The 57671-nt window shown below is 59.2% G+C and carries 46 protein-coding genes (2 of these 46 only partly in view); 41 read left to right on the forward strand and 5 right to left on the reverse strand.

Annotated elements, in window-relative coordinates:
* Window positions 1-766, reverse strand: partial view of a LysR family transcriptional regulator gene (locus tag ACFSKT_RS01675; protein WP_377720069.1) — the 5' portion only. The gene continues 167 nt to the left of window position 1, outside the view; 766 of the gene's 933 nt are visible here — the first part of the coding sequence; the start codon lies at window positions 764-766; its stop codon lies beyond the left edge, outside the window.
* 127 nt (window positions 767-893) lie between these two features.
* Between ACFSKT_RS01675 and ACFSKT_RS01680 the strand changes: the two genes are divergently transcribed.
* Together ACFSKT_RS01680 and ACFSKT_RS01685 are read left to right on the forward strand one after the other, a co-directional pair.
* Window positions 894-2369, forward strand: coding sequence for a carboxylesterase/lipase family protein (locus tag ACFSKT_RS01680; RefSeq protein WP_377720070.1), 1476 nt, complete (start codon window positions 894-896; stop codon window positions 2367-2369).
* Entirely contained in the window at window positions 2360-3121 is a 762-nt protein-coding gene (locus tag ACFSKT_RS01685) for a sulfite exporter TauE/SafE family protein (RefSeq protein ID WP_377720071.1), read from the forward strand. The genes ACFSKT_RS01680 and ACFSKT_RS01685 overlap by 10 nt, the downstream gene beginning before the upstream one ends.
* A gap of 98 nt (window positions 3122-3219) precedes the next feature.
* Here ACFSKT_RS01685 and ACFSKT_RS01690 read toward each other — a convergent pair whose 3' ends face one another.
* On the reverse strand, window positions 3220-4071 hold the full coding sequence (locus ACFSKT_RS01690) for a sugar phosphate isomerase/epimerase family protein (protein ID WP_377720072.1): 852 nt from the start codon (window positions 4069-4071) through the stop codon (window positions 3220-3222).
* A 61-nt stretch (window positions 4072-4132) separates the two neighbouring features.
* Window positions 4133-4822, reverse strand: a complete 690-nt coding sequence (locus ACFSKT_RS01695) for a hypothetical protein (protein ID WP_377720073.1) — start codon at window positions 4820-4822, stop codon at window positions 4133-4135.
* A 269-nt stretch (window positions 4823-5091) separates the two neighbouring features.
* Here ACFSKT_RS01695 and ACFSKT_RS01700 point away from each other — a divergent pair, with 269 nt between their 5' ends.
* The 28 genes from ACFSKT_RS01700 (at window position 5092) to ACFSKT_RS01835 (ending at window position 42839) form a co-directional block, all read left to right on the forward strand.
* Window positions 5092-5937: a lipoate--protein ligase family protein gene (locus ACFSKT_RS01700; protein WP_377720074.1), complete on the forward strand. Its 846-nt coding sequence runs from the start codon at window positions 5092-5094 to the stop codon at window positions 5935-5937.
* 338 nt (window positions 5938-6275) lie between these two features.
* Window positions 6276-6812, forward strand: coding sequence for a sigma-70 family RNA polymerase sigma factor (locus tag ACFSKT_RS01705; protein WP_377720075.1), 537 nt, complete (start codon window positions 6276-6278; stop codon window positions 6810-6812).
* Window positions 6799-7926 (forward strand): DUF4179 domain-containing protein, encoded by a 1128-nt coding sequence (locus ACFSKT_RS01710; protein ID WP_377720076.1) that lies wholly within the window; start codon window positions 6799-6801, stop codon window positions 7924-7926. Before ACFSKT_RS01705 ends, ACFSKT_RS01710 begins: the two co-directional genes overlap by 14 nt.
* A 78-nt stretch (window positions 7927-8004) precedes the next feature.
* Window positions 8005-8562 (forward strand): VanZ family protein, encoded by a 558-nt coding sequence (locus tag ACFSKT_RS01715; RefSeq protein WP_377720077.1) that lies wholly within the window; start codon window positions 8005-8007, stop codon window positions 8560-8562.
* 288 nt (window positions 8563-8850) lie between these two features.
* Window positions 8851-9597 carry a class I SAM-dependent methyltransferase gene (locus ACFSKT_RS01720; protein WP_377720078.1) on the forward strand — a complete coding sequence of 249 codons (747 nt, stop codon included), beginning with the start codon at window positions 8851-8853 and terminating at the stop codon, window positions 9595-9597.
* Between the two features lie 162 nt (window positions 9598-9759).
* The gene (locus ACFSKT_RS01725; RefSeq protein ID WP_377720079.1) at window positions 9760-10194 is read left to right on the forward strand and encodes an SRPBCC family protein; all 435 of its coding nucleotides are present in this window, start codon (window positions 9760-9762) and stop codon (window positions 10192-10194) included.
* Window positions 10195-10455: 261 nt separating this feature from the next.
* Window positions 10456-12366 carry a sensor histidine kinase gene (locus ACFSKT_RS01730; RefSeq protein WP_377720080.1) on the forward strand — a complete coding sequence of 637 codons (1911 nt, stop codon included), beginning with the start codon at window positions 10456-10458 and terminating at the stop codon, window positions 12364-12366.
* Window positions 12329-13966: a response regulator gene (locus ACFSKT_RS01735; protein WP_377720081.1), complete on the forward strand. Its 1638-nt coding sequence runs from the start codon at window positions 12329-12331 to the stop codon at window positions 13964-13966. The genes ACFSKT_RS01730 and ACFSKT_RS01735 overlap by 38 nt, the downstream gene beginning before the upstream one ends.
* A 123-nt stretch (window positions 13967-14089) precedes the next feature.
* A complete protein-coding gene (locus ACFSKT_RS01740) occupies window positions 14090-15532 on the forward strand; it encodes an ABC transporter substrate-binding protein (RefSeq protein ID WP_377720082.1) in 1443 nt (480 codons plus the stop codon).
* Window positions 15533-15614: 82 nt separating this feature from the next.
* The gene (locus tag ACFSKT_RS01745) at window positions 15615-16514 is read left to right on the forward strand and encodes a carbohydrate ABC transporter permease (protein WP_377720083.1); all 900 of its coding nucleotides are present in this window, start codon (window positions 15615-15617) and stop codon (window positions 16512-16514) included.
* Between the two features lie 13 nt (window positions 16515-16527).
* Window positions 16528-17412 carry a carbohydrate ABC transporter permease gene (locus ACFSKT_RS01750; protein WP_377720084.1) on the forward strand — a complete coding sequence of 295 codons (885 nt, stop codon included), beginning with the start codon at window positions 16528-16530 and terminating at the stop codon, window positions 17410-17412.
* 12 nt (window positions 17413-17424) lie between these two features.
* Window positions 17425-19557, forward strand: a complete 2133-nt coding sequence (locus ACFSKT_RS01755; RefSeq protein ID WP_377720085.1) for a heparinase II/III domain-containing protein — start codon at window positions 17425-17427, stop codon at window positions 19555-19557.
* Window positions 19558-19580: 23 nt separating this feature from the next.
* A complete protein-coding gene (locus ACFSKT_RS01760; protein WP_377720086.1) occupies window positions 19581-19919 on the forward strand; it encodes a cupin domain-containing protein in 339 nt (112 codons plus the stop codon).
* Window positions 19916-22375 (forward strand): hypothetical protein, encoded by a 2460-nt coding sequence (locus ACFSKT_RS01765; RefSeq protein WP_377720087.1) that lies wholly within the window; start codon window positions 19916-19918, stop codon window positions 22373-22375. The genes ACFSKT_RS01760 and ACFSKT_RS01765 overlap by 4 nt, the downstream gene beginning before the upstream one ends.
* A 1-nt stretch (window position 22376) precedes the next feature.
* On the forward strand, window positions 22377-24956 hold the full coding sequence (locus tag ACFSKT_RS01770) for a discoidin domain-containing protein (protein ID WP_377720088.1): 2580 nt from the start codon (window positions 22377-22379) through the stop codon (window positions 24954-24956).
* Window positions 24957-25167: 211 nt separating this feature from the next.
* Entirely contained in the window at window positions 25168-25860 is a 693-nt protein-coding gene (locus ACFSKT_RS01775; protein WP_377720089.1) for a helix-turn-helix domain-containing protein, read from the forward strand.
* A 388-nt stretch (window positions 25861-26248) separates the two neighbouring features.
* Window positions 26249-27286 carry a glycoside hydrolase family 43 protein gene (locus tag ACFSKT_RS01780; protein WP_377720090.1) on the forward strand — a complete coding sequence of 346 codons (1038 nt, stop codon included), beginning with the start codon at window positions 26249-26251 and terminating at the stop codon, window positions 27284-27286.
* A gap of 222 nt (window positions 27287-27508) precedes the next feature.
* Window positions 27509-29332, forward strand: coding sequence for a cache domain-containing sensor histidine kinase (locus ACFSKT_RS01785; protein WP_377720091.1), 1824 nt, complete (start codon window positions 27509-27511; stop codon window positions 29330-29332).
* Window positions 29298-30455, forward strand: coding sequence for a response regulator (locus tag ACFSKT_RS01790; protein ID WP_377776295.1), 1158 nt, complete (start codon window positions 29298-29300; stop codon window positions 30453-30455). Before ACFSKT_RS01785 ends, ACFSKT_RS01790 begins: the two co-directional genes overlap by 35 nt.
* A gap of 323 nt (window positions 30456-30778) precedes the next feature.
* Window positions 30779-31714 carry an ABC transporter permease gene (locus ACFSKT_RS01795; protein ID WP_377720093.1) on the forward strand — a complete coding sequence of 312 codons (936 nt, stop codon included), beginning with the start codon at window positions 30779-30781 and terminating at the stop codon, window positions 31712-31714.
* Window positions 31715-31732: 18 nt separating this feature from the next.
* Window positions 31733-32611: a carbohydrate ABC transporter permease gene (locus ACFSKT_RS01800; protein ID WP_377720094.1), complete on the forward strand. Its 879-nt coding sequence runs from the start codon at window positions 31733-31735 to the stop codon at window positions 32609-32611.
* Between the two features lie 79 nt (window positions 32612-32690).
* A complete protein-coding gene (locus ACFSKT_RS01805) occupies window positions 32691-34415 on the forward strand; it encodes an extracellular solute-binding protein (protein ID WP_377720095.1) in 1725 nt (574 codons plus the stop codon).
* A gap of 265 nt (window positions 34416-34680) precedes the next feature.
* A complete protein-coding gene (locus ACFSKT_RS01810; RefSeq protein WP_377720096.1) occupies window positions 34681-35586 on the forward strand; it encodes a helix-turn-helix transcriptional regulator in 906 nt (301 codons plus the stop codon).
* A 120-nt stretch (window positions 35587-35706) separates the two neighbouring features.
* Entirely contained in the window at window positions 35707-36564 is an 858-nt protein-coding gene (locus ACFSKT_RS01815; RefSeq protein WP_377720097.1) for an MBL fold metallo-hydrolase, read from the forward strand.
* A gap of 179 nt (window positions 36565-36743) precedes the next feature.
* Window positions 36744-37925, forward strand: a complete 1182-nt coding sequence (locus ACFSKT_RS01820) for a DUF418 domain-containing protein (protein ID WP_377720098.1) — start codon at window positions 36744-36746, stop codon at window positions 37923-37925.
* A gap of 191 nt (window positions 37926-38116) precedes the next feature.
* On the forward strand, window positions 38117-39466 hold the full coding sequence (locus ACFSKT_RS01825) for a cytochrome P450 (protein ID WP_377720099.1): 1350 nt from the start codon (window positions 38117-38119) through the stop codon (window positions 39464-39466).
* 58 nt (window positions 39467-39524) lie between these two features.
* Window positions 39525-40907, forward strand: a complete 1383-nt coding sequence (locus tag ACFSKT_RS01830) for a copper amine oxidase N-terminal domain-containing protein (RefSeq protein WP_377720100.1) — start codon at window positions 39525-39527, stop codon at window positions 40905-40907.
* 156 nt (window positions 40908-41063) lie between these two features.
* Window positions 41064-42839 (forward strand): DUF5050 domain-containing protein, encoded by a 1776-nt coding sequence (locus tag ACFSKT_RS01835; protein ID WP_377720101.1) that lies wholly within the window; start codon window positions 41064-41066, stop codon window positions 42837-42839.
* Window positions 42840-43001: 162 nt separating this feature from the next.
* Here ACFSKT_RS01835 and ACFSKT_RS01840 read toward each other — a convergent pair whose 3' ends face one another.
* The gene (locus ACFSKT_RS01840; protein ID WP_377720102.1) at window positions 43002-43910 is read right to left on the reverse strand and encodes a helix-turn-helix transcriptional regulator; all 909 of its coding nucleotides are present in this window, start codon (window positions 43908-43910) and stop codon (window positions 43002-43004) included.
* A gap of 274 nt (window positions 43911-44184) precedes the next feature.
* Between ACFSKT_RS01840 and ACFSKT_RS01845 the strand changes: the two genes are divergently transcribed.
* The 10 genes from ACFSKT_RS01845 (at window position 44185) to ACFSKT_RS01890 (ending at window position 56011) form a co-directional block, all read left to right on the forward strand.
* The gene (locus tag ACFSKT_RS01845; RefSeq protein ID WP_377720103.1) at window positions 44185-45318 is read left to right on the forward strand and encodes an LLM class flavin-dependent oxidoreductase; all 1134 of its coding nucleotides are present in this window, start codon (window positions 44185-44187) and stop codon (window positions 45316-45318) included.
* A gap of 42 nt (window positions 45319-45360) precedes the next feature.
* Entirely contained in the window at window positions 45361-46677 is a 1317-nt protein-coding gene (locus ACFSKT_RS01850) for an ABC transporter substrate-binding protein (RefSeq protein WP_377720104.1), read from the forward strand.
* Between the two features lies 1 nt (window position 46678).
* Window positions 46679-47551, forward strand: a complete 873-nt coding sequence (locus tag ACFSKT_RS01855) for a carbohydrate ABC transporter permease (protein ID WP_377720105.1) — start codon at window positions 46679-46681, stop codon at window positions 47549-47551.
* A 21-nt stretch (window positions 47552-47572) separates the two neighbouring features.
* A complete protein-coding gene (locus tag ACFSKT_RS01860; RefSeq protein WP_377720106.1) occupies window positions 47573-48388 on the forward strand; it encodes a carbohydrate ABC transporter permease in 816 nt (271 codons plus the stop codon).
* Window positions 48389-48628: 240 nt separating this feature from the next.
* Window positions 48629-50752, forward strand: coding sequence for a methyl-accepting chemotaxis protein (locus tag ACFSKT_RS01865; RefSeq protein WP_377720107.1), 2124 nt, complete (start codon window positions 48629-48631; stop codon window positions 50750-50752).
* A 391-nt stretch (window positions 50753-51143) separates the two neighbouring features.
* Window positions 51144-52394 (forward strand): RICIN domain-containing protein, encoded by a 1251-nt coding sequence (locus ACFSKT_RS01870; protein WP_377720108.1) that lies wholly within the window; start codon window positions 51144-51146, stop codon window positions 52392-52394.
* Window positions 52395-52604: 210 nt separating this feature from the next.
* Window positions 52605-53171: an SAM-dependent methyltransferase gene (locus tag ACFSKT_RS01875; protein WP_377720109.1), complete on the forward strand. Its 567-nt coding sequence runs from the start codon at window positions 52605-52607 to the stop codon at window positions 53169-53171.
* 128 nt (window positions 53172-53299) lie between these two features.
* On the forward strand, window positions 53300-54106 hold the full coding sequence (locus ACFSKT_RS01880; protein ID WP_377720110.1) for a GDSL-type esterase/lipase family protein: 807 nt from the start codon (window positions 53300-53302) through the stop codon (window positions 54104-54106).
* Window positions 54107-54111: 5 nt separating this feature from the next.
* On the forward strand, window positions 54112-55041 hold the full coding sequence (locus ACFSKT_RS01885; RefSeq protein ID WP_377720625.1) for an ABC transporter ATP-binding protein: 930 nt from the start codon (window positions 54112-54114) through the stop codon (window positions 55039-55041).
* A complete protein-coding gene (locus ACFSKT_RS01890) occupies window positions 55034-56011 on the forward strand; it encodes an ABC transporter permease (RefSeq protein WP_377720111.1) in 978 nt (325 codons plus the stop codon). The genes ACFSKT_RS01885 and ACFSKT_RS01890 overlap by 8 nt, the downstream gene beginning before the upstream one ends.
* Before the next feature lie 59 nt (window positions 56012-56070).
* Here ACFSKT_RS01890 and ACFSKT_RS01895 read toward each other — a convergent pair whose 3' ends face one another.
* Entirely contained in the window at window positions 56071-56850 is a 780-nt protein-coding gene (locus tag ACFSKT_RS01895) for an NAD-dependent epimerase/dehydratase family protein (protein ID WP_377720112.1), read from the reverse strand.
* A gap of 242 nt (window positions 56851-57092) precedes the next feature.
* Here ACFSKT_RS01895 and ACFSKT_RS01900 point away from each other — a divergent pair, with 242 nt between their 5' ends.
* Window positions 57093-57671: the 5' portion of a GGDEF domain-containing protein gene (locus ACFSKT_RS01900; RefSeq protein ID WP_377720113.1), read on the forward strand. It continues 507 nt past the right edge of the window; 579 of the gene's 1086 nt are visible here — the first part of the coding sequence; the start codon lies at window positions 57093-57095; the stop codon falls past the right edge of the window.

A 57671-nucleotide genomic window follows, 5' to 3' on the forward strand; every position in this document is an offset into this window, starting at 1 on the left:
AGTTCTCCTTCAGCTTGATCTGTACGACATCGGGACCGGTTGAGCCGCCCCACGTGATAGCAGGCAGGAATGCGACGCCTTGTCCGGCGCGGATTAGGCCGCGCACGGTGGCGGGATCGTCGCTTTCGAACCGGATGCGCGGCGAGAAGCCGGCCAGGCGGCAGAACGCATCCGTCGTCTCGCGCAGCGAGGAGCCGGGGGGCAGCGTGATGAAGCTTTCCTGCCTCAGCTCTTTCAGGCTGACCTCTGCGCGGTGGGCGAACGGATGCCCGGCCGGTACGGCGACGACAATGTCCTCCTCCAGCAGCATGACGGACGCGTCGGTCGGAGGGGCTGCTCCGTCCGACAGGCACAGATCGAACTGCGGGGCGCCATCATCCGCGTGCGCGGCATGCTGCAGCAGGTGAAACTGCGCTTGCGGCCATTCCTTGCGAAACTCGGCCAGCAGTTCTGGAAGCAAGTGCGAGGAGACGCGAACGTCCAGCGTAATCAGAGGGGGCGAATCGCCGAGCTCGTCTTGCAGCTTGCGCTTGGCGTCCTCCAGCGACTGCAGCGCGGTATCCACATGGCGCAGGAACAGCTTGCCGTGCTCGCTCAACCGAATCGATTTGTTCGTGCGCTCGAATAGCTTCGTGCCGAGCTCGGCTTCAAGCGAGGCGATCATCTTGCTCAGCGCGGGCTGCGAGATATGGAGGCTGTGGGCGGCCTTGGTCATATGCTGCATCCGGGCGGCGGTCTGAAAATACTTCAACTGCAGCAGCTCCATCCGAGTGCCTCCTTGTTGTTCTCGATATAACCTGAAAGTTATGACAAATATAAATAAATATATATTAGGGTTCATGTCGAATCAACGCTATAATGGTCACAACACCGATAAATAGGAGAAGATGACCATGCTTGTACAGACTTGTTCGGGTTTGGCGCGAGGCGTCGAGCTGGAGGGAGCCTTTGTCTTCCGCGGCATTCCGTATGCGGCTCCGCCTGTAGGCGAGCTTCGGTTCAAGGCGCCGACGCCGGTTCGACCCTGGCCGGGCATCCGGCTATGCGATCAATTCGGTCCGATCGCTCCGCAGAAGCGCGACCCGAACGGCTTCATGCCCGAGCTCCCGCAATCCGAGGATTGCTTGAACCTTAATGTATGGACGACAGGTCCGGCCGATGAGCCGAAGCCCGTCCTGGTCTATATTCATGGCGGCGGCTTCGTCTCCGGCAAAGGGGCGGAATGCGACGGTCTCCGTTACGCGGCAGAGGACGGCCTCGTGTACGTGTCGATCAACTATCGGCTTGGCGCGCTGGGCTTCCTCTATTTAGGCGATCTGCTGGGCGAAACGTTCGCGGCGTCGGGCAACAACGGAATGCTCGATATCGTCGCCGCTCTGCAATGGGTGCGGCGGAACATCGCGGCTTTCGGCGGCGATCCGTCCCGGGTTACGGTAATCGGCAACTCGGCCGGCGCCAAATGCACGGCCACGCTCTACGTCATGGAGGCCGCACGCGGATGGTTTCACGGCGCGATCGCCCAGAGCGGCGCCACGCAATCGATTCGCGACCGGACTACCGCGAACGTGACGGCGCTGCGGCTGCTGGACGAATTGGACCTGACTCGCGCCGAGGCGGATCGTCTGCTGGAGCTGCCGGCCGAGCGGCTGATCGAGGCGCAATCGGCGATCGGCTATGACACCTCGCGAAGCCTGCACATGTTCGGACCGGTTGCGGACGGACGAATCATCCCGATTGACCCGCTCGGGAGCTTGGGTCGAATGGGCAGCGCGCCGGCCCTCCTTATCGGGACGAACGAGGACGAAGCGGCGAGTTTCATCCAAGGTGATCCGCTGCTCACGCCCCCGTCGCCGGATATTGCCGACCGGCTGTTCGGCGCGAACGCGCCGCTCGTGTGGGCCAGCTTCCTGCGTTACGCGGACATCATGTCTTCCGAAGCCGCGTGGAGCCGGACGTTATCCGAGCATCTGTATACGATCGGCGCCATCCAGTTCGCGGCGGCAGCTTCCGACGCAGGCGCCCGGACGTGGATGTACCGGCTCCGCGGCGGCGGCTCGCTCGGCGCGATCCATGGCTACGAGGGCAGCCTGATCAACGGCAAGCATGACGGGGAATTGCCGGCCAATCCGGACGATCCGTATGCGGTCGCCCCCGAGCTTTATCCCTTGGCGCGTCACATGAGGGCGGCGTGGGTCGCTTTCGCGATGACGGGTAATCCGAATGTACCCGGGCTTCCGGATTGGCCGACGTACGGGGCGAAGCATGCCACGATGGTGCTGGACCGTCAATGCCGCGTGGGCGACGACCTGCCGGCGCCGGCCGGGGCGGCTGTTGCTCACCAGGTATGGAGGGCGGAAGCATGCAGCTGATCGAGATTTCGCTCGTCATGGTTTTACTGGGACTGCTCCTGGGTTTCGTCGGCGCGGGCGGCTCCGGATTTATCATCGCCATTCTGACCGTCGTGTTCGGCTATCCGATTCATACGGCGCTCGGCACAGCGCTCGCCGCCATGTTCTTCTCTTCGTTATCCGGGTCGGTCAGCCATTACCGCGAAGGCAACATGGTGCTGAAGACCGGCCTCCTCGTCGGCGTCTCCGGCGCATTGGGAGCTTGGTTCAGCTCTGGTTGGTCTTCGTTCATTCCGGAGGAGAAGCTTGGCTGGATGACATCCGGCATGCTGTTCGCGTCCGGACTTGCGTTATGGTTCAGAATGGCCTACATGGGGAATAAAGCTGCAGAAGCCGGCGTCCCCGTGGTGGCGTTCACGTGGCCGTACGCGGTCAATGCGGTGCTGGTTGGAGGCGTAACCGGGGCGCTGTCGGGCTTGTTCGGCATCGGTTCCACGCCGTTCATTCAGCTGGGCTTGATGCTGCTGCTCGGCTTGCCGATGCGTTATGCGGCCGGTACGACGATGCTCGTCATCATCCCGATCGCATTGGCCGGAGGGGCGGGTTACTTCACGCTGGGTTACCTGGATGTTCCGCTGCTCCTCGCGGTCGTGGCCGGCACGATGTCCGGCTCCTACGTGGGCGCGAAATTCACGAAGCGCGTGCCGGTCGCCTGGCTGAAGATATGCATGGTCGTCACGCCGATGATCGGGGCGACGATCTTGCTGTTGTAGCTTGATCGCGAACTAATCTGTAGCACGAAAAGGCCGTCCCGCGCGTCATCTAGGATGACGCGCGGGACGGCCTTGCTTGGTTCGCCGCAGAGCTTGCTTCAGTTCAACGAGGCGGCATGTTCGTCGTCGTTTCGGCTGTATTCCTGGTCGAGGAATGCTTTCACCGCGGCCATGTCGGCGACGGAGGCTTCCTCCATAATGATGTCGACGCCCGGCTTGTATTGGCGCAGCAGCTTCATATACAGCGCGTAATTCATCCGGCCTTGCCCGGCCGCGGCGGTGATAAGGCGGCCATCCGGACCGGGAAGACGGTCCTTCGCATGGCAGGCGATCACGCGGCTGCCGAGCAGGCTGAACGCTTCTTCGATCACCTGGTCTTGCTGGCCGAAATTGTCATCGTTCAGCAGATTGCCCGGGTCGAGCACGACGCCGATCGAGCTCGAGGGTACCTCCTCGAGCATGCGATGCAGCTGCGCCGCCGTTCCGACGAGATGGCCGTTCGCCGCCTCTAGACCGATGAACGTGCCCCAACGCTGCGCTTCCTCGGCCAAATCCACGAGCGTCTCGCGCATCGTCGTCCAATCCTGCTCCGTGTAGTCGCCGCCCGGATTGACGCCCGTCTCGAAGGCGACGGTCGGGCACCCGAGCAGGGGCGCATAGCGCAGCAGCTCCTTGAATCGCGCGATATTCACCCGGCGGCGTTCCTCGTCGCGGTCGAACATATGCAGATAGCAGCCCAAGACGGAAATCCGCACATCGCGCTTTGCGAATTCTTCGGCGATCGAAGCGGCCAGACCCGGGCTTAACTGGCCGGGGCGCGAGAAATCAATGTCGCTTACGGCTTTCCACAACGCGAGCTGCACATGGCGAAAACCGGCTGCGCCGACCTTCTGGGCGAGCTCCCGGTAAGGCAAACTTCCGAACAAATGGGCTAATACGCCAACGGTCATTTCGAACAACCTCCTTGAATTGGCTGGTTATGTAGGCCTGGCAGGTTTGCTTCATCTTCGATCATTCATCCATGTCCGCGTCATGACGCGACACGTATTCCTTCGACGTATAGGCGAATAGTTCCTGCGCCGGCTTGAAGTACAGATGGCCATCCGGCCAAGGCTGGAAGTGCATATCCATCCGGCTATCGTTCCAATTCGCGGGCGTGCCGCTCGTCGTCAGCTTCTTGGGGAGCGCCGGCTCTTCCACGACGGCCGGGAACTCCTGATAACCGAACAATACGTTCTCATGCATGGCGATGATTTCGTACTTGGGTCCGAGGAAAGCGCGTTCCTCCTGAAGCTGATAGTGGTAGTAAATATAGCTGGCGGCCATATCCGGCAGAAGATGGGCGATGCGGCCGACTCTCCGCTCGACCGGCGTCCTGCGCTGCCAATGCGCAAGCGAAGCCGGCGCGTTGAAATGGAACACGTCGATCATCGGAACCCACTTGCGTATCCGGTTCTGACCGGGCCAATCCTCCAAATAGGCCGATAACTCGGGCAGCACTTCCTCGGGCGCAAGCGATCCATGCAAGCACTCATAATAAAGAAACAATTGGTCGTCCCAGCGGTAGCATGCCGCGACGAGCAGCTTGTTTTGACTAGCGAGGGTCAGCGGCGTCGAGGAATCGCGCGTGGCGCGTTCGCCATCGGAGGCGCGTTCCGCGAGAAGCTGCGCTCTTGCCAATATTCTCGTTATGTCGGCCATTGCTTGTACCTCCGCAATATTAGACTGCACATCAACTTCATTATAAGGACAACGCGCGCCGACGTGCGGTCTAATCCGCAGAAACTCGGAATTTCAACCGAAGTTAACGGATTATTGGGGCATTCGGTTCGGCTTGCGGCCGACGCATCCCCAGGCAGCGCTGCGGCAGATATTCGGCGCCGTCACTAGTGCAAGCGCGGATAATAAGGTTTATAGTTAAACTAACAAACGCAGCAGCTTACTACACGAACGGAAAGGATCGCTTAACCATGAACAGCCAACAGGCGTGGAACGAAATTATCGCATCATCCGAAACAGGTCCGGCCTTCCTCATCTGGGACCGCTCAGCCGATCCGCTTGCCGGCGACGTGCTGCTGCCGTTCGCCTACGAGGAATGGCTCGGGAGGGAGATCGGGCAGGGGAGCTTGAAGCCGGGCGTGCATATCTGGCGGCATCGACGCGGCGCGGTGCTCGGCACGCGGGACCGCAGATTGCCTCATGCGGAGGAAGCGATTCGGGAGCTGGAAACCGAAGGGTGGTCCGTCGGCGTTCGCAATTCGGGGGGCTCGTTCGTGCCGCTGGATGAAGGCGTGGTCAATGTGACGCTCCTGCTGCCCAATCCGTCCGGCAAAATGGAGCACCGGGCGGATTTCCTCCGGATGGTGCGGCTGCTGTCCACTACGCTTAGCGCATGGGGACTGCGCGCGGAAGCGGGCGAAATCACGGGCGCCTATTGTCCCGGCGAGTACGATGTTGCCGTTGGCGGCCGCAAATTCTGCGGCATTGCGCAGCGGCGTCAGGTGCGCGCGGTCAACGTGCAGGCATTCGTCGTCGCGGGCGGCAGCGGACTGAAGCTGGCTGGCGTCGCCGAGCGATTCTATGCGATCGCTTCTGGCGGTCTCGAGGCGCTCGACTATCCGAGAATCGTGCCGACAAGCATGGCAAGTCTGGACGAGTGCGCCCAGGATACAGCTATTGACTCAGACGTATTCGTCCAAGAGCTGAAGCAGGTGCTTTTCGCGATCGGAGGCGAAGAGGCTTTGCTCCCTGTACCGCCGGCGGGCGAAGTCGAGCGTTTGGCGGCCAATCTGCGCGAGCGTTACGATTCCCGGTGAGCCGGACGCCTACACTTACGATGAAGTGAGTGAGCGTTAGATCTGGCGAACAGCCAAGTGGCTATTTATATATCGGTCAACTAGTAGGAGTGTTCACATACCGTCCAACAAAGCGGAATAACGGGCAGCCGACATGCGGCTGTCCTTTTTGTGCCGTCCGAATGGTATCATGACTTCATGACGTGCCGAATCGTTTAGAAGGAGATAGGCGTTTGCCATTCGAATCGACCCGTTTTTTGCGATCGCGATTTTTTTTATGAACCAAAGTGACCGGATGCCTGCCCAGCCCAGTCTAATTAATAGAAACACCCAATCAGCACGAGAAAGGAGAACGGTACATGAGCATGACCAAACTGGCTGCCAATGCGGTGAACGGCGACGCGGATGCGTTCCTCGATCTCGTCAAGCAGCTGGAGAATTCGCTGTATGCCATGGCGAAATCCATATTGAGCAAAGATGAAGACGTAGCGGATGCGCTGCAGGAAACGATTATAAAGGCGTATAAATCCGTGACGTCGCTGCGGGAACCGAAATTTTTCAAAACGTGGATGTTCCGCATTTTAATCAATGAATGTCGCAACCTGATCGCCCAGCGCTCCCGCACGGACGTGGTGGCCGAAATACCCACGAACGCTGTCGCGCCAACCGACGATTATGCCAAGATCGATTTGCGGGAAGCGGTCGATAGGCTGGAAGAACCTCAACGGATCGCCGTTATTCTGCATTACTACGAAGATTTGCCGATTCGGCAAGTGGCGCTCGCGCTGGATATTTCGGAGAGCGCGGCCAAAATGCGCTTGCTGCGGGCAAGAGACACGCTTCAACGTTCGTTATCCACATTTCGAGAGGGGAAGATGAGCTATGGCAGCATCTAATATCGAGCAGGAATTGAAGAAGGCGGGCAGCGTTCAATCGGCGATTCCGCCGCTTGTGCGAGCGCGGCTGGATGAGACTTATGCGAAGCTCGGAGGAAATCAGGCGAAACGAAAGGGCCGGACGAAATGGACCGGATTGCGTTTGATGGCGGCATCAACGGCGGCGGCGGGCATTCTCGGAATCGGAGTACTGGCAACGGCTTTCGCGTCGCCGGCGATGGCCGACTCGATCCGCAATTTGCCGGTGATCGGGAGCATTTTCAGCACCTTGCAAGATTCGGGCCTGCGCGCTGCCGGGGAGCAAGGGTTGTTCGCATCCGTGAATCGCGAGGTATCGCACGAGGATGTGAAGCTCAAGGTGACGGAGACGATCTACGACGGGACGAGAGCGGCTTTCTTATTGACCGTCGACGCGCCGAACCTGAAGGAGGGCGTCTACGACAACGGACGAAAGACGATGAAGCTCAGCAGCGCGATCGATCAAGTTTCCTTGACGGGCGAGTCCGCCGGGGCGGCGATGTCAAGCTTGAACGATGCGGGCGGGCTGTTCTACGGCGGAGCGGGCGAGGCATACCCGAATACGCTTGTCTTCGAGCAGGTGCTTCCGTACGCGAATGCAAGCGAAGCGCCCGATGTGTTCGAGGCTTCGGTCACGATCAAACTCGACGGGATTGACCATGAATTCGACGTTGACATCCCATTCCGGAAGACGACGCAGGCAGGCGTCGAAATCGCCCCGAACGCCATAACGGAGAACGACGACTTCCGCTTCCAGGTTGCGAATGTCGACATCACCGACGTGACTACCCGCATCTTGACGGAGCTCGAATACAAGCACGCTTCCGAATTGACCGACAAGGAACAACGCCGCTTGACCCGCGTGGGGATCGCCGTCTTCGACGACCAAGGCCGCAGATTAACGGCGCTGAACGGCGAAGGCATCGTGGAAGGGAACAAAATCGTCTATGACCGCCGGTTCGCCACCACGTCTGGATTGAACGGTTCCCTTACCGTGAAGCCGTTCAACATCGAAGACGATTTCGCGGAAGAGGTAGAAGAATCGCAATATTTGAAGGGACTGGAGGTCACAATCGAGCTGCCTTCCGCCCGTTAACCGATATACATGGACCAGGGGGCGGAGTTGGACTTCGCTGCCCTGGCGTTCGTGGGAAGAAGGGGGATGCACCGACCGATGTCTATTTTATTTACAATTCAATCGTGGCATGTTCTGCTGCCGTTAGCGATCCTGCTGTTCTCGATCGCGGCGGTACAGACATTCTTGACCAAGCGCTTCTCGTTCCGTCAATTTACGCTGCTGGCAGCTTTTACCGTATACGCCATCGGAGTGCTTCATTTCGTTTTGTTTCCGATCGAGGTCAACATCGGCGAATATGCGAATCAGACGCCTTGGTATCGAACGATACAATGGGTACCGATCCTAACATTGGACGCGAAGACCTTCTTGCTTAACATCGTCATGTTCGTCCCGCTCGGCTTCGGCCTGCCGCTGCTTCGCTCTTCTTACAAAAACATGCGTCAAACCGTATATGCTGCATTTTACGCGAGCCTCGCCCTTGAGCTGATCCAATTGACGATTCGGATCGCCGTCGGCAACGGCAGGATGACCGACATCAATGATCTGATTGCCAATACACTCGGCGGCATGCTGGGTTTCACCCTTTACAGGTTGCTGGTCGGCTCGAAGCCGATCGAACGGCTGTTGAGAGGTATTCGTCTCAAATCCGAATAAATATTTGAAGCCCTCTCCGGATATGGAGGGGGCCTTTTTGTAGCGGATGCATGCTGTCATCCGATTAGTATATCTGTGCCTGGAGCGATTACGAACGACGGCCTACGACTCCAACGGCAGCAGCAGATAGGCGGCGAAGTAGACCGGGTTGGAATACCGACCTATGCGGTGCGTAGTTGACAGACGATTCTATTTGTGGCTATTATAGATATATGAAGTCTGTGATTAAATATTAATTTCTTTATCATCCTACACTACACGAGAAGACTGACGAAGGAGATTAGAACGTTGAACAACGAGATTAAACTTGATTTCGGCGATGCCGGGGTGGGGACGATCCTGTCCTTGTTAAATCCACAACCAGGGGAGAGGATCTTGGACTTGGGATGCGGCAGCGGGAAGCTGACCTCGGTTATCGCGGCGTCCGGCGCCAGCCCGCTCGGCATCGACTACTCGGAGGCACAGATCGAGATGGCGCGGCAAACCTATCCGGAGCTAAGATTCCAAACCGCCGATGCTTGCCGTTACGAGGCGGAGGAACGCTTCGACGCGGTCTTCTCCCATGCCGCGATTCATTGGATTCCGGACGCGGAGGGCGTCGTCCGCACAATCAGCCGCGCGCTGCGGACAGGCGGCCGATTCGTGGCCGAATTCGCCGGGAGCAGCAACGTGGCGGCATTGACCGGGGCGATCGAACGGGCGCTGACGGCCCATGGTTATTCGGCAGAGGGCCGGAATCCATGGTATTTGCCGACGATCGGCGAATATGCGGGATTGCTGGAGCGGCATGGATTTCGCGTAGCGCTGGCCCAGCAATTCGACCGGCTTCGGCCGTACAACCATCCGGACGGCATCAAGCGATGGCTCGAGAGTTTCGACGCGATCTTCTTCGGCGACGTCGCTCCTTCGGATAAGGCGTCCATCTATCGGTCCTTCGAGACAGAAGCGGCGGCCTCGCTCCGGATCGACGGACAATGGCACAACGATATCAGCCGCATACGCGTCATCGCGATCAAACAGCACGCCGAATGCTAACGCATGCTTGGCGTACGTGCGTGAATCGTCGGCTTAACGAAAAATGAGCGAAGGAAAGAAACCCGCTTGTCCCCTTCTATGCTATACTGTTGCTTAGGTAAATAGTGGGTTTGCCGCGGGTGGCGGCAAACTTGGATTTCACCATCCTAAGGAGGCTTAATCATGGGAACTAGCAATCCAATTACGCTTACGGTCGAAGCGATCGTGAACAAGCCAGTCGAGCACGTATGGAAAGTATGGACGGAGCCGGCGCACATCAAGCAATGGAACAACGCCTCCGAAGACTGGCATACGCCGCATGCCGAGAATGACTTAAGAGTCGGCGGCACGTTCTCCTCGCGCATGGAAGCGAAGGACGGCAGCTTCGGCTTTGACTTCGGCGGTACCTACGACGTGGTTGATCTGCATGAGACCATTGCGTATTCGCTCGGCGACGGCCGTCAAGTGAAGATCAGCTTCGTGGCGGAAGGCGAGACGACCAAGGTCGTCGAATCGTTCGAAGCCGAGGGCACGAATCCCGTCGATATGCAGCAAGCTGGCTGGCAGGCGATCTTGGATAATTTCAAGAAATACGCGGAATCGTTGGAGCAAGCCTAAGCGCGAACATCCGGCATTCTTGCGTTCAACTGAATACGAAGCATGCTGCGAAGCCGCGATTTTCGCGGCTTTTTTGCCGTTGCCGCGATGGCCTATGGAATGACAAGAAGACTCTGGTCCGCGATCAGAGTCTCTTCGTTATGCTCTGCGCGATATCGAAAAACCTGCCCCGACCTAGAGTTTACCGCATGTTGCCTCCTCCCGGTTTGCTATATAGTGATAGTATGCGAGCTTCCTTTACGACCGAGAGGAGAGGGACTTATGACACAACAACCATTGCCGCGATACCGATCCGCCTCTGCTTCACGATCCTCCGCGTCGCCTCCGCACGACTACAAGGCCATTCGGCCTTTCTGGCTCGGACGCCTCCTCTACTCCATCTCCTTTAAACGCAGGCTGTGGCTGACGTTCGTGCTGCTGATTACCGTCGGACTCGCCTCCGTCGGCACGATCGCCTACCTGATCGCCGCGAGCGAAATTCAGCGCACCGCCCTGCAAGCGAGCCGGGATACCGTCAACCAATCCGCGCAGATCGTCAGCGAGCGGATGAAAAATATCGGTACCGCCGTCCGGGCGCTCATGTTCAGCGACGCCTTCCAGGATATGATGCTCGACGTCCAGCGCGGCGACCGGGACGGATATTACAAGTGGCTGTCGCTCCTGCAGCCGGCGTTCTCCCAGGTCAAATTCAACGATTCGATCATCCACAGCATGCTGATCGCGACGCCGATCGGCGATTTCTATCCGACCTCGAACGTGCGCAGCGCGGGCGCTTCCTTCTACGAATCCGGCTTGTATGCGGAGTTCAAGGCGCAGGGCCGGGGCTTCTGGACGAGCGGCCATGCCGATCCGTTGTTCAAGGACGGCGAACGCGTCGTGTCGCTGGTCGCGGAAGGCGTGCTGGACGTGTCCGATCATATGCGGACGCTCGATGTGTTCGTCGTCGTGAACGTCCGGGAATCGGATCTGGTCGATCTGTTCATGGACAGCCTCAGTCGAGGCGATAATGCGTATGCGTTCCTCGACTCCGCGGGTGGCCGCGTAGCTTCGGCGGCGACGGCCGACGCGGCGTACGATTTCATGAACGATCCGGGTTTCGGCGCGCGACTGACGCCTGCGACGTCGGGAGACTTCTTCTACCGCCATCACGGAGACGATTATTTGGTCAACTTCAGCCGATTGCCGGTCAAGGAGGAATGGATGATCGTCGGGGTGCAGTCCAAGGCGAAGCTGCTGGCGAAGCTGAGCGGCATCAAGCGCGCGACGATCGCCGTCGTAGCCGGATTCGTGCTGCTGTCGCTCGTGATCGCCAACCGGCTCACCTACGTGCTGCTGCGGCCGCTGTTCCAGCTGCAGCGCGTCATGAAGCGGGTGGAGGAGAACGATCTTGCCGTCCGGTACGAGAGTCCCTATATGGACGAGGTGACGCAGGTCGGCTTCCGCTTCAATCGGATGCTCGAGGAGATCGGACAGCTGATCGACGACGTGAAGAGCCGGGAGCGGGACAAGCGGCGCGCGGAATTCAAGGCGCTTACGGCGCAGATGGATCCGCATTTCTTCTACAACACGCTGCATACGATCCACTGCAAATCCGTGCTCGGCGAGAACGAGGACGTCAGCAAGATGATACTGGCGCTGTCGCATATGTTCCAGCTCAGCTTAAGCGGAGGACGCGAACGCATTACGCTCCGGGAGGAGCTGGAGCATGTCGGCAACTACGTCGCGATCCAGCAGAAATCCTACGAGCGGCTGTTCCGCTGCCGGATCGAGGCAGACCCGGAGGCGCTGGATTGCCTAGTGCCCAAAATCATGCTGCAGCCGCTCGTCGAGAACAGCATTCTGCACGGCTTCTCCGACCGCGGCGAGGGCGGCGACATCCGCGTGATCGCCGAGCTTGGCGAGGATGCGCTGCTGCTCACGGTGGAGGATAACGGCTCCGGATTCGATCCGGCGAAGGTGCGCGAGCGCATGGCGAATCCTCCCTCTGGCAAGCATGGCTATGCGCTGCGCAACATCGCGCAGCGGCTGCAATTGTTCTACGGCGAGGAGGGCGCCGCATTCAGACTGGAGCATACCGAATCGGGCGGGGCGCGCATTACGCTGCGGCTGCCGAGAGAAGAAGGAGGCGTTAACGATGAGGCAGGAGAGAATCGCGCGCATGTGCGTGATTGACGATATTCGCAGCGTGGTCGACATGGTGACGACGAAGATTCCTTGGGCGGAGCACGGCATCGAGATCGTGGGCAGCGCCACGAACGGCGAAGAGGGACTGACGCTGATCGAAGCGCTGAAGCCCGAGCTGATCCTGACCGACGTGCGCATGCCGAAGATGGACGGGCTCGAGATGACGCGCCGCTCGCTCGCGCTGTCGCCGGGGAGCAAGGTGGTCATCTTGAGCGCCTATGCCGATTTCGAATACGCCCAGAAGGCGCTCCAATTCGGTGCGGTCAATTACGTACGCAAGCCCTTCGCGATCGCCGACCTGGTCAAGGTCGTCCTGAAGGCGAAGGATCTGTGGCTCGACGAGCAGGCGGAACGGGAGAAGGTGGGCGCGCTTGCGGCGGCGGTCAAAGAAAGCCTGCCGGCGCTCCGCCAGCAGTATCTCTCGCTGCTGGTCCATCATCCGACCGACATCGCCGATGCCCGGCAGTGGTGGGGGTTCCTGGAGCTTGCGCCGCTGGCGCCTCCGCTGGCGGTCATGGTCGTGCAGATCGACCAGCTCGCCGATCGGTACGGCAGCTCCGGCTTGCGGGAGCTCGAGCTCGCCCGGTTCGCGCTGCAAAATATCGTGGAGGAAACGCTGGCGGCGCGGGCGAAAGCGGTCGTGTTCCGGGAGGCGTTCAACCGATACGTCTGCCTCGTCGAAACCGGTAATCTCGGCGCGCCGCTGCTCGAGCTCGCCGACAACTGCTGTGCGAATATTGCGTCTTATACGAAATTCACCATTTCCGTCGGGATCGGGGAGGAGGCCGCAGATTGGCGAGGGCTTCCGCGAAGCTATCAGCAGGCGCTCCGTGCGCTGTCTTATCACTTCTACACGGGCGGCGGCGGCGCGTTCCGCTATTCGCCCGCGGATGAACGCGGGACGGATGCCTGGATTTACTCCACCGAGAGCGAGCAGGAGTTTCTGTTCGCCTTCCGCAGCGGCAATCTGGCCAAATGCCGGGCATGGCTGGACGCGGCGTTCGCCGAGATGGGCGCGGCCAAGACGCTCCCTGCGCCGAGCGACGCAGAGCATCTGTTCCAAGGGCTGGCGCTGCGCATGCACCGGATCATGCTGGAGAAGTTCCCGCGCGCGGCGCTGGCGGATTTCGAGCAGCGTACGGATGAGACGCGGAACGCGGCCCGTCCCATGGAGCTGGCGGATTATCGAGTCTGGCTGTACGGCTTGTGCGAGACAGGGTGCGGGCTGATGGAGCGGGAGCGGACAAGCGAGTCGCAGCGGATTATTTTCCGGTCCATGGACTATATCAAGGCGAATCTCCATCTCGATCTGACGCTGGAGCTGTGCGCGCGAGAGGTGAATCTCAGCTGGGGCTATTACTCGAATCTATTCAAGAAGGTGACGGGCACGACGTTCCAGCACTACGTGACGCAGCAGAAGATCGAGCGCGCGAAGGCGCTGCTGCTCGCCGACTATCAGGTGCAGGAGATCGCGGAGCAGCTGGGCTACGAGCATCGGCGCTATTTCAGCGAGGTGTTCAAGAAGCAGACCGGGCTGACGCCGACCGAGTTCAAGGAATCGTTCTTGGGGAAGCCGCCGGTGTCTTGAGCCGCGCAACAACTCGAAAAAGCTGCCCTCGAACCGCAAGTTGCCGCATTATCGTCCGGCGGCCGATTCTTTATAGTAAAGAGGTAAGCGAAAGCGTTCTCAACAGAAAAGGGAGGATCATCCATGCGCATGAAAAAACTCGGAATCGCGGCGACGATCGGCGTGCTGGCGTTCACGGCGGCGGCCTGCAGCGGGGGCAACGGCAGCAATGGCAATAACGGCGGCAATGAAGGCAGCGGCAGCGCGCCAACGACTGAAGCGGCCGGCAATAAGGAGCAGCCCGCGGGCGGGAACGAGGCGAAGCCGCAGGAGAGCGGGAAGAAGGTCAAGCTGTCCTACTGGACGGGCGACCGCCACGACCAGGACTACATTACAGAGGTCGTCAAGTCGTTCAACGCGTCCAACGCGGACAACATCGAGATCGAGCTGGTCGTGAAGACCGACGATTTCAATCAGGCGATCGACCTCGCCTACGCCTCCGGTCAAGCGCCGGACCTGATCCGCGTGAAGGAGAACACGATCCAAGCTTGGGCCAAGAAAGGCTATCTGGAGCCGATCGACGGCTTCCTGACCGACGAGCTGAAGCAGAAGTTCCCGGCAATTCCCGATTTCAACCAAATCGACGGCAAGCTCTATTCGCTGCCGAACTACGGATCGACGCTGCGGCTCGTGTATAACAAGGATCTATTCGCCAAAGCGGGCATCGCCGCGCCGCCGAAGACGCTGGACGAGATGGTCGAGACGGCCAAGAAGCTGACCGAAGCGGGCAAAGCCGAGGGCGCCTACGGCTTCGCGCAGAACTTCAAGAGCACGCAGAGCGCGCTGTTCCGCTCCGCGCGGGTCATCGCCGAAGCGAACGGGCACGGCGGACTCGGCTACGACTTCAAGACGGCGCGCTACGATTGGAGCAGCTACAAGCCGATCATCGAGGCGTTCAAGAAGATGGTCGACGACGGCAGCACGATGCCGGGTATGGAGTCGCTCGACATCGATCCGCTGCGCGCGCAGTTCGCGGAAGGCAAGATCGGCATGTACATCTCGTTCTCGTCCGAGCCGGGCGTCTACCAGAATCAGTTCCCGGCCAAGATCGATTGGGCCGCCGCGCCGGTGCCGACCACGGACGGTCAAGTGCATGGCAAGACGTCGCTCCTTGGCGGACAGTGGCTCGCGATCAGCGCGGAGTCGAAGAACAAGGAAGAGGCTTGGAAATTCATGCAGTACATGTACGGCGACGACATCTTGAAGACGTACCAGGAGAAAGGGTTCGGCTTGTCGATGGTGCCGCACATCGCAGCATCCGCCGGCAAGCCCGCGATCAAGGGCATCGAAGGCTTCATGCCGACCGAGAACGACGGCACCTGGCCGCTTGAGCCGACCTCGGCGCTGAAGATCGAAGGGATCATGGCGACCGACGCGTTCTTCAAATACATGCTGAGCGGCGGCGATCTGAACGCGATCGTGGACGACTTGAACCAACGTTACAACGCCGCGCTGGATCAAGCGATCGCTGCCGGCGAAGTGAAAGCCGAGCCGGACCCGGCGTTCGATCCGATGACCTTGAAATAAGATGGAATCCGAGGAGTGCCGCGTGCCGCGGGCGGCGCTCCTTTCTCATGTCCAAAAACGCTTGCGGCAAGGAGGTTAACCTATGATTCGGCTGCGCCAAACGGGATTTTCGTATCTGTTTCTGTTGCCCAGCTTCCTGCTGACGGCCGTGCTCGGCCTCTATCCGATCGGCTGGGCGATCTGGTACATGTTCTTCGATTACAAGGGGTACGGGTCCGCGTCGTATGTCGGCCTCGCCAACTTCGAGCGGCTGGCGCGCGATGCGCAGTATTGGGATTCGGTCGTCAACACGTTCGTCTACGCGGGCGGGAAGCTGGCGCTGACGATTCCGCTCAGCCTCGCGCTGGCGGTCATTCTCAATCACGCCTTCCGGGGCCGAAGCCTGCTGCGGGCGGTCATTTTCCTGCCGACCATCATCAGCTCCGCTGTCATGGCCGTCGTCTTCTACATGCTGTTCAATTCCTACAACGGCCTGCTCAACCAATACTTGCTCAAGCTGAACCTGATCCCGGAGCGGATCGATTGGCTCGGACCGGACCATGCGATGCTGACGACGATTCTGATCGCCGTCTGGGGCGCGGTGGGCAACTACATGCTGCTGTTCCTGGCCGGCTTGCAAAATATCCCGCAGGACGTCTACGAAAGCGCGTCGCTTGACGGCGCAAGCCGCTCGCAGCAGTTCTGGTACTTGACGGTGCCGATGCTCGGACCCGTGCTGCAGATGGTCATCATGCTGGCGATCATCAATTCGCTCAAGGGCTATGAGAGCATCATGGTGCTCACCGATGGCGGACCGATCGGCAAGACGGAAGTCATGTATCTGTACGTCTACAAGCTGTTTTTCCCAACGCCTTCGGCTTCCTTCACAGCCGATCAGCAGTTCGGCTACGGCAGCGCGGTCGGCTTCGCAACGGCGGTCATCGTGGGTCTCGTAACGCTGCTCTACCATTTTCTGTCCAGACGACTAAATCAACTACAGTAAGGAGGGTTGCCCGATGGCGAATTCGTCGGCAATCGCGCAATCCGGGCAGACGCACGGCATTCGGCTAGCCGGACGCTTCGGAGGGAAGCTGCTCGTCGGCATATTCCTGCTCGTCATCGCCGGACTGATTCTGTTCCCGCTCGTCGTCACCGGCTTCGGCTCGCTCATGACGAACGCCGAGATAACGGCGGGCGGCAAGCTCATTCCGGCCAAGTGGCAGTTCATGAACTACAAAGAGGCCTGGGTGCAGGCGAACTTCTCGCGGTTTCTGTGGAACAGCCTGTTCCTGAGCGCGGCTTCCACGATCGGGACGCTCATCGTCGCCTCGATGGCGGCCTACGTCGTGGAGCGAATGACGTTCCCGGGCAAGGCGCTGTTCGTCGGCCTGCAGGCGTCGACGATGTTCATCTCGATCGGGGCCGTCGTGCTCCGGCCGCAATTCCAGCTGATGGTGAAGCTGCATCTGCATACGACGCTATGGGGCGTCGTGCTTATCCTGATCAGCGCGCACGCGTATATTTTCTTCATTCTGCTCAGCTTCCTCAAGGGATTGTCGCGCGAGCTGGACGAGGCCGCAAGGATCGACGGCTGCTCGAACGCGGGCATTTACTGGCGGATCATTCTGCCGCTTCTTCGCCCGGCGCTCGGGGTCGGCGCGCTGTTCACGTTCTGCGGGGCGTGGAACGAATATTTGCGGCCGCTCGTGTTCACGCTCAACAATCCGGAGCTGCAGACGCTGACGGTCGGCTTGTCCTATCTGCGTTACGGGCCGACGGCCGCGGTGCAGACCCACTACATGTTCGCCGGCGCGTGTTTGTCCATCCTGCCGCTGCTGCTGGTTTACGCGGTCGCGAACCGGTCGTTCATGCAAATGACGGCAGGCTCGCTGAAAGGGTAGGAGGTGCGAGATATGCTGGAGTCGAGACGCGAGAAGCTGCGCGCGAACGGTCGATCGCCGCTCTTCCGGGCCGCGATGGCCAAATTGCGAAAGGAAACGGACGAGGCGGCGCGAATCGGCAAGCTCGAGTTTGCGGGCGCGCAAGGCCAGTGGACGCATCTCTACCACTGCCATGCGGACGGCTCCGCGCTCCGCTTTGATTGGGAGCAGCCCAGCTGCCACGTCTGCCCCGTGTGCGGAACGGTCTACGCGGGCGAGCCGTTCGACGGCTGCTGGGTATCGATCGCCCACAACCGGGTCGCCAAGGCGGTCTATCATGCGGCGCTGCTCCACGCCATCGAGCCGAACGAAGCGCTGGTGAGGACAGCCAAGCGGTATTTGCTCGCTTACGCCGAGCATTATGCAAGTTACGCCGTGCACGGCGACATCCCATACAACGGACCGGGCAAGCTGTTCGCCCAGACGCTGGACGAAGCGCATTGGATGCTCGATCTGGCTGCGGGCTATTCGCTGCTAAGCGGGGAGCTCGGCGAGGAAGAGGATGCGCGTATCCACTCCGGTCTGCTCGCCCCATGCGCCGAATTCCTGATCGCCCATAAGGAAAGGCAAGTTCACAATCACGCGATACTCATTACGTCGGCGATCGGGGCGCTCGGCATCCTGCTCGGCGACGACGCGGTCGCGTCGGCCGGGCTGGACGGCGAATATGGCCTGCGCGATCAGATGTCGCGCGGCATTCTCGGCGACGGCTTCTGGTACGAAGGGAGTTTCACGTACCACTTCTATGCGCTGCGGGCGCTGCTCGGCTTCTCGCTTCTTGCGGAAGGCACCGCTTGGGACGTGAGGGACAGCGCGCAGTTGAAGGCGATGTTCGAATTCCCGCTTCGCGTCGTGCTGCCCGGCGGCTGGCTGCCGGCCTTGAACGATTCGGGGCGGCCCGAGCGTCTTACCGCCTATGCGAGCGTGTACGAGGCGGGATTGGACTTTTATGGAGATACGCGCTATAGATCGCTGCTGCAAGAGGCTTATTCCGGTCAAGAGACGGGACTTGCAGCAGGCAAGGCGGATAACTGCGTCCCTGTGCAAGCGCGGGATTCGTTGGAAGCGCTATTATACGGCGGCGAACTGCCGGATATGGATGATGAAAGCAGCAGCGTCCTGCGGGCATGGGCGGAACGGTCCTATACGTCAGGGTCGAGCGGCCTGACCAAGCTTGTCCGCCCCGCGGGCTGGCATGCGCTTCTGAAGCATGGGCCGTTCGGCGGCGAGCATGATCATCTGGACCGGCTCGGGCTGCAGCTCGGCTGCGGCGGGCGTACGGTCTTGACCGATCCGGGTACGACGGCGTACGGGGTGCCTGCCCACTACGGCTGGTTCAAGCATACGCTATCGCACAATGCCCCGAGCGTCGGCGGCTTCGACCAGCCGCCGCGCGACGGGCGGCTCGTGCAGGTGCACGATTGCACGTGGGGAACGTGGTCGGAGATCGCGGTCGATTGGAAGGGAGCCGGCTACCGCATGCAGTCGAGCATCATCCTTCCCGAAGAGCTGTGCCCTTGGGACGAACGTCCATATGCCGGCGTAACGTTCCGCCGGATCGTCGCGAACGCAGACGACATGGCGCTCGATCTTGTGCTGGCGGAGGCCAAGGAAGCGCGTGAATTTTGCCTCGCGCAGCATATCGATGGCGAATGGGACGTGCCGGACGACGGCTGGCTTCCGAATAGTCGCACATTCGGCGCGATCGACGGACACTGGCTGGGCGCGCACCGGAGCCGGAGGGCCGGGCCGCGCGAGACGCTGCGCGCCAAGCTGCGCGATGGCGGGCGTCTGCGGCTGGACGGATGGTGCTCGGCGCCGTCGTCAATGTCGCTCGCGGCTACGCCGGATAATCCGCCGACCGCCTCGAGGGCAACGCTCATCCGCTGCACGCAAGCGGTCCGTATGGCGATGTTCGTCCACGTCTACCGAATGGAGGATGACCAAGCCGAGCCCGCGCCTCTGGCCGATGAGGAAGAATTGATCGTGTCGCGGGCCGGCGACGGCGGATGGCGAATCGAGCTGCGAACGGAAGGCGGTTTGCGGCGGTTTCGCTTACATTGGCAGGAATCATCGGCCGAATTCCACATCGCCGATGACGTATAACGAATCAGAGAGGAGCTAACCAGGTGGTTAACGGAGGATGGGAACAAGCGGAGCCCGGTGTCAAGCGGCGCGTCTTTCGCCCGGGCGAGTCCATCATGATGATGGAGGTGCACTTCGAGGCGGGGGCGGAAGGTTACGAGCATGATCACCCGCATGAACAGCTGACCTATTGCTTGCGGGGGAGCTTCGAATTTCGAATCGAAGGACAGCCGCATCTGCTCGCGCAGGGTGAGACGCTGGTCATCCCCGGCGGCGCGCGTCATGGCGTCCGGGCGCTTGCGGCAGGCGCGCTGCTCGATGCGTTCACGCCGCTTCGCGCGGATCTGCTGCGGCCCGCCGGGTGGATGAGGCCCGGCGAATGAGCAGGGAGCTAACGTTCCTCTCCTTCTGGGCCATCAACGGCGCCCTGGACGCGCCGCGCTTGTACGGCCAGCTGGACGCGATTCGGGCGTCCGGCTTCGACGGCGTCGTCTTTCATCCAAGGCGATATCCGGATCAACCACCGTACTTGAGCGCGACCTATTTCGACGGCGTATCCGAGCTTATCCTTCACGCCAAGTCGATCGGCTTGCGATTCTGGATCTACGACGAGAACGGCTGGCCGTCGGGCATCGCCGGAGGCGAGGTGCTCCGGCAGCTTCCAGCCAGCCGCTGCGAGTGGATCGAATGGCGCGAGGACGAGGGACAAGGCAGGATTGCATTGGGCTCGAAGCAAGCGGTTAATTCGTTGGACGACGCGGCTACCGCGCTGTTCATTCGGCTTACCTACGACGGCTACCGGCTTGGCCTGCAGCCGGAAGCGTTCGCGCATGTCGAGGGCTTCTTCTCCGACGAGGTCGCGTTCCTTGACGGACACGGGCTGACGCTCAAGACGGGCGCCGCACCGTGGGACCGACGGCTGCCGGAGCGGTATCTCGAGCAGTACGGAGAAGAGCTCGAACCGCTGCTGCCGCTGCTGTTCACCTCGGGTGAAGGAGCAGACCGGCTGCGGATCCGATACTGGGAGCTGTTAAGCGATCTGCTCGCCGAGAGCTTCTATCAGCCGGTCGCCGAATGGTGCGCGGCGCATGGCAAGCGATTCACGGCGCATTTGAAGGCGGAGGAGCATCCCTACTTCCAGCTATCGTACAGCGGTTCGTGCCTCGAGCTGCTCAGGCAGGTGGAGACGCCGGCCATCGATGCGCTGGAGCGCTATCCCGGCAACGACTACTATCCGAAGCTTGCCCGTTCGGTCGCCATGCAGCAGGGCAGGGGCGGCGCGCTGGCCGAAGCGATGGGCGGCGGCGGATGGGGCGTCAACCCCGAGACGTTCGAGGCTTACGCGTTATGGCTTGCCGGACATGGCATCGACACGTTCGTCATCCATCTTCAGCAGGATCGGCTGGACACGCAGGCGATCCAAGATTGGCCGCCTTCCATGCCGGCGCACATGACATGGCGGGATGCATTCCCTTCGCTGCTGCGGTCGGTTCGAGCGAAGGCCGCACGCCTGCCGGATCTTTCGGGCGATCCGGAGCTCCTAATCGTCCTGCCGACGCGCGGCGTCATGGCCGGCTTCAACCCGCGGGAGGCGCGAGGCATGAACGAGCATGACGGCTCGCAGGCGCCGGATACGGAGGCGGCCGCGATGAGCCTGGCGGCTGTTCGGCTCGTCGAGGCGGTCCACCGGTCTGGCATCCATGCTGAGCTGTCCGAGGAACGAACGTTGGAGCGTGATGGACTCCTGTCGGAAGGCCGACTTCATATCGGACATCGCGCTTATCGCCGCGTCTTGCCGGCGGATGGCTGCATGTGGTCGGACGAAGGACTGCTCGATCGGCTTCGACGCGCAGGCGTTCAGGTGATGGGAACGGATGAATGGCAGGCCTTCGCGGCGAATGGGCATGGAGAGTCGGCGACGTCAGCTATCCGCTCGGCTGCTCCGGTCATTCCCCCTCAAGACGAATGGTCCGTCCGCAAGCTCCCGGCCGCGAACTGTCTGCCGGTCGAATGGCGGCAGTTGGAGGACGGCCGGATCGGAGCGGATATTCTCATAGAGCGGATGGGGGAGCTACCCGGGAGGCTGGAGGTGTTCCTTCACGATCGTGTGGAGTCCCTGCATGCGAACGGACGACGGATGATCGTAAAGCCCGACGGTGACGGCTTTGTCGCGGACTTGGGCGAGGGGGCGGATGTTGAGCTTGGTCCGTCCGATTTCGTTCTTCGTCTGGAAGCCGACCCGATGCCGTTGGGCGAACCGCTTCCCGCAGCCTTCATCCAAGGCAGGTTCGCGATAAACACCCGATCGGAGTGGACGGACAAAGACGGGCGCCAGCTGATGACGGCAGGTCCCCTCGTCCTTGCCCCGATCGATCGCCTATCCGGGCGGAGCGACATGATCCGCGGCGGATACCCGTTCTGCGGCGATCCGGTCACGATCGCGAAGACGATCCAGCTTCCGCCCGGCGCTTGCGGCCGGCTGCGGCTCGCCGGCCTGCGCGCAGACGCGGCGTACGTCCGGATCGGCGGGCGTTCCGGCCAATGGTGCTGGGGGCCGGAATGGACGGTCGACCTCCCCGAGGACGCGACGGGCGAGATAGAGATAGAGGCGATGCTGTATCCGAGCACGTATAACCGATACGGCCCTCACCGTCACATCGACGGCGATCGGCATTTGGTCAGTCCGGATCAGTTTAAAGGCATCCATAACTTCGCCGACCGTCCGGATGCCCCGGCGTGTACGCTCGGCGCGCAATGGCATGCCGTCAAGTGGGAATGGGACGGACATATTGAGCTGCTTGTGCAAGACGATCAATTCCAAGCAAAGGCAGGTTCCTAAGATGGGAAGAACGAAATGGTGGAATGTTGCAATCGCTTCATGCTTGATATGGGTGTCGGTTGTCGGCTTCATGGCTGTAGACTCGGCGGCGGCCCTCGAAGAGCCGCCTGTGGCAAGCGTCTCGGCGGACGTCCAGCCAGCCGCTGCCGCTTCGCTGTCGATCTACCCGCGACCGTCGATTTACAGCGCCTCCTCCGTTTACGCGCTCAAGGCGAACGGCTTGAGCGTGCCCGTCATCAGCTATGCGCAGTACGATTACGCGCATTTCTCTGCTGCCGGCCCGATCGCACTCGAGGTGACGGCGCTCGGCCAGACGGCGATTACCGAGTATGGCATCAGTCCGAAGAAGCTGAACTTAGCCGCGACCAAGACCGGCAATACCCTTGCGTTCACGCTGACCAAGGATGAATATTTGATCGTGAAGATCGACGACAAAAAAGAGCTCGTCATCGCGGTCGATCCGCCGGAGACGAATCCGCCTGCTTCATCCGGCGCAGGCATTTACAATGTCTCGGCAAGCCCGTATCAGGCCGATGCGACGGGAGCGGCGAATGCAACGGCGGCGATCCAGCGGGCCATCGACGATGCGGCCGCGTATGCAGGCGGCCAAGGGATCGTCTATGTGCCTAGGGGCGTGTATAAAGTCGGCAATCTGGAGCTCAAAAGCGATGTCGCGATGTACCTGGAGGGCGGCGCGGTATTCCGGTTTACCGGCATCCCGCAGGATTATACGGCCCATTGGCACAAGGATTCGCAGGACCGCGACGTGACGTGGTGGATTTACACGAAGCCGGGTTCGACGAACATCAAGCTGTACGGAAGGGGCACGCTGGACGGCAATGGCAAATATGCGGCCGATACGCACGATTTCGGCAACAACATTCTCGTTCCGATAGGCGTCTCGCATTTTACGTTCGAGGGACTTGTCGTCCGCGATTCCGCCTCGTGGGCCGTCACGCCGGCCCGTTCCGATCATCTGACGTTCACGAACATGAAGCTGCTGAACCGGCTCGATATGGGCGAGAACGACGGCATTGACATCAACGAATCGCAGGACGTCGTCGTCACTAACGCCATCGGCATCTCGCTGGACGATCCGTTCTCGACGAAAACCTGGGATCAATCGGTCGACATCAGCTTAAGCTGGCCGGGCGCGCCGGAGGCGAACGAGCGCATCGTCTTCGACGATCTGCTCGCCTGGACGTATTGCTACGCGTTCAAGGTCGGCCAGGGCATGCGACAGAACCAGCGGGATATCACGTATCGTAACGGCGTGATCTACAACGCATCGGTCGGCTTCGGCATCGATCACAAATACGGGGCCGGCGCGCTGACGAACGTCACGTTCGAGAATATTGACGTCGAGCGCATCGGCACGTGGCTTGGGCCGCTTCGCAGCTGGTCGGACTTCGTGATCGCGGCGGCGGACGGCTACGGCGGCGGACCGATCGACGGGCTGACGGTGCGGAACGTGAACGTGCGGGATAAGGGGCAGAGCGCCGCGCGGCTTCGGGGCTACAGCGGCACGGCGATGATTCGCGGCGTCACGCTCGACCGCATCTATATGCCGGGGAGCGCGAATCCGGCGCAGACGATGGCCGAGATGAATCTGATCAACCGTGCCTTCCATGCGCCCGTGACAATTCTCCCCGTGCAGTCACCGGAGCCCGTGCAGCGGTTCAATCTGGCGGCCGGGAAGCAGGCGACGGCCTCGTCGTCCAAAGCGGCGCCGGGATTGTCCGTCGACGGGAATCTATCCACGCGGTGGGGCTCGAATTACACGGACAACGAATGGTTCGCCGTCGACCTTGGCGCCTCCGCGCGCATCGACCAGTTGAAGATCTATTGGGAAGCGGCATACGGCAAAAGCTACGCGATCGAGGTATCCGCGGACGGCGCGAACTGGACGACGGTGTTCGCCACGACGACGGGCGACGGCGGCGTCGACGACGTGACCTTCGCGCCGACGAATGCCCGGTTCGTCCGGATGAAAGGCACCCAGAGAGGCTCGATCTACGGGTATTCGATCTGGGAGCTGGAAATTTACGGCGAGACCGGCAATCTGGCGGCGGGAGCGGCCGTATCCGGCACGAGCTCCGTCGAGAACAGTAATTGGTCCGCTTCACGGGCGGTCGACGGACAGCGGAATTCCGTGACGGGTTCGATGGGTTGGACGAGTAACAACAGCCTGACCGTCAATCACGCCGAAGCGGTGACGCTCGATCTGCGCAGCTTGAAGACGGTCGGCCAAGTCGATCTGTATCCCCGCAATGACGCGGGGAACGTCGGCCAAAATTTTCCCGTCGATTTCACGATCCGCACCTCGGCGGATGGGGCCAATTGGACGACGGTCAAGACGGTCTCGAATTACGCGCAGCCGGGCAATGCCGTGCAGCGGTTCGTATTCCCTGCCGTAAGCGCGCAGTGGGTGGCGATCGAAGGGACGAAGCTTCGCGCCAATCCGACCGATGCGAATCGGTACCGCATGGCGTTCGCCGAGATCGAGGTTTACGGGGACGCGGATCGGGCAGCCCCCGTCACGACCGCCGATGTGCTCTCGGTTACGCCAAGCGAAGCGTGAAATCCATGATCTTGCTTCATTGCGGCCGCAGCGGCCGTCTAGGCTGTCCGCGTTCATCGCGGCAGCCTTTCTTCGCATCGACTTGTTTGTCTTAGGTTAAACCGGCGAAAATTTTCGAAAATGATACTTATAGTCCGTCGACTCCGACGCGCGATCCGGATTATGATGAACGTACGGCAATGAACAACGCGTACAGAAGGATGTTGGCCAGATGAACATTTTGGAGGATTTCGGATTGCGGCTGAAGGAGCTTCGGCTTCGGACGAACATGTCGCAGGATATGCTCGCCGCCCGTTCCGGATTGGACCGCACGTATATCGGTGGCGTGGAGCGGGGCGTTCGCAATATATCGCTCAAGAATATCGAGATTCTGTGCAACACGCTCGATATCGACATCAGTTATTTTTTCGACCATGAACGATTCTCCTTGCATTCGACTCATCTGAAGCGCGAGCTGGAGCGGCCGATTCAAGACCGGTTCAATTACCGCGTCGTCCCGGCGGACAACCTGATCGCCTGGCAGGTGACCGGCGCGTTGAGTCTGGACGAGATGAAGCGCATTACGGTGGACTTGAAGGCGGAATGCCTGAAGCTTGCTTCCGGCAAAGTGAAGCTGCTGGTCGATAACCGGCGCATGATGATCAACGGACAACCGATCGCGTTCCAGCACGAGATCACGGACAAGTGGGAGGAGCTGCAGCGCTGGTTCCTGCCTCATTGCGAGCATGTCATCGTGCTGTGCAATTCCAAGCTCATGCATAACCAGATGAATCGGCTCGCGAACCGCAGCGGCATCATCAAGGTGCAGAAGAGTTTGTTCACGGAAGGCGAAGCCTGGCGGACCGAGGAGCGCGATCCGCTCGCCTGGTTCGAGCCGCTCGAGAAGCTTAGCTCGCACTCGTGACGCCGCTCGCTATTTAAGGAGGTGTTGCATTCCCAGGCTAGATCGGATTGGCTTGGCTTGGACTTCTTCTCGTTACCTACACGCTGTTTAGCATCGTCGCGAGCTCGTATGTCTCTCCTTCCGATTCTTGGGACTGTTGCCTCGCCCGGAATCACTCGTCTCTCCGCAATTTCATGCCTCATCCCGAACGCCGTTTTCCTTCTTAGGGGAACGGCGATTTTCATTTTCCATGCGGGTAAGCCGGCCCGAACGCAGCTGAAATAATCACGAAAATATGTCCATCATTCCAACGAAATGTCTGTATGTAGCGCAAGGTCTATACGCTATTATTTTTTGTAAGCCCTTACATTGCGGGGCTGGCAATCATTCTGTCGAGGAGAGTGGAGTCATGAAATGGTTCAAAGCTTGGCTGATGGCAATCGTTGTTTTTGCCGTCATCCCGCTTAGTACCGCTACCGCTGCGGGGACGTATATTATGGATGGCGCAGACCCGAGCATTTTGCGGCAGGACGGGGTCTATTATTCGGTGCAATCCGATAACAACGGCATTCATCTTCGCAAGTCGAGCACGTTGACGGGACTGGGGAGCTTCAGTACGCAAACGACCGTATGGTGGAGAGCGGCCGACTTGCAGCAGATTTGGGCGCCGGAGATCGCGAAGATCAACAACGAGTATTGGATTTTCTTCGCGGCGTCGCCGGGCGCGGCGAACGAATCGTTCGAGGTCTTGAACGCCAGACACCGGACCTATGCGCTGAAAGCTTCCAATCCAGCAGGACCGTACACGTACATGGGCAAAGTGAATCTGCCGGACGATAGATGGTCGATCGATACGACATTCGTCTCCTACAATAACAAGCACTATCTCGTCTGGTCCGGATGGGCCGGCACGACGGACGGCGAGCAAAATATCTATATGGCCGAAGTGGATGTCAACAATCCGATGATTATGCGGTCCGGCCGCGCGATCATATCGCAGCCGCGGGAAGCATGGGAACGGAAGGACGTCAACCCGTCCGCTTATGTCAACGAAGGTCCGCAGCCGATCGTCAAAGACGGGCGTCTGCTGATCGCCTTCTCCGCCAACGGCAGCTGGGGAAGCAATTATTGTCTGGGCTACGTGCGGCTTAAAGCAAACGGTGACCCGTTGAACGTGGCGCACTATGCCAAATCGGACAGCTGCAAATTCCAAACGAGCAGCACCATTATTGGACCTGGCCATCACAGCTGGATATTGGACGGCTTAAGCGGAACGAACCAGATCGCCTATCACGGCGTTCCGGCCAGTCAGGCGAATACCGGCGGCGACTGGTGGGCCAAGCGCGATATCTTGTACAAAGGCATCACGTGGCAAACCCAAAACATGTGGCATTCCTGGGAAAATCGGTGGGACAGCGGACCGGTACCCATCTTCGGAGAGCCTTGATGCGCGAGCGGAAAAGGGACCAGAAGTTAATCTTCTGGTTCCTTTTTCGCGTCTTGCGCTGATGTGATCCGAATCTCCAACCCATGATTGCGAATAATGCGGTGCAAGATACCAAAAGCACTGCTTCTCCCATGAAAAATGCGCTAAGCCGCAGGCTGTTCGCTCCAGAAGCGCCCATGCTAGAATGGAAGGAAAACGCTTACGAAAGGCGCGGATGGCATTATGCGGCTCCTACGCTTCGCCAACGGCATTAGCGTCACGACCAAATTCGTCGCGATTTACGTGTCAATTCTGACGTTATCGCTCGTCGTGACCGGCTTCATGCTTTACGTCCAGGCCACGCGCTCCACGACCCAGCAGGCGCAGACCGTCATGGAACAAAATTTGCTGCAAACCAAGTACAGCATCGAGGAGAAAATTCAACTGGTCGAGAATCTGGCCCAAATGATCGCGTTCGATACCCGGATCCAGACGTTCCTCGGGACTGTCTTCATGAACGAGCCGTTCCAGCTGGAGGATTACCGCTCGACGATCTTCCCGATCCTGGAGAACATCATGCGCCAGAATAACGCGATCCACTCCGCGCGGATTTATATGGCCAACGAGACGATCCCGGAGCTGTATGACGGCTTCTATCATCTAAGCCGTATCGCCGGGGACGACGCGTACAAGCCATTCATGGGAGACCGCAAAACGCAAACCGCGTGGAGCGGACTTCGGGAGGAACAGACGATGACCGCGCGGTTCGGGGTGGCGGGCAACGACGATGTTTTCGCGTACGACCGGAAAATTTTCTCGTCCCGCTACGTCAATATGGCCGGGCTGTTGGAAATCGAGGTCAAGCGCGACGTGCTGTTCGAAGCCTTGAAGGAGCCGGTCTCCGAAGGCTTCGGCCGCGTGCTCGTATTGGACGAGCAGGGGAGGATCGTCTCGAACTACGAGCCTGCGTTGGTTAAGCAAAATATCGCCGACCTCGGAATCGGCATGCTTCCGCAAGGACGCGAACGAAGCGAAATCCGTAAGGTTGGGGGCGAACGCGCAATCGTCATCTCGCAGCCGCTCGACGGCATCGGTCTGCGGCTGGTCGGCGTCTATCCGATCCGTCACTTCAACGACAAAGTGACGTCCTCGATCAAAATGATGGTGCTGATCCTCTTCATCGCACTAATTGTACTGAGCTTGCTGGTCTATTTCGTGACGACGAAGCTGCTGTCTCGCATGAAGCTGCTGCTGCGCGCCATGAAGAAGGTGAGGGAGGGCTCGCTCGACGTGTCCGTGCCCGTCGCGTCGAACGACGAATTTTCGCAGATGGCGATCAGCTTCAATCATATGACCGGACGCATTCACGAGCTGGTGGAGAAGGTGTACAAGATAGAGATTATGGAGAAGGAAGCGGAGCTGCGGGCGCTGGAATCGCAGATCAATCCGCATTTTCTGTACAACACGCTCGCGACGATCTCATGGGCGGCCCGCAAGGCGGAAGCGCCGGAGATTATGCAAATTTCGAACGCGCTGGCGAAATTTTACCGGCTGGTGCTGAACAAGGGCAGCTCGGACTCGACGATCGGCGGGGAGATCGAGATGGTGAAGGCGTATTTGCAAATCCAGAAGTTCCGGTTCGAGGACCGGTTCGACGTCGTGTACGAGCTGGATGAGCGGACATTCGGCTGCCGGGCGGCCAAAAACATCGTGCAGCCGCTCGTCGAGAACGCGCTTGCGCACGGCATCGAACCGAAGCGCGACCACGGCACCTTGATCATCAAGACAGGCTTCGAAGCAGGGCGGCCGTTCATCCAAGTGATCGACGACGGGGTCGGCATGAGTGCGGAGCGGCTCGCGGCGATCAGCGGCGGCACGTTCGAATCGAGCGGGAGCGGCTATGCGATCCGCAATATTCGGCAGCGGCTGGCGGCTTATTATGGGGACGGTCACCGGTTCGAACTCTATAGCCGACAAGGGATCGGAACGGTCGTGACGGTGCGAATGCCGCAAGAAGAGGAAGAACAGGGGGATGCGAATGCTGCGGATGCTGATCGTGGAAGATGAACGTTGGGAGCGGGAAGGATTGGCCGCGTTCTGGAACTGGGGCGAATTCGGGATCGGCGAGGTGGACACCGCTGTGGACGGCATCGACGGGTTGGAGAAGGCGCTCTCTCGTCCGCCGGATCTCGTGATGACCGACATCCGCATGCCGGGCATGGACGGGCTCGAGATGGCGAAGCAGCTGCGGGAGCGGCTGCCGGACGTCCGAATTATCGTGTTGACCGGGTACGACGATTTCGGCTTCGCGCGGCAGGCGATCCGGTTCGGCGCATCGGATTACGTCCTGAAGCCGATCGAAGAGGACGAGCTGCGCAAGACGGTCGAGAAGGTCGCGGCGGAATGCCGGCAGTTGGCCGAGGGGCGGCAGCGAGAGCCGGTTCGCGCCGTCCAATGGGCAAAGTTCTACGGTCTGATCGGCGCAATCGGAGTAGAAGCCGAGGAGGAGGCGAAGCGCGCCTTCGCCCCGAAGGCGGCCGATTTCGCGCGCGCGTGCCAGGAGCTGGCACGGGATATACGCCTTCAGGCCGCCGCCTTCAGGCTGGACGTCATCGATGCGCGCATCGGCGAGCTGTTCGCGCGGTTTCGAGAGGAGCCCGGCGCGGGGCAGGAGTTGACGGTGACGATCGTGAACGCGCTGCTGACGGAGCTGCTGCTGCTATCCGGCGAACACGAGCTTCCGGACGCGGTGCGTCCGCAGCGGCTCCTTGGTTATGCAAGTCTGATCGAGATCGAGCAAGCCGTCCGCGATTATATGGCCCAATGGCTGCGCCGGATGGAAGAGAAGCGGCTCAATAAGGACGATTTCGTCATCCGCAAGGTGAGCGAGCTCGTGGAAGCGCAATACGGCTCGACCGCGCTGAGCGTAACGATGCTGGCGGAGGCGGCGTTCTTGTCGGCCAACCATCTGGGCGTCGTGTTCAAGAAGGCAACCGGAAAGACGGTGCACGAATATATCGCGGAGGTTCGCATGGCGAAGGCGGAGGAGCAGCTGCGGCTGAGCAAGCGGAAGGTGGCTCAGATTGCGGCGGAAGTCGGCATCCCGAATACGTCGTACTTCTGCTCGCTCTTCAAGCAGGCGTACGGCATGACGCCCGGCGAATACCAGGAGCTTATGCAGCGGAGATGAACGTAAGCGGGCCAGTGGTGAAGGACGCGACGAAACAGATGATAAGAGTCGAGGTAAGCGATGCATGTAATTAGCGGGGCCGGTCGGCATGCCATGCCGATCGGCCCCGCGGTTGCTTCCTAGGTACGCCGGAATCATCGCCGCGATCGAATGTCGAAGCACCAAAGGCGCGCTGGCCAAAGATCGTGGGATCGTGGCATTCGCGAGGGATTTTGGCATATCGTCGCGGCGCAGCGGTCTTCTATAATGAGCCTATCACCAAATTGAAAGCGCATTCTTAGCAAGCGGGAATAAGCGCCATAACGAAAGGAGTTGGACATTCGATGCATTCCCGGCAAGCGGCACCCGGACGTTCGTTCGCCAAGCGGTTCTGGCTGCAGCGCTACCTGATGCTCCTGACGCTTCCGGCCGTGGCCTGGATGATCGTCTTCAACTATATCCCGATGTACGGCATCGTGATCGCGTTCCAGGAGTACACCCCGTTCCAAGGTTTCCTGCACAGCCCTTGGATCGGCATCGCGAATTTCCGCGAGCTATTCAACGATCCGACCTTTATCCAGTCGCTGTCCAACACGTTCAAGATCAGCATCGCCAAGCTGGTGTTCGGCTTCCCGGCTCCGATCCTGTTGGCGCTGCTGCTGAACGAGCTCGTCTACAAGCGATTCAAGCGGATCGTGCAGTCGCTGACGTATTTGCCGCATTTCGTCTCGTGGGTGCTCGTCGTCGGCTTCATGTACACGCTGCTCGACCCGGACACGGGCGTCATTACGCGCATGCTGGAGACGCTCGGCTTGATCGGCCCGGATACGATGCTGATGGGCGACGAGAAGGCGTTCCTGCCGCTCGTCGTGTTCACCGAAGTATGGAAGAACATCGGCTGGAACTCGATCATCTATCTCGCCGCGATCGCGGGCATCGACCCCCAGCTGTACGAGGCGGGCGTCATGGACGGCGCGAATCGGTTCCAGCGGATTTGGCACATCACGCTGCCCGCGCTCAAGCCGACGATCGTCATTTTGCTCATCCTCTCCATCGGCGGGTTGATCAACTCGAACTTTGACCAAATGTATCTGATGCAGAACTCGATGACGCAGGACGCGGCCAACGTCTTGTCCGTCTACTCGTACGAAATGGGGCTCGTGCTCGGGCGATTCTCGTACGGCACGGCGGTCGGCGTCTTCCAGTCGGTCGTGGCGTTCATCCTCATGTACGCGGCGAATTACGGTTCTCGTAAGCTTACCAAGGAAAGCTTGTTCTAGAAGGAGGTCGCGGCAATCATGTTCGCCTATAACCGCAGCATCGGAGAGCGAAGCTTCGACTGGCTCAACGCGCTGCTGATGATCGGACTCTGCGTCATCACGCTGTACCCGTTCTACAATATCGTCATTACGTCGTTCAACGATCCGACCGATGCGGCGCGCGGGGGCATCACGCTCTGGCCTCGCCAATTCTCGATCGATAATTACAAAATGGTGTTCCAGGACGAGGGCATTATCCGCGCCTTCATCGTCACGATCGCCCGGACCGTCATCGGCACGGCGACGGCGGTGCTGTTCACGGCGGCCTTCGCCTACGGCGTGTCCAAGAACGAGCTCATGGGGCGGAAAACGTTCCTGCTGATGGCGATCTTCACGATGTATTTCAGCGGCGGCATCATTCCGTATTACCTGCTCGTCGCGAAGTATTTGAGCTTGAAGGGGAGCTTCCTGGCTTATATCATTCCGAATCTGTTCAACGTGTTCAACGCCATCATCATGCTGACGTTCTTCAAGGGGCTGCCGAAGGAAATCGAGGAATCGGCCAAAATCGACGGCGCAAACGAGCTTCGCATCTTCTGGCAGCTCGTGCTGCCCGTCTCCAAGCCGGTCCTCGCCACGGTCGCGCTGTATAACGCCGTGTTCCACTGGAACTCGTGGTATGACGCGATGCTGTTCGGCAGCGAGAAGCTCGTGACGCTCCAGCAAATTCTGATGCAAATCATCAGCTCCAACAGCAACGTCAGCCTGGCCGCGAGCAATCTCGGTCTCGGGAGCGTGACGGCCGCTTCGCTGAAGCTGGCGACGATGGTCATTACGACCGTGCCGATCGTGCTCACGTACCCGTTCGTGCAGAAATATTTCGTCCAAGGGGTGATGATCGGTTCCGTGAAGGGATAAACGTCCGGGCGGCAGTTGAGGTACGGCAAGCTATGAATCAGGTTATCGCGTCGCTTATTACATGGGGGAGGTTCAATATATGATCGGTACACGCTGGAAGCAAGCTGCTTGTCTGACCGTCGCGCTGGCCGTGCTGGCGGGCTGCAGCTCGAATACGAATACGAACACGAACGCGAATACGCAGGAGGCTGCGAATACCGGGAACAATGGGGGCAAGGCGGCGAATGACGCCACAGCCGAAGGAACGACCGCGGAAGCCGGAGGCCCGTCGTGGAAGCAGGACACGTCGCCGTTTACGTTCACGCAATATTTCTATGGCAACTGGGCGTCGAACTACCTGTGGAAGGACCAATTCGCCATGAAGCTGGTCACCGAGAAGACGGGCATCACGATCGACCGCAAGCTCGCGACCGGCAGCGACGACGATTATCTCAACACGATGATCGCTTCCGGGGATCTGCCCGATACGATCATGCTGGATTGGAACAATCCGGCGGTCTCGAAGCTGATCAAGAACGGCATGATCTATTCCATCGACGAGCTGATCGAGAAATACGCGCCGGATTTGAAAGGCATGCTTGACGAGGAAATGGTGAAATACCACTCGGTCGATGGGAAGCTGTGGTACTTGCCCAACTACTTCGAGACGAAGGAGCGCCTGACGAGCGGCGTGCCGATCACGCCGATCCGTCCTTGGTTCATCCGCAAGGACATCTACGAGGCGATCGGCAGTCCGAAGATCGAATCGACGGACGATCTGCTCGCCGCGCTCAAGCAAGCCAAGGCGCAATTCCCGGACGTCAGCCCGGTCGGCGTCGAATTCTTCGACGTGGCGAAGAACGGCTTCGAGGGCAGCTTGTCCATGGATTACCTGATCTACTCGTTCGCGCCGCAGCTGTTGGAGGAGCGGATCAAGGACGATCAGAAGATCGTCGAATACCCGATGCGCAACAAAGGCTTCATCGACGCGTTCCGGTACATGAATACGCTCAGCCGCGAAGGGCTGTTCGATCCGCAGCTGCTCATCTATAAGCAGGAGCAATACGAGGAGAAGCTGTACGGCGCGCAGTACGCGGTAGCATCGCAGTTCATGGACGGCATGTTCACCCGCTACAATCCGAAGATCGAGAGCACGCTCGGCGCGGAGAAGAAGTACGTCATCCTGGACGGCATCAAGGCGAACGGCCAGACGCCGCGCTATCCGGCCTCCCGTCTGATGGGCTGGCAGGGCTTCTTCATCACGAAGAAAGCGAAAAACCCGGAGCGCATCATCCGGTTCGCGGAATACGCGTGGTCGGACGAAGGGCAGCTCGATTTCCTGTACGGCAAAGAAGGCGAGACGTACGAGATGGTCGACGGCCTGCCGCAATACAAGCCGGAAGTGCGTGATCTGATGCTGAAGGACAACAACGCCTGGTACGCCAAATACGGCTTGACGGCCTCCACGCTGCTGTGGCGTTCCGGCACGACGATCGACGCGGCGGCGACGCGCGACTTCAAGAAGGATCAGCCGGAGCAGTTCGAAGCCAAGAAGCTGCTGGAGAAGTTCAATTATGACGTCTACCCGCTCGGCATGGAGAATCTCGAGCCGGAAGGCTCCACCTCTGAAGGCGTCATCAACGTAAAGGTGAAGGATCTGTGGAACAAGACGATTCCGAAGCTCGTGCTGGCGAAGTCGGATGAGGAGTTCAACGGCGTGTACGACGACTTCATCGCCCAGATGGATAAGGTCGGCGCGGCGAACGTCGAGAAGGTCATGTACGAGCGTCACCTGGAGGATTTGAAGAAGAAGGGCATTCAATAACGATCCTGAATAAAGCCCGTCTCTTGCCGCTTGCGAGCGGAGAGGCGGGTTTTGCTGCCAGTAGCGGCCAGATACGGCATTTCGTTATCGCGTCTTGGCTTGCAGTCTAATCGCCGTGGGAACGAGCAGGTTAGGCCCTTCGCGATCGCGTCAACATTTTCGACTATGAAAGTCAATCGAATGCGTTCGTTCTGACGGTAGTCAACTGCTACAATCGCTTGTGAACGATTACGAAGCCATCGCAAGGCAAGGAGGCGATTATCCGATGACGTACGTCACCGAAGCGCATGCGTTCTATCCTAATTACCGCCATATGACCGTCGTAAGCGACGACGATCCGTTCGAAGCAGGAACGGATTACGGCCACACCTATCGTCTTGTTCTTGTGTCGGGAGGGAGCGGTTTGTTGCGGATGAACGGGAAGCTTTACCCGCTGCACGCGCCGTCTATTCTTTGCTTGAACGAGCAAGACGAGGCGCTGATCGTGTCGGGCGCCGAGCCCAAGACGCTGACGGTTTTTTTTCATCCGGCCGTCATTAACAGACAGTTCCGGCTTGACATGCCCGAACCGGCGGACATGACGTTGACCGACTTTCAGGATCTATGGTGCCTGGATCCGTTTCGAGACCGCTCCGCGGCGGGGGCGGCCGCTTGCCGCTTCGGCATCGATGTCGATACGGCTGCGTTCGCGAGAAAGCTGATCGAAGAGATGCGCGTTAATTTGATCCGTCAGCCGGACGAGCAGTGGCCCTGCCGAAGCCGATCCTTGCTCATGGAGCTGTTGTTTCTCGTCCGCAGGCTGCTTGCACGCGGCGGGGATCAACCGGATGAGCCGCTGCCGGAGGAAGCTTCCGTGCTGGGGACGATGCTGGCTTACTTACACGTGAATTACCGGGCCAAGGTCAAGCTCGAGGAGCTTGCGCACCGTTTTCACACGAACCGGACGACGCTGAACGAGCAGTTCAAAGCATCGACCGGACGTTCGGTCATGGCTTACTTGAACGACATTCGCATGCAGAACGCCGGCTCGATGCTGCGCAACACGAGGCTGCCGGTGGAAGAAATCATGCTCGCCGTCGGCATGAGGGACCAGGCGCATTTCGCGCGGACGTTTCGCAAACATGCCGGTTATTCGCCGTCCGAATACCGCAGTCGATTTTGCACGATGTAAGGCGGTCAAGGCATAGCCTCCAGCACTTGCAGATTCTCTGGTTGATCTTGCGAATACGCTCTGTTGCCGCATCCGCCCCGATTCTATACTGAATGAAAAACAGGGAAGGATGAACATCGCATGTCACCACGTAGGAATCCATTGCTGGCAGCAGCGCTCGCCGCTTGCTTCTTGCTTCAAGGATGCACGAACGGCGCGGAGCAGTCTCCGCCCGCAGCCGGTAACGCGGAGAAGAAGGAGGCGACAGTCGGCGCAACGACCGTGAAGCCGGCCGAAGAGGAGACGATCTGGGACGAAGAGGCGCTGCGCAACGACACGGGGAAAATCGTCCTGAAGAGCTTGACGAACGCCAAAACCGGCGCTTTTCACGCAACCGTTGCGATCGTATCGAAATCGGGGACCGCCATCATCGCGGACCCTTATTCGATCCCCATGCAGGACGGCGTCCCGATCGCCGATCTGGTTACCGTGAGCCATCGCCACCCGGATCACATCGACGCGAAGTTCGTTCAGCAGACGAAAGCGAAGTTATCCGTCGCCAAAGCCGGAGAGAGCTTCAAGGTCGGCGATGTCACCGTCACCAGCGTGCCGGCTGCTCATGATTCCGCTTATGACCCCGCCATACCAACCAATGTCATCTATATTTTCGAGACGGATGGCGTGCGCATCGCGCATCTGGGCGATCTGGGGCAGGACATGCTGACGGATGAGCAGCTCCGCGCGATCGGCCAAGTTGACATCGCATTCACGGCGCTCGATGGACTGTCTCAGTATGGGCGATCGGCCGAGAAGAGCATTCAAGCGCTTAAGCAGCTGCATCCGGCGGTGATCGCCGCCACCCATTATGAAGCAAGCACGGTGGAGACCGTGCTCGACGCGCTGCATATTACGGAGAAAACCGAGACAGAGGCGCTGGCCATCGATCGAGCGGCTATCGACCGGTTGGGCGACATGCAGATGTACGTGATGCTCAAGTAAGCCAGTCCACGGAATCGGTCCGCTTGCTTGCCGATAAGCCGCGCGATTCGCGGCTTATTCGACGTGCGAATTTTACATTAAATAGGAAAATAGATGGTTTACGCTATCCTCCGGTTTCCGTTACACTGTGAAGGAATTTGCAGCCGCGCGAGGCGAAGGCTGAAGGAGGTTATGCGGAAGTGAGCGAGTCGAAAGGCCGAATCCCGCTGCTAGACGTTCTGCGGGGCTTCGCGATTATGGGGACGCTCGGCACGAATATCTGGATGTTCGCGCATCTGGGCAACGTGGATTATTTGTTTACGTACGCGCATAACGAATGGTGGGCCTCCATCGATGTCCTGATTCGGTATATCGTGCTGTTCTTCGTGAACGGGAAGCTGTTAGGCTTGTTGACGATCCTGTTCGGGGCGGGATTGGCGCTGCAGTACGACAAGGCGCTGCGTACGAACAAGCGCTGGCCCTGGCCTTATTTGGTCACCGCCGGCTTCTTGATGTTGGAGGGCTTTCTCAACTACACGCTGGTTATGGAATACGACATCCTGATGAGTTACGCGCTCACGGCCGTGCTAGTCGCATGGATCGTGAAGGGCGGCGAACGCGCCGTCAAGGTCGGCATGTGGTTCGCGGGCAGCATCCACTTGATGCTAATCGCGCTGTTGTTCTTGTATAGTCTCGGTCTGTACGTCAATGGCGGGAGCCTAGCTTCCGATGGCGCGCAGATGACGGAAGTCATCTACCGCAGCGGCACCTGGCTGGAGCAGCTCGAATTCCGGCTCCAATATTTCGCTTTCTTCCGAACCGAAGCGATCCTTGTATTGCCGCTGAACACGTTCCTCTTCCTCGTCGGATTTCGTCTCATGCGCGCAGGCGCGTTTCATCCCGACGAGAGGGGACGCTTGATCCGCCGGCGCATGCTGAGGATCGGACTGGGTTTGGGCATTCCGCTTAATCTGCTGTTGTTCGTGCCGGGCGGCCTGTTCGATTTCCCGCTGCGTTACCTGTTCGCGCCGATACTCTCGATCGGCTATATCGCCGTGCTGGCTCGATTGTCGGAACGGTTCGACCGCTTGGCGATCTGGCCGATGCTCGGTCGCGTCGGGAAGATGGCGCTGAGCTGCTACGTCCTGCAGAACCTGCTGGCGTCGGTCGTCTTTTATGGATGGGGGCTCGGATTGGGCGGAACAACCGGCTCGGCGGGCACGGTGGCGGCATGGCTATTGATCTGCGCCATGCTCGTCATTTTCGCGAAGCTATGGCTAGGCGTCTTCAAGCTCGGTCCCATGGAAGCCGTCCGGAAGTCGGTAGTCGGCCTGATCGATCGGGAGAAGAAGAAACAAGATCCGAATTCGCTCTCTACTTAAGGGCATGAAAGCCCTGCCGCTTCCGAGCGGCTTTTTTTGTTTTCGGCGCGTCAAGTGATACTTATAGTCCGTCGACCCGAGTTGCGTTCCGGAGTAACATAAATCCATGGTTTGGACGACACGGCGTAACTTTCGCGGCACCGTGCGCAGTCACAGCGAGAAGCGAGAAGCTAGAAACGAGGAGAGCTTGCATGAATACGCAATCAAAGCAGTATACCCCGCAAGGACCCAAAGGATCCTTGCTAAGCGGCAACCTGATGGCCTACCGGAAGGATCCGCTGCAATTTCTAACCGACCTGCAGCGAGACTACGGCGGCGCGGCCGCCATCCGATTAGGTCCGCAAAAAATGTACGTCATTTACGATTCGGATTTACTTAAAGAGCTGCTCATTACGAAGCAGGAGCATTTCGTCAAGCTTAAAGCATTTCAAGAGGCAAGGCTCTTCGTCGGCGACGGGGTGGCGACCAGCTCGGGGGAGAAGCACAAACGCGTTCGTCGACTCATCCAGCCTCACTTTACGAGAGCGCATATTCAGACGTATGCCGGGCAAATGGCGGACATCGTCGATCGGGAGCTGCACCGTTGGAAGCCGGAGCAGCGCCGGAGCTTAACCGACGATATCTCGAACATCACGTTCGCGATTATCGCCAAGACGCTCTTCAGCCTGGAGGGCGACGAATATGCGCGCGCCATTCGCGAGCCGTACGAGACGATCAACCTGATGTGCGCGGAACGGATGCGTGTACTGGCGGCCATGCCGCTCTTCGTGCCCACCGCCAAGAACCGGGCGTATAAGGCCGCGCTCCAATCGCTGGATCGCGCGGTATATGCGATCATCAAGGCGCGGCGGGCGAATGCCGAGATCGGAGAGGGCGACTTGTTATCCGTGCTGATGGCGGCCCGGAACGATCAGGGCGAGGGCATGACGGATCAAGAGCTGCGCGACGAGCTGATGATCATGTTCATTGCCGGTCACGAAACGTCGGCTAACGCGCTGTCATGGGCATTTTCCTACATTCTGCAGCAGCCCGAGGTCGAACGTAAGCTTTACGAGGAATGGGACCGGGTATTGCAGGGCGCGCCTCCGACGGCTGAGAGTTACATGCAGCTGACCTATACGCAGAACGTGCTATGGGAAGCCATGCGCCTGCGTTCGCCAAGCTTCTTCACGGGCCGTTCGGCCGTACGCGACGTCGAGATCGGTCCCATTCAAGTCAAGCGCGGACAATCCGTGCTGTTCAGCCCCTATGCGATTCACCACAACCCGACCTATTTCCCCGATCCGCAAGCCTTCATTCCGGAACGATTCGAGAACGATCTGATCAAACGCATCCCGCAATTCGCTTACATGCCGTTCGGCGGCGGTCCAAGAGGCTGTATCGGCAACCATTTCGCGATGCTGGAGATGGTCATTGCCTTATGCATGATCGGTCAACGGTATCGGCTGCGGCTTACGCCCGATCATCCGCCGATTGAGATGGAACCGCTCATGACGCTGCGGCCGAAAAACGGCATTACGGTCATCGTGGACAAACGATGATCCACTCTATTTGAATCATCATGAATAATCGCAAAGCATCCATAAGGAGGAGCAAGACATGAAAGGTATACGCAAAACGCTAACAACGGCCGTGCTCGGCGCCTTGACCGTGAACAGTCTCATGATCGGAGGGGCCGCGTACGGAGCGGATGTCGTCTCGTCGCCGCTGCAGGTGAAGGAATTCCGCTATTTGGATAAAGAGTTGGACCGCATCTCGCTCGAGAAGACGGGCGAGCCGGACGGCACGCGCGACGGCCACTTGAGTCTGCTGATCGATGCCGGCGAAGGGACGGAGATCAAATCGATCGTCATGAAGACGGCGGATAGCAAAGGAACCGATACCGGCCATGGCATCTGGACGACGTGGAAAGAACCGAGCGATATCGGCAAATACCTGCTCGCCGTCGAGCATGACGGCAAGACGCTCAATACGACGTTCAAGCCGTCGCTGGGACAGTTCAAGGGCGTCTATCAGTTCGATTTGTACGCCTCCGACAACAACAGCATGAAGGACGGCGAGTATTACTACCTGGAGATTACGACGACCGCGGGCGTCATCAAGTCGGACGTCACGCCGTTCGCGGATGCCGATACCTCGTATGCGCCGGTGCTCATTCGCGAGTTTAGTTGGGCGGACTTGACGGCGGATAAAATCGGCAGCGCGGCTTTCGGCGAGGATGGCAGCACGGACGGACACTTCAAGCTCAAGCTGGCATTCGCGCAGAAGACCAAGGTGCTCTCCGTCATCCTTCGCCCGACCGACAAGGACGGCAAGGCGGTCTCGGCGGGAATCTGGCGGACCAACCGTGCCGGAATAGGCTGGCTCCTCGGACTCGTGCAGGGGAATACAATCATCAATCCCGAATTCAACAAGGATGTGACGGCACCGGTAGGCAGCTTCCGCGGCAGCGTCACGTTGGACCTCTACGCGAACAACAACGGGTCAATCAAGAACGGTCAGCATTACGTCATCGAGGTGGAGACGCAATTCGGCACCGTCATCTCGCAGCCGGTGGAGTTTGGCAACAAAGACTCCATCCATAAAGACAGCACCGTGTTCCCGTTCAAGACGATCTCGCTGAAGCTGAACGCGAAAGAGGCGGCCGTCGACGACAAGCAGATGAAGCTCGACGTCGCGCCGTTCTCGCTCGAAGGCCGTACGATGGTGCCGCTGCGCTTTATTAGCGAAGCGTTCGGCGCGAAGGTGGATTGGAGCAAGCAGGAGGGCAAGGTGACGATCGCGAAGGATGGCAGCAGGATCGAACTGGTCATTAACAAGAAGCAAGCCGTCGTGAACGGCGCGACCGTCCAGCTCGATTCGCCGGCGATCACGCGCAACAACGTTACGTTAGTGCCTGTCCGATTCGTCAGCGAAAATCTGAAAATGAAGGTGTTTTTCGACGAAGGCGAGATTTTCATTACGGATGCGAAAGAGCAGTAGTCGCTGACAACAGAAATGGATGCTAAAGCGGTGCCTTTGCGAGTACCGCTTCTTTTTTGTTGCCGAACGGGAATGCCGGTGGAACATTTTGCCAGGTTGATGCGTCAGTATCGTAGCGCGAACACAGCCATCAACGATCATTAAGGAGAGTGTCACATGCGGAAATTCAGCTTACCCTTTCTTCTCGGCATCGGAATCATCGGCGGCACGCTGCATGCGGCGGGCGCGAATGCGGCTTCGGCGCCGTCCATGGCGGACGTATTCGATCAAGCGGTCATCATTCCGTTCGACTACCAGAACAAAGCGTTCATAGACGGCAAGAAACTTGATCTCTATTATTCGAGCTATCAGATCGCCGAGCGGGACGGACAAGTGCTCGTGCCGATCCGGCTGCTAGAAACGCTGTTCTCGCAGAATCTAGCGGAAGGCAGATGGGAGACGATCTGGCAGCCGAAGCAGCCGGACGTCGTTACCGTGCGGAATACCCGGCTGAAGCGAACCATCACCTTTACGGTGAACAGCAAGACGATGACGGTCAACGGCGAATCGCGCGCCATCCCGGTCGCGCCGCAGAAGATCGAAGGGCGCATCATGCTGCCTTTGCGGACCGCGGCGGAAGCGTTCGGCCAGCGGATCGATTGGCTGAATGGGCTGATCGTCATCGGCGAGAAGCCTTTCGACCTGCGAAGTCCCGAGACGTTGGCGGCCAGGGAAAGCATTCGGGACATTCTGACCGATAAGCGAAAACCGGTGTACCTCGATCAACAAACGACGCCGCTTGCCGCGCACGGCAATACGGTTGTCTATGTCCGTTACGATTATACGTCTTCGACGCAGGTTGAACAGCTGGTGATCAAGACGGGCGACGGGAAAGAGAAGCAGCTGAAGCTTGAAGGCAAGCCGGTGCTTAGCAGCGCGAAAGCGATCGGGGACGAGCTGTATTTCGTGAGGGAGGTCGGAGGACGCACCGAATTGACCGCCTATCACTTGGCGAAAGGCACGGTCCGTCGGGTCGCCGCGATCGCGGATTGGAAACCCGGGGATGGCTGGGTGACGGATATCAAACAGATGGACGGCGAGTTATATGTCGTGCTGCACGTTGGAGACCTGACGATGGGAACCGAGGCTTTGTACAAAGTGGAGAACGGCGCGTTGAAGAAAGCAGCCTCCGCCAAGAGCTTTAGCGGTTATGCGAAATCGGGCAGCTTTCTCTACATGACGGATTTCACGCCGATGTTCAACGTGGCCAATAATTTGTATCGAATCGATCTTGCCAAAGGGACGTCCGAGAGAATCGGAACACAGGGGTATGCCTATGGGGTCCGCTTGTCGGTTAGTCCGGGAGGCGGCGTCGGCTTCTCCACCGTGGACACGCTGTACGTGAAGAGCGGTTCCTTGTTCGTACTTGGTTATAACGAGCAAGATCCTAACGACCGAGGCGCCGTATACCGCATCAACCCGGCCGACAACTCGCAGATCCGCGTCACCGCGCCTGCCTCCAAGTTCTGGCTCAAGGACGACCGCATCGTCTACGTGAATGACGAAACCGGTTATTTGGAGAGCGTCAAGCTTGACGGCACCGAGAAACGTACGCTTGTGCAGCGGAAAGCGTCGCACGTGACGCTGGTTGAAGACGAACTTTATTACATGGAGCTGGCGAATGATAATCCCTTCGACGTCGGCCATGTATACCGCTACCGACTGGCAGACGGCAAGGAGACGAAATTGAGCGATCATACGGCGGTTTCCTATTCTGCCGGCAAGAACGGCGTCTATTACTGGTCAGACGGCTATCAACCCGGGATCTACCGTGTCGAATCAGACGGACGGAATACGCGACTTATCGCGGACAGCGTCGTGTCTGTCGTGCCGACCGAACAGGGGCTGCTGTACACGCTTGCTTATCAAAAAGGCGTCTTCGCGGTGAAGTAGACACGAGGACGTCCAGACCATTCGCGCAAAGCCGAACAAGTCGCGCAGTAACAAGCCTTTGCGTATCCTCGCAAAGGCTTGTTTGCCGTTGGCGGCGGCGTGACCCAGGGTGTTCGGTTGACCATCATGAAAGTGTACGGGATCCGGCTAGGATTTTGCCGTTTACGGTCGAGATGGCCCAGAATCAGATGTATCTTGATGGAGAGCCTGCGCCTCGGTCCTAAGCAGTCGGTACGCTTTCGGCGATAGCCCCTCCTGCTTCTTGAACGCCTTCGAGAACGAGAACAAGTCCGGGTAGCCAACGGAACGGGCGATATCCGCGACCGTATAATCGGTCTGCTTCAGCAGGAGGCGGGCTTCATTCATGCGAAGCTGCAGCAAATACTGCATAGGCGGCATGCCGTACGCTTGGCGGAACGTCTTCGTAAAATGCGAACGCTCGACGCCGACCGCGGCCGATACGCTCTCGATCGCGATGTCCTCGGCGAAATGGATGTCGAGATAAGCGCGGCCCTTCTGCAGCCAGGTCGCTTGATCGGCGGGCACGCTGTATGAGGGGGACGGCATCGACAGGGCATCGAACACGCGCAGAAACAGACCGAGCCGCAGCAGGTCCGAGCCTCCGTCCGCTTCGGCGGCCAGCCGCCGCAGCTCTTCCGCGGCCTCTACCGCCTCGGCCGTCGCGCCGCCGGCTGCGTGCGGACGCTGCGGCGTTAGCCCGGCACGGGCGAGCAGCGAGCGCGAGCCTTTGCCGTCGAAGGCGAAGAACAGCTTGCGCAGCCGATTGCGCGGGTTCGTCCAATATTCGTGCGTCACGTGCGGGAATAGGCAGAACAGATCGCCCGATCGAAGCGAATACGCGCCGCCGCTCTGGCGGAATTCACCTTCGCCCTCCAGCACGAGCATCAGGTAGTAATAGGGCGAGACGCGCGGCCCGATGCGATAGTTCGGCTTGGCGATATTGGTGCCGATCCGGATCGGCCAGGCAGCCCCGGCTTTCTCGAACTCCGTAGGCGTCAGAAAGTGAATGTCCAGCCATTCATGATGGTCCTCCCGCATGCCTTCGATCATTTTCGGGCTCCCTTCTTTTTGCAATCCAGCTTACCGCATGAGATTGGGAATTAGCAAGCGTTACCAAGTATGAAGCACACAAAATGACAAATGAAACAAACCACGAAATGACATTGCCTCCACCGCGGCCAGCCTGTTATGATCAAATACGTTAACTAAACCAACCAAACAACTCGGATTATTGTCATCGACCAGACGACTGGAGATACGACATGGAGCGCGAGCTTCCTTGTCGTATTTTTTTATGCCTAACGACGGAAGAGGAGACGCATACATGAGTCAAAGAAACATTGAATTCGGATGGTTTATCCCGACGACGGGGGACGGACCTTACATCGGGGTGCCGCCCGAACGGGAATCGACGATGGACTACATGGTTCAAGTCGCTCAGGCGGCGGAGCAGGCAGGCTATTCGTTCGCATTGATCCCGACGGGCGGCGACTGCCTCGACGCTTGGGTGGTCGGATCGTGGATTGCCGGCCATACGCAAACCTTGAAGCCGCTTGTCGCGATGCGCCCGGGCTTGATGGCGCCGGTGATCGCAGCCCGGATGGCCGCGACGCTGGACCGCGCTTCGCAGGGGCGTGCGTTAATCAACGTGGTCACAGGCCATTATCCTGCCGATCTGAAGGCGAGCGGCGACCCGCTGCACGAGAACCACGACGAGCGTTATGCGCGAACCCGCGAATTCCTTGACGTGGTGAAGGGCGTGTGGCAGGACGCTTCCGCGCCGCAGCCGGACGGTTTTCATTATAAGGGCCGCTACTACGAGATCGACGGCGGGCGCTGCTTACCGGCTCCGGCCCAGCAGTCGGGTCCGCCGCTGTACTTCGGCGGAAGCTCGCCGGCCGGCAAACGGACGGCGGCGGAGACGGCCGACGTCTATCTCATGTGGACGGAGCCGCTCGACTGGATCAAAGGACAGATTGCGGAGATGGAAGCGCTGCTGGACGAGATAAAGTCAGCCAACGGGACGCGTCGCCAGCTGCGGTACGGCATCCGGGCGCAGCTTGTCGTCCGCGAGACGGAGGAAGAGGCTTGGACGGCCGCGTGGCACATTCTCAGCAAGGCGGACCAAGCGCTCGTCGCCGCCCGCGAGAAGCTGCACGCGCGCACCGATGCGACGAATCAGAAGCGGCAGATGGAGCTGTTCGAGGCGTCAAGAGATCAGGATTTCGTCATCGGACCGAATCTATGGTCGGGCTTGTCCGCCATCCGCGGCGGCGGCGCCGTGGCCTTCGTCGGGACGCCGGAGCAGGTAAGCGATCGCATTCTCGAGTTTATCGACGCGGGCGTCGGATCTTTCATTCTCTCGGGCTACCCGCATCTGGAAGAGGCCGAGCGTACGGGAAGACTGCTGCTTCCGCTCCTGAGAGAGAAGCTGGCGGCAAGAGGAATCGCAATCTAATCGAACGCATTATTATCATCGATCTATCGGGGGGACTTAACAATGAACACATTACGATATCGGAGCATTCCACTCGCCGTCATGGCGTCGGCCGCGCTGGTCTTGGCCGCATGCGGCAATGGCGGAGACGCCAATAACGGCAGCGGCGAGGCGGTCAATTCGAACGCGCCGGCCGCGAACGCCGGCAACTCCGGCAAGAGCGCGGAACCGGTCACGATCAGCTTCCTGCACTGGCGGGGTGAAGATAACGCGGCGTTCGAGGCGATCATCGACCAATTCGAGGCGGCGCATCCCGGCGTGCAGGTCGAGATGCAGGTGCTGCCGTCCGACCAATATCAGCAGACGGCGCAGGCGAAGCTGCGGGACGGCGCGACCGGCGACGTATTCGCCTCCTTCCCGGGGGCGCAATTCGAGGCGATCGCGAAGGCCGGATTGTATGCCGACCTGACCGGCGCCGCCTGGCTCTCGAACTTCACGCCGACGCTGATCGAAGCCGGCCAGAAGGACGGGAAGCAGCTGGCCGTGCCGTACCAGCTCGTCTATAATATGCCGATCTACAATGTGAAGCTGTTCGAGAAATACGGCCTCACGCCGCCCAAGGATTGGGACGGGTTCCTCGCCGCGGCGGAGAAGCTGAAGCAGGCGGGCATCGTGCCGATCGCATTCCCCGGCGCGGATATCGGACCGGGTCAATTCATGAACACGATGGTGATGAACAATGCGCCCGACCTGGATATTTTCCGCAAGGTAGAGGCCGGCGAAGCCAAGGTGACGGAGGACTGGTGGATCAAGACGCTGACCCAAATCAAGGAGCTGAACGACAAAGGGTATTTCCAGCAGGACGCCCTCGGCACGAAGGATCAAGGCGCCGGCGCATTGTTCGCCCAGGAGAAAGCGGCGATCCTGGCCACGGGCTCCTACCAGCTTGCGCAGAACAAGAAGAACAATCCAGAGCTCGTGCAAGGCCTGCTGGCGCCGATTACGGTACCCGCTGACCAAGCCGTGTTCGAAGGCATCCATACGACGACGTTCATGCTCGGCGTGAACAGCGCGTCCAACCATCAGGAGGAGGCGAAGGCACTCGTCGAATACTTGAGCGGCACAGACATCGCGGGTGAATATGCGAACGCCACGGGCCAGAACGTGACGGTCAAGGACGTCGCCTACGAGTCGGAGGAACTGAAGGCGGTCGCCGAATGGACGAACAAGAAAACTCGCTTCCAGCCGCGCTTCACGCTGACCAACGCCGAGAACCAGAAGGCGGTCGTCAGCTCCATTCAGGCGGTGCTGGGCGGTACGGATCCGAAGAAGGCGGCCGAGGACGCGCAGGCGATCATCGATCAGCAGCTGGGGAAATAACATGAGGGCCGGGAAGCGTATCGCGCTCTTCTTCGTCCCCGGGCTTGCGTTGTATGCGGCGCTGTTCCTGTACCCGACGATAACCGGATTCTACTATTCCTTGACCAACTGGGACGGCATCTCGCCGTCCTATGATTTCGTTGGCCTGTCTAACTATCGGGAGCTGACGGAGAACATCGTCTTTCGCAAGGCGCTCGTCAACAACGTCAAGTTCATGCTGTTCGTCGTGCTCGTCCAGACGGCGTTCTCGCTGCTGCTCGCCCTTCGGCTATCGCGCAACTCGAAACGCAGCGTAGCCCTGCGGGCGCTGTATTTCGTCCCCACGGTGCTCTCATCCGTATCGGTCGCGCTGATCTGGACGTTCATGTTCGACCCCACCCAAGGGTTGGCCAACGGCCTCCTGAATAGAATCGGCTTGGAATCGTGGTCGCAGAACTGGCTCGGCGATACGAAGCTGGCGATTTTCTCGGTGGCGGCCGTCCAGGCTTGGGCGCATATCGGGCAAATGGTCATTCTGTTCGTCGCCGGCCTGCAGGCCATACCGAAGGAGCTGATCGAAGCGGCGAGGCTGGATGGCGCGGGAGCGCTGCAGATTTTCCGCCGCGTCACGTGGCCGCTGCTCGCCCCGGCGGCCGCGCTCGTCGTCTCGTACACGACGATTCAGTCGTTCAAGGCGTTCGAACTTATCTTTACGATGACGGGCGGCGGTCCGGTCTATTCGACCGAAATTTTGTCCACCTTTATTTATAACACGGCCTTCTCGAACTACGCGTTCGGACTGGCCTCGGCGGCTTCGGTCTTCTTCCTGGCCTTGATTGGCGTCATTACGTTCATCCAATTCCGCGTCCTGCGCGCGGTTCGGGTCACTTACTAGATTTCGCAAAGAGGTGTTCGCGTGCTGCTGCGTGGGTTAGGGGGCGCATTGGTCGTCGCATTCGCGGCGGTCGTCATCATCCCCCTTATGATTGTGCTATTGGCCTCGCTCAAGACAACGCCGCAATTTATCCAAGATCCGCTCGGATGGCCGGATTCGTTCTCGCTGGCCAACTATGCGGCGTTGTTCGCTAGACAGCCGATGCTGACGTACTTCGGCAACAGCGTATTCGTTACGCTGCTCACCGTCGCGGGCGAGCTGCTCGTCGCCGGCATGGTCGCTTATGGCACCATCCGCTCGGGACGCAAGACCGGCGGATGGATGTTCGGTCTTTTCGCAGCCGGACTTATGGTGCCTTCGCAGGTCAATATGCTTCCGATTTACGAGCTCGTGCATCGATTGGGGTGGTCGAACAGCTTGACCGGGCTGTCGCTCGTCACGATCGCCATGCTGCTGCCGCTCTCCGTCTTCATGCTGGGCGGCTTCATGCGGACGCTGCCGGGCGAGCTGTTCGAGGCCGGCGCGATTGACGGCGCGGGCGAATGGCGCATGCTGACGCGGATTGCGCTGCCGCTCGCCGCGCCGTATTTCGCCGCGACCGCGTGCTTCCTGTTCGTCATCGTATGGAACGACCTGCTGTTCCCGATGCTGCTGCTGACCGGCAAAGACAAGCTGACGCTGCCGCTCGCCATGCTGCAGTTCCGCGGCGAATTCGTTACGGATTACCCGATGCTGCTGACCGGCGTCGTCGTCGCTTCGATCCCGGTCATCGTCGTATTCGTGCTGCTGCAGCGCTTTTTCATCACCGGTGCGTTGGCGGGTTCCATGAAAGGTTGATCGCGAGGACATTATCCATACCATAGAAGAAATAACCCTTGCGGGTTCTAGAGCGAACTGATGGCCGGTTCCGAGAACTTTGCGAGGGTTATTTCGCATGCGCATGCGGTTGCTTTCACCTTTCAATCGATGGTTGGAATTGCTAGACGCCGCAAGTCTAACAATTCGGTGACCAACGTCCGAGATAAAACTATCAAGATTTCTTCTAAACTTCACATTCACCAAAGGAGGAAGGACGTCGTGGAAAACAAGAAATGGATCGCGGTTTTGCTCTTGCCGGCAACGCGATTGCTCAATTCGCTCAAATACAGGCAAAAATTTGTGTTTATCGGTTTTATCATCCTTCTATCCTTATCTACCTTCGGTTATTTGCTCTTGGCCGAATACCGGTCGGAAGCAAGCGATGCCAAAGACCGGTACGATGGTCTCACGTATATCCAAACGCTAAAGGGATACCTGCAAAACGTTCAGCAGCATCGGGCGCTCGCCAGCAAAATGATCAGCGGCGACGCAGCCGCAAAGTCGCAGCTGCCCGCCAAGCAAGCGGAAGTCGAGTCGTTGATGCAAACGATCGAAGCCGCATCGACCGGCTATGCGTCGGAATTGTCGAACGCCGAGGAGCTCGAAAGCCTGAAGAGCCAGTGGTCGGCTATCAAAGAAGGCGTGCAATCATTCACATCGCCGCAAAGCTATGAAAAGCACGTGGCGTTGATCGACGATATTCTAACTTCCATCAGCCATGCGGCGGACGCCTCCAAGCTGACGTTGGCCACCAGCATCGATCGGTACTACAAGGTCGATTCGATCGTGAACGTCATCCCGCAGCTTTCCGAGAATATCGGGAAAGCGCGCGGCATCGGAATTGCCGCCGCAACGCGAGGAGCCTTCGCGCCCGGCGAGAAAGAACAGTTATTCCCGCTGGCAGGAACCATTCGGGCCACGCTCGATAATGTGAACGCTAACATGGAGAAATCCGATCCGAGCGGAGATCATGCGCAGCTCCAAGACGACTTGAACGCGCTGAATACCCAAGTCGATCAATTGTTGAGCCGGATTGAATCCGGGATGCTCGCGACCGATACGATAACGATCACATCCGACGAATATTTGACGATCACCACCGCTGCGATCGATGCGGCGTTCAAGGTGCTTGACGGAAAAATCGAGCTGCTCCAAGACGACTTCCAGACACGCATCGAGATGTCGAACAGGCAAATTGCCTTGTACGGCACGGTTCTCGCGGTGACGCTTATCGTGCTCACGTATTTGTTCGTCGCATTCTCGCAATCCGTCAAGCATGCGGTGTCGCGTCTGTCGAAGGCGGCGGCCGCGATGGCCACCGGCGACCTGACCCGGGAGCTGAAGCTGGAGACGAGGGATGAGCTCTCGATCGTAGCGGAATCCTTCAATGACATGTCGCGGTCGATGCGAGCGATGATTGAGACGACCGCCCAAGTGTCGGAGCAGGTCGCATCCGCTTCCGATCAATTGAAGACGGCGGCGCAAGAGACCGTTGCGGCAAGCGCTCAGAACGCAGACATGATCCAGCAGGTCTCATCCGGTTCGGAGGCCCAGCTGAAGGGCGCCGAAGAGACCGGACGGGCGATGGAGGAGATGTCGATCGGCATCCAGCGCATCGCGGAGTTCGCGTCCGACGTGTCCGAGAATTCGGCCGCAGCCGAACAGGAAGCGATCAAGGGCAGCGGCTCGATCGAGCAGGCGATTCGACAGATGAACACCATCCACGAATCCAGCCGGCAGACGGCGAAGGTCATTCACTCCTTGGGCGAGCAATCCAAGCAAGTCGAAGCCATCGTGGAAGTCATCGGCGCGATCGCCCAGCAAACCAACCTGCTATCGCTCAATGCGTCCATTGAAGCCGCGCGAGCGGGCGAACACGGCAAAGGCTTCGCAGTCGTCGCCAGCGAGGTGAAGAAGCTCGCCGAGCAATCGCAGAAGTCGACGGGCGAGATCGCGACGATCATCGGACAAATTCAAGCATCCGTCCGCGAAGCGGTCGCGGCGATGGACGGCGGCTACCGCGAGGTGGAGGCTGGAACGGCGGTGATCCAGGAGACGGGCGTCGTATTCGGACGGATCGCCGATTCGGTGCACCAGGTTGCCGGACAGATCCAAGAGATTACGTCCTCCTCCCAGCAGATCTCGGCCGGTACGGAAGAGGTGACCGCATCCATGCACAATATCGTCCAAATCTCGCAAGCCTCCGCCGGCCAAACGCAGGAGATGTCCGCCGCGTCGGAAGAGCAGCTGGCGACGATGGAAGAAATTTCGAAGGCGGCGTCCGATCTGCACGATCTGGCCGGCCAGCTGCAAACGATGGTCAATCGGTTCAAAGTGAATTAACCGCCCGGCGCGGGAAATCACAAGCGAAAAAGAAGCTGCCAGGGGCAATGTCATTAAGATAAGATCTAATCTTAATGACATTGTGCCCAAGGGCGGCTTCTTATTGTGTTGTCGAATTTCGCGATGAAAAATAACCAATATATAGTAATTAAAAGCCACAAAAAATTGGCATCGATCACAAAAATTTGGCTATTAAAAGAAGAACGGCTACCTGTTAAGATAATGGCGCGGCGAAGGGAATGATTTCCTTTAGTTCCGTAACATGCATCTTGAGGAGAGGAGAGTGCGAATTTCTCGACAAACGTGTAAGCGCTTCACTAGGCAATCTCGATCGACATTCGTCAACCGTCATGCGAACGCGCAGAAGTCCATTTCCGTGAGGAGGGTTTTAATGATTCAGGCATTGCAGGGAAAACGGTTATACGTCATCACGCTCATCATCGCGCTTCTGGTCAGCTTGCTGCCGATCACGAAAGCGAACGCGGCCTATAACTTGGTCTGGAGCGATGAATTCAACGGCACGTCGATCGACCAGAACAATTGGAGCTTCGAAATCGGGAACGGCAGCAGCGGATGGGGCAACAACGAGCTGGAGTATTACACCAACCGTCCGGAGAACGCGAGAATCGAGAGCGGCAACCTCGTCATCGAGGCGAGAAAAGAAAACTACGGCGGGTTCGGCTACACGTCGGCTCGATTGAAGTCGCAAGGGAAGAAGAGCTTTAAATACGGCCGAATTGAAGCGCGTATCAAAATGCCGAAGGGCCAAGGGCTGTGGCCGGCGTTCTGGACGCTCGGTTCGGACATCGGCACGGTCGGCTGGCCGAAGAGCGGCGAGATCGACATTATGGAACACGTCAACAACGAGAACAACACGCATGGTTATATTCACTGGGACGTGAACGGTCATGCGCAATACGGCGGGGCGAGCCATGCGGTTGACGTGACGCAATACCACGTCTATTCGGTCGAGTGGACGTCCAGCTCCATCAAGTGGTTCATCGACGGCGTTCAGTTCAGAGAAGCGAACATCGCGAACAACGTCAATTCCACGGAAGAGTTCCATAAGGATCATTTCCTGCTGCTGAACATGGCGGTCGGCGGCAACTGGCCAGGGTCTCCGGACGGCTCGACGGCGTTCCCGGCCAAGATGTACGTCGACTACGTGCGGGTCTATCAAGACGGCGCGACGCCTCCTCCTTCCAGCGGCATCGTCAACGGCGGCACGTACAAATTGATCAACGTGAACAGCGGCAAAGCGCTGGATGTGGCAAGCGCGGGCACGGCGCCTGGCACGAACGTGCAAATTTGGGGCGATAACGGCACGAACGCTCAGAAGTGGACGCTGTACCAGAATGCCGACGGTTCCTATAAGCTGATCAACGTGAACAGCGCTCACGCGCTGGATGTCGCGGGTTCCGGGACGGGCGACGGCACCAACGTGCAGATTTGGAACGATCTCGGCAACGGGGCGCAGAAGTGGAATCTCGTGAAGAACGCCGACGGCTCCTACAAGCTCATCAACGTGAATAGCGGCAAGGCGCTCGATGTATCCGGATCGGGGACGGCGGACGGCGTGAACGTTCAAATTTGGACGGACAACGGATCTGGCGCGCAGAAGTGGACCCTGGTGAAAGTATAATGTAGGCAAAAAAGGAGAACGGCCGATTCCAGCGCGGAATCGGCCGTTTGTCGTTTTTGCATAGCCGAACAAGCCGTGGAAAAGAATAGGGTTAAAAATGCGTCGACTACGACAAAAACGAAGTGCTCCGGCAATTAGACCGAACAGCTGTAAACCACATCATAACGGTGGATCAAAGATTGCGAAATCGCAGTAAAGGAGGCGCTTGCCGTGACGCTCGAATCCATTCGACACGCTGCGGGCGCAAGTTTCATCGCCGCCGCGCTATGCGGGACGCTGTCAATCGTTTATTCGAGCTGGCGCAACGGTATATCGCCTATGCCGACTTCGGCCCCGGTGCGGCGCGAGGTTGTCCGGGAACTACGCAAACTTGCGTCAGGCGGCACGCTCGTCGACACCGGATCGGGCTGGGGGACGCTCGTCTTTCATATGCTCCGTACTTGTCCCGGCTGGCGAATAATCGGCATCGAGAATTCGCCGCTTCCGCTTTGGTACGCCAGATTTGCACGCCGTTTGCTGCCCTCGGCATTGCGCGACCAGGTCCGCTTCGAACGGGGCGATCTATTCCAGTATCCGTATGCGCAAGCGGACGCGGTCGTCTGCTACCTGCATCCGGCCGCCATGAAGCGGCTGAGCATGGTGTTGAAGGAACAGCTGTCTCCGGGTACGCCGGTGCTGACCGTGTTTTTCGCGCTGCCGGGGTGGCATCCGGTTCGCGTCATCACGTGCCGGGATCTCTATCGAACGAAAGTACACGTCTACGAGGCGGGCTTTTGAAAGATTGTCGTGCCGCCGAAAGCCGGTTTTTAAGCTGGTTTTCAGCTTCGTGTGCTATGTTCAGGGATAGGATAGGACTAGCTATGCAGGTAAAATAGCGAATACGCCTGCCGGGGAAGGAGCGCACGATGAACGGAAGATGGATTCAAGGACTCATGGCGGTCTCCGCGCTGTCGGGGATCATCTGGCTGGGCGGGCTGGGCTGGACGCTGCAGGATTATTTCACGGGCGCCGCCGGCTCGCCGGCAGCTCCGGCGCCGGTCGCGGAAGAAACGGCGCCGCCGATCCCGGATGACGGCAAATTCCGCGTCGTGGCGCTGGGGGACTCGCTGACGCGCGGCGCCGGCGATCCGGACGGGAAGGGCTACGTCGGGTACATGGCCGACGAACTGAAGACGAAGGCGGCTGAACAGGACATTCTCGTCCAGAATTACGGCATCGACGGCCTGCGCACGCCCGAGTTGGCCGCTTCGCTCACCAAACCGGCCGTGCGCGCCGAGCTGAAGGCGGCGGACGTCATCGTCGTCAGCATTGGCGGCAACGATCTGTTTCGCAGCGGCGAAACGCTCGGCAATTTGGACCCTGCGAACATCTCAACCCTCCAAGAGGCGTACGTAGACGACCTGGGAGGCGTATTGAAGGAGCTGCGGACGCTCAATGCATCCGCCGAACTGTTCCTGATCGGCCTGTATAACCCGTTCATCGCGCGGGAGAACACGGAGACGACGACCAAGATCGTGCGGGATTGGAACTACCGGGCGGCCGAGACGGCAGCCGCTTATCCCAATACGGTGCTCGTGCCGACGTTGGACCTGTTCCAATTGAAGATGCAGGATTATCTCGCGCTGGATCAGTTCCATCCGAATGCGGAGGGCTACAAGCTGATCGGGGAGCGGGTCGCTTCGCTCATCACATGGGAGGAGGAGAGCGAATGACCGGAATGACGGGCGCGGGAGCTGCGAATGAAGTTACGTTATCGGTTCAAGGGCTTCGCAAGGTAATCGGCAAACGGGAGATCATCCATGGCCTCGATTTCGAGCTGAAGCGCGGCGAGGTGTTCGGCTTCCTTGGACCGAACGGAGCAGGCAAGACGACGACGATCCGCATGCTCGTCGGTCTGATCAAACCGACGGCCGGCACGATCCGGATATGCGGCTATGATTTGCACCGGCAGTTTCCCGAAGCGACGGGAAGCATGGGCTGCATCGTCGAGAACCCGGAGCTGTACAGCTATTTGAGCGGGTGGGGGAATTTGCAATATTTCGCCCGGATGATGAGCGGCATCGACGAGGCGCGGTTGAACGAGGTTGTCCAACTCGTGGGGTTGTCGGCTCGCATCCAGGACAAAGTGAAAACCTACTCGCTTGGCATGCGCCAGCGGCTGGGCATCGCCCAAGCGCTGCTTGGCAGGCCGAAATTGCTCATACTCGACGAGCCGACCAACGGACTCGACCCGTCGGGCATCCGGGAAATGCGGGAATTCATCCGCTATCTGGCGGAGAAGGAGGGGCTGACGGTACTCGTGTCAAGCCATCTCCTGAGCGAGATTCAGCTCATGTGCGACCGGGTCGCCATTATCTCGAAAGGCCGCATCGTGCGCGTCGATACGGTAGACAATCTGCTGGCCCAGCAGGAGCGCGTGAGCTGGCGGCTGGACCCGGTCGAATCGGGCGCCAAGCTGCTTCGGGAGTTGGCCGGTTCGGCCGAACTGCATGGCCAGACGGTGGTCACGCCGTATCACGAGCAGGAGATTGGACGTTGGAATCAAGCGCTTGTCGAGGCCGGGATTTCGGTGACCGAGATGAGCCGCAGGCTGCCCTCGCTGGAGGATCTGTTCCTGGAGCTGACGGGAGGGGAAAGCATTGATTAATCTCGTCTATAACGAAATGGTGAAGATCACCGGCAAGCGCAGGCTGCTCGTCGTCGCGCTCATCATCGCGATCCTGATCACGCTGTTCACCTATGCTCAAGCCCAGCAGGCGAAGGAGAATCGCGAGCGGTTCGGCGACGTCGACTGGCGCGTCGCGCTGGAGCAGCGGATCGCCGGCTGGGAAGCGCGCCTGGCGAGCGGCAGTTGGCGGGGCGCCGATGGGGAGCTCGAGCTTCGCATCGCGCAGCAGCGCTATTATCTGGAGCAGGACGTCAATCCGGCCGAGCCGGGCGCGCCGACGTTCGTACGCGGTTTCGTCGAGAACGGCATCTCGCTGCTCCTCCCGCTCATGATGATGATCGTCGCGGCCGATCTGGTCTCCTCCGAGCACGGCTCGGGCACGATCAAGGTGCTGCTCACCCGGTCGGTGAGGCGCTGGCGCATTCTGCTGAGCAAATACCTGGCGCTTCTCCTGTCGGTGTCGTTCATTATTACGCTGTTCGGATTGCTGGCGGCGGTCATCTCGGGATTCGTGTTCGGTTATCAAGGCTGGGACGCGCCGGTGTTGACCGGCTTCTCGACAGCAGGCGGCGAGCTGGATACCACCGGCGTGCGCATCGTGCCGCAATGGCAGTTCATCCTCATGGAGCTAGGTCTTGCTTGGTTCGTCTCGGTCGTCGTGGCGACGATCACGTTCATGCTGTCCGTGCTCGTCCGCACGACCGCGGCGGTGATGGGGATTATGCTGGCCTGCTTGATCGCCGGCACCATTCTGCGCACGATGGTCTCCTCTTGGGAGACGGCGAAGTATCTGTTCATGGTCAATCTGGAGCTGATCGACTACTTGGAGGACGCCGCGCCGCCGATCGAGGGTATGTCGCTTGGCTTCTCCATGCTGGTCCTGCTCGTCTGGGGCATCCTTGCCCTTGTCGTCTCGTTCGTCTCGTTCACGCGCCGGGACGTCTATTGATGGCATTGCAAACAGGGTGTCCGGTATTATTGCCGGACACCCTGTTCGTTGTTCGTCATTTATGAGTTCGGAACGCCGCCTTGATAGACGGTCTCGTCATGCTTCACGGGGATGCGGCTGCTCCGAGCGGCTTCCATCAGCTGCGCGGCGTCGTCCTGCGGTTCATAGCCGATCAGCTCTTTTAAATACCCGATATCATAGTAGTTATCCGTGTTCGCGGAGGTGCCGTACAGGCAGAGGAACGGGATATTCGGATCGGCCTCGATGCATCGCTCGGCCAACTGCACCATGTCCCGCTCGGAAATCCAAATATGCGCGGCGCGATCCGAATGAGGCCGGTCGTCCTTCGGGAAATTACCGATCCGGATATTGAACGACGAGATCCCGTACTTGTCCGCATACAGCCTGCCGAGCAGTTCGATATAACATTTGCTTAGCCCATAGAAGCTGTCTGGGCGGTAGGGGGAATCGGGCTCGACTGGTTCGCCGACCTTGTAGTACCCGGTCGCGTGATTGGAGCTGGCGAAGACGACGCGCTTCACGCCGTTCCGGCGGGCCGCCTCGTACAGCTGGTAAGCGCCGGTTACGTTAATCGGCAGCACCTTGCCGAGGAAGTCGTCCTGGTCCTTCGCCCAAGCGAAATGAAGCACCGTGTCCACGCCTTCGGTCAGCTCAAGAAGTCGTTCCGCATCCGTCACATCGAGCGGGACGATGTCACGACTAGCGTCTGGGTGCAGATCCGCCGCGGTGATGGCATAACGTTCGAGCGCGCGAAGTCCGTCCGTGACGCGGGCGCCGATAACGCCGGCCGCGCCGGTGATGAGCAGCTTTCGATTCATCGTTCATCAACTCCATATTTGTTAATTGCTTACTTGTACTATACCCAATTTGCGGTAAAGTTGACGGTATGCGCTGCATCGGAGGGCTTGCGAGAGTGCCAGTTTCGACCAATAGAGCTTGATATTACTAGGGTCGAGGCGGAATTCGACAGCAGGATAATTCATGCGGGCACAGAAATGAATAAGGTGAACCGAACGTGACGAACTTCACAAGAACAGGCATCAGAAGGCAGGCTGAATGAATGAACCTCTATGATGGACACCGTCGCGGCTTATATCCGGATATCCTGCGAAGCTGTTGGTTAATTACGGTGCTGTACGTGTTGGGTACGGGCGTGCAGCTCTTTTTTACCGAGCATGACGGCTCGGATTTCTTCTGGTACGCGATCGTCTTCCCGGTGATGAAGATGGCGGCCGTCATTGCCTTCATGGGTTGGCTATTCCGGAAGGATCGGCCCTATGCGGAATATCAGCTGATCATCGGCGTGAATTTGTTTATATGCATCATCATCGTCTCGTTATATGAACTATCGATCGTGTTTTATTGTTTGATTATTCCGCTCTTGCTGTCGCTCTATTTCTACAGCAGGCGCTTGATCGTGTTTACGCTTGTACAGGCGCTGCTCAGCGTCGTCGTCATCCTGAGCCTTTCGCCCGTCATCCGGGCGAATTTGACCGCATCCGAACTGATCATGCTCCTTGCGCTGCTGGTCGCGACCGCCCTCATCATCAACAATCTGCGCAAGCATGCGTTCGCCTTATCCCGAGAGCTGGTGAAGGTGACGCAGGAGAAGCAGGACCTGCAGACCAAGAACACGCTC

It is taken from the genome of Paenibacillus xanthanilyticus, assembly GCF_042682185.1.
GTDB lineage: Bacteria > Bacillota > Bacilli > Paenibacillales > Paenibacillaceae > Paenibacillus_Z > Paenibacillus_Z xanthanilyticus.

What these genes read in the sequence shown, in the direction of transcription:
- ACFSKT_RS01680 (WP_377720070.1), top strand. Translation starts at nt 894, where the DNA reads ATGCTTGTACAGACTTGTTCGGGTTTGGCGCGAGGCGTCGAGCTGGAG.
- ACFSKT_RS01685 (WP_377720071.1), top strand. Translation starts at nt 2,360, where the DNA reads ATGCAGCTGATCGAGATTTCGCTCGTCATGGTTTTACTGGGACTGCTC.
- ACFSKT_RS01690 (WP_377720072.1), bottom strand. Translation starts at nt 4,071, where the DNA reads ATGACCGTTGGCGTATTAGCCCATTTGTTCGGAAGTTTGCCTTACCGG.
- ACFSKT_RS01695 (WP_377720073.1), bottom strand. Translation starts at nt 4,822, where the DNA reads ATGGCCGACATAACGAGAATATTGGCAAGAGCGCAGCTTCTCGCGGAA.
- ACFSKT_RS01700 (WP_377720074.1), top strand. Translation starts at nt 5,092, where the DNA reads ATGAACAGCCAACAGGCGTGGAACGAAATTATCGCATCATCCGAAACA.
- ACFSKT_RS01705 (WP_377720075.1), top strand. Translation starts at nt 6,276, where the DNA reads ATGAGCATGACCAAACTGGCTGCCAATGCGGTGAACGGCGACGCGGAT.
- ACFSKT_RS01710 (WP_377720076.1), top strand. Translation starts at nt 6,799, where the DNA reads ATGGCAGCATCTAATATCGAGCAGGAATTGAAGAAGGCGGGCAGCGTT.
- ACFSKT_RS01715 (WP_377720077.1), top strand. Translation starts at nt 8,005, where the DNA reads ATGTCTATTTTATTTACAATTCAATCGTGGCATGTTCTGCTGCCGTTA.
- ACFSKT_RS01725 (WP_377720079.1), top strand. Translation starts at nt 9,760, where the DNA reads ATGGGAACTAGCAATCCAATTACGCTTACGGTCGAAGCGATCGTGAAC.
- ACFSKT_RS01730 (WP_377720080.1), top strand. Translation starts at nt 10,456, where the DNA reads ATGACACAACAACCATTGCCGCGATACCGATCCGCCTCTGCTTCACGA.
- ACFSKT_RS01735 (WP_377720081.1), top strand. Translation starts at nt 12,329, where the DNA reads ATGAGGCAGGAGAGAATCGCGCGCATGTGCGTGATTGACGATATTCGC.
- ACFSKT_RS01740 (WP_377720082.1), top strand. Translation starts at nt 14,090, where the DNA reads ATGCGCATGAAAAAACTCGGAATCGCGGCGACGATCGGCGTGCTGGCG.
- ACFSKT_RS01745 (WP_377720083.1), top strand. Translation starts at nt 15,615, where the DNA reads ATGATTCGGCTGCGCCAAACGGGATTTTCGTATCTGTTTCTGTTGCCC.
- ACFSKT_RS01750 (WP_377720084.1), top strand. Translation starts at nt 16,528, where the DNA reads ATGGCGAATTCGTCGGCAATCGCGCAATCCGGGCAGACGCACGGCATT.
- ACFSKT_RS01755 (WP_377720085.1), top strand. Translation starts at nt 17,425, where the DNA reads ATGCTGGAGTCGAGACGCGAGAAGCTGCGCGCGAACGGTCGATCGCCG.
- ACFSKT_RS01765 (WP_377720087.1), top strand. Translation starts at nt 19,916, where the DNA reads ATGAGCAGGGAGCTAACGTTCCTCTCCTTCTGGGCCATCAACGGCGCC.
- ACFSKT_RS01770 (WP_377720088.1), top strand. Translation starts at nt 22,377, where the DNA reads ATGGGAAGAACGAAATGGTGGAATGTTGCAATCGCTTCATGCTTGATA.
- ACFSKT_RS01775 (WP_377720089.1), top strand. Translation starts at nt 25,168, where the DNA reads ATGAACATTTTGGAGGATTTCGGATTGCGGCTGAAGGAGCTTCGGCTT.
- ACFSKT_RS01780 (WP_377720090.1), top strand. Translation starts at nt 26,249, where the DNA reads ATGAAATGGTTCAAAGCTTGGCTGATGGCAATCGTTGTTTTTGCCGTC.
- ACFSKT_RS01785 (WP_377720091.1), top strand. Translation starts at nt 27,509, where the DNA reads ATGCGGCTCCTACGCTTCGCCAACGGCATTAGCGTCACGACCAAATTC.
- ACFSKT_RS01790 (WP_377776295.1), top strand. Translation starts at nt 29,298, where the DNA reads ATGCGAATGCTGCGGATGCTGATCGTGGAAGATGAACGTTGGGAGCGG.
- ACFSKT_RS01795 (WP_377720093.1), top strand. Translation starts at nt 30,779, where the DNA reads ATGCATTCCCGGCAAGCGGCACCCGGACGTTCGTTCGCCAAGCGGTTC.
- ACFSKT_RS01800 (WP_377720094.1), top strand. Translation starts at nt 31,733, where the DNA reads ATGTTCGCCTATAACCGCAGCATCGGAGAGCGAAGCTTCGACTGGCTC.
- ACFSKT_RS01805 (WP_377720095.1), top strand. Translation starts at nt 32,691, where the DNA reads ATGATCGGTACACGCTGGAAGCAAGCTGCTTGTCTGACCGTCGCGCTG.
- ACFSKT_RS01810 (WP_377720096.1), top strand. Translation starts at nt 34,681, where the DNA reads ATGACGTACGTCACCGAAGCGCATGCGTTCTATCCTAATTACCGCCAT.
- ACFSKT_RS01815 (WP_377720097.1), top strand. Translation starts at nt 35,707, where the DNA reads ATGTCACCACGTAGGAATCCATTGCTGGCAGCAGCGCTCGCCGCTTGC.
- ACFSKT_RS01825 (WP_377720099.1), top strand. Translation starts at nt 38,117, where the DNA reads ATGAATACGCAATCAAAGCAGTATACCCCGCAAGGACCCAAAGGATCC.
- ACFSKT_RS01830 (WP_377720100.1), top strand. Translation starts at nt 39,525, where the DNA reads ATGAAAGGTATACGCAAAACGCTAACAACGGCCGTGCTCGGCGCCTTG.
- ACFSKT_RS01835 (WP_377720101.1), top strand. Translation starts at nt 41,064, where the DNA reads ATGCGGAAATTCAGCTTACCCTTTCTTCTCGGCATCGGAATCATCGGC.
- ACFSKT_RS01840 (WP_377720102.1), bottom strand. Translation starts at nt 43,910, where the DNA reads ATGATCGAAGGCATGCGGGAGGACCATCATGAATGGCTGGACATTCAC.
- ACFSKT_RS01845 (WP_377720103.1), top strand. Translation starts at nt 44,185, where the DNA reads ATGAGTCAAAGAAACATTGAATTCGGATGGTTTATCCCGACGACGGGG.
- ACFSKT_RS01850 (WP_377720104.1), top strand. Translation starts at nt 45,361, where the DNA reads ATGAACACATTACGATATCGGAGCATTCCACTCGCCGTCATGGCGTCG.
- ACFSKT_RS01855 (WP_377720105.1), top strand. Translation starts at nt 46,679, where the DNA reads ATGAGGGCCGGGAAGCGTATCGCGCTCTTCTTCGTCCCCGGGCTTGCG.
- ACFSKT_RS01870 (WP_377720108.1), top strand. Translation starts at nt 51,144, where the DNA reads ATGATTCAGGCATTGCAGGGAAAACGGTTATACGTCATCACGCTCATC.
- ACFSKT_RS01880 (WP_377720110.1), top strand. Translation starts at nt 53,300, where the DNA reads ATGAACGGAAGATGGATTCAAGGACTCATGGCGGTCTCCGCGCTGTCG.
- ACFSKT_RS01885 (WP_377720625.1), top strand. Translation starts at nt 54,112, where the DNA reads ATGACGGGCGCGGGAGCTGCGAATGAAGTTACGTTATCGGTTCAAGGG.
- ACFSKT_RS01895 (WP_377720112.1), bottom strand. Translation starts at nt 56,850, where the DNA reads ATGAATCGAAAGCTGCTCATCACCGGCGCGGCCGGCGTTATCGGCGCC.